Genomic DNA, 56,306 nt, shown 5'->3' on the forward strand with positions numbered 1-56,306 from the left:
GGCGCATCTTCTGCGTAACCCGGTGCAGTCCGAACCGCATGACGTCAATTGTCAAAGCGGCCCTCACCCTGAAGCGGCAACGCTGAAGAAGCTCACTCACCTCCGAGATCTCAAATCACCTCGCAAATTGAGCTGTTGTTGGGAAATCTGCGGTGCTTGGCGACCGGTCCGAAACGGATTGGTGACGCGCCGGGCATCACCCACATGACGTACGAAGCTTGCCTGGCGGCCTGCGCACTCTCTACGCTCCCCAGCGGGATGAGGGATCCCTCGTCGTGCGCCTTGCCGGAATCCTGGCGCAGCGTGCCGAAAACGGCAGTGCCGCCCCTCGCGATGTTCTTCACGTACGCGTCATCCACATGGCTGTCCGCATACCTCTCTTTCCACGCGCTGAATCCGGCACAGTGCTGAAGGAGTTGCTATGCATCTGGACGACGCCGTCGCACTCTGCCGCCGCTTCACCGGGGAAACCCAGGCCGGTGCGCGGGCCCGCATCCGCGTTTTGCCCTCCGGTAGCCCCCTCATTCCCTCAGCTCACGGCGATCAGGCGTTCCTGGAGAGTGAGTTGCTCCGCGCCCTGCTGGAGCACCCGACGACCTACACCACACGCCCGCTGCGCATCGAGCGAGTCGTTCCCTATCCCGTACGGCCGGTCATCCGCTTCGCCGCAGACGCGGACGCGGACGGCCTGACCGATCTCATCTCCTGGGGCCTGTTCCCCACCGGGGGCGAGCACGACCTGAAAGGTGTCAAAGGGCTCCGGATCAAGGCCGGGCACGGCCGAATCGACGTCGGACTGCTGGGCACGAACGCCTCGGTACGCCTGGAGGGCGTACCGGAACGCTCTTGGCGCGAGGCAGAGTCGGTGCGTGCCCGAATGGCCGCGGACTGGAAAGAGCCCGTGCCCTTCCGTCATCCGGTGCTCACTCCCTCCGAGATGGCTTTCACCCGAGCGCACGGATGGTTCGAAGGCGGGTGGGGTGAGGTGGCATCGCTCGGCAGCGCGCTCCTTCGACGCATTCACATCTTCCGCTCGGGCGCGGCCTGGCTGGACCTGGCGGCTTTCACCAAGCACACGACGACGTTCGGGTTCCGGCTCACCTTCGCCGCATCCCTTGGCCTCTCGCACGACACGTTCATCGAGCAGCTGACGCACCCGCTCTGCGGCATCGGCCTGAAGGAGGACATGCGCACCTGCGGCTGCCCCTACGGAGGCGATGGATGCCGGCTCTGGTTCGACGCCTCCGGGCCCACCTCTGGGCGGCTGGACCTTCAGTTCCTGACAGCCAGGGGCTGCGATATCGCCGACTACAACGCCGCCCTGACGCACTCCGGCAGCCCGGCATCCGAGATCCGCCGATACACCGGTCGGCCACCGGGAACAGGCACGGAATGTGCTGCCTCCGGCTGCCCTTATCACGGGCGGCTTGAACACCTGCACCGCGTGGCCGAGTTGAGACGGCAACAGCGCGAGGGGACACAACGAACGAAGGAGTGACTGCAGCGCCAAGCGCCGGGGCTCCGCGATGTGCCGAGTTCAACGCTGGCCGGGGACACCATGAGCCCTTTCCAACCTGACGGCGCCGGTTGCGTGTTGGACGGACGGAACGACGAAGCTCCTGGTAGACGGGTTCACGACCAAGATCCACCGTCCGCCAGGAGCTTCGTGTGCTCGTCCACCCGTCGTCGATCGACCTGTCCAGTCGCACTCTGCGGTACCCGGTGGCAGCGTCTGACCACCGGCCGTCAGGCTCTCAAACACAAGCGCCACGGCATGAACGTCCAAGTCCTCACTGACCCGTTCGGCCGCCTGCTGTGGGCCTCGCCCGCGCTGCCCGGCTCCACCCACGACCTGAGTGCTGCCCGCGCCCACGGCATCATCGACGCTGGTCCGTCGCGATGCCAGCCCGGCATAGCGAGAAGCTCCTGGCTCCGGCCGGGGGAGGAGTCACCTGCACGGCCGGCGAGTCGGCCGGAGGCGGCGATGCCGAATCCGATCAGTTCGTGGACGACCGCAGCAGCATCATGGTCGTTGTTGTCAGGACACTTCGTGCAGCGGGGCAGGCCCTTGCGGTCGTGGAGGCTGACGCGTCGGACGTTTCCCCAGGCGGTGTACTCGGCGCTCTCCGCCCGCAGACCGAGCAGTACCAGTCCTGGCCCCTGCACTGGAGGGGCTGCGGCTGCTTGCCGCACTACGCGCCGACCGGTGCCGCGATTGCCGAGGCGCCGGCCCTGCGGGGCTCGATGAGCGTATCGCCGATCGCCCGGGGCGCCAGGGACCGGTCGTCGGTCAGGACGGCGGCCCTCACCGCCAGAGCCTTGGCCAGCTGGTGCGACTTCGCCCGGCCGCCCGCGACTGCGGTGACCGCGGCCCGGATCCTCTCGGTACCGAGTTCCTTCTCGGCGCGTTGCGACCGGGAGGAGCTTCACGTGGAGCGGCGGGTCATCCGTCCCGTCGGGGCGGATGACCCGCCCCCGCCCGTCGAGGTGACGGCCTGACCGGTGAAGGGCCCCGGTAGAGGCCCTCTGCGCGGAACCGGAGTGTGGTCTCGCCGTACTCCTCCAGGGCATGGGCCATCCAGCCCGCCATCCGTGCTACGGCGAAGATCGACTCCCCGGCGTCCGGCACCAATTCGTGGTGGATCGCGAAGGCGGCCAAGGCGAGTGAGGCGTTCGGGAAGCCGTCCGGCCGGTCCTTCAGCTGCTCGGCCAGCCAGTCGACGGCGGCCATCACCGGAGAGCCCTGCAGCAGCGCGAAGATGAGGTCGGCGCGTGGGTCCCTCGCGGTGTAGACGCGGTGGCCGAAGCCGGGGATCGCGGCTCCGGTCCGCAGCCGTTCGGCGAGGGCGGATACCGGGTCGTCGAGCGCGTCGAGCAGGAGGCGGCGCGCCAGCGTGCTCGTCGAGCCGTGTTGTTCACCGTCCATCGCGCCGAGGCCCGCCGAGATGACCGCGTAGGGATGTGCGCGGGTGCTTGCCGCCACCCGCGCGACCAGGGTCGACGCGGCGAGGTCGTGGTCGGCCATGACGGTTAGCAGCGTGGTCAGCGCCGCCGCCTCGTCCGCGTCGGCGTCCCGGCCGGCCAGGCTCGGCCACAGCCGCGCGGCGAGAGGGCGCTCGTCGCCGTGCGGGTGTTCGGCGATCGCGTCGACGGCGACCCCCATGATCACCGCGGCACGGCGCGCGGCCGCGGTCGGCTCGGGATCGTGGCGCAGGTGGTCGGCAGCCCCCGCGGTGACCACCGCGACGCGGATGCGGTCGGTCGTCCGGACGCCCTGCGGCAGGGACGCGACCGCACGGGTGGCCACCTCCAGCAACGCTCGCGGGGCCCGAAACGGCTCGCGGTCGCCGAGGTGTCCGCTCCACAGTAGACGCGCCACTGCCTCGAACGGCTCGGTCTCGATGAGCTGGGACATCGGCAGTCCGCGGTAGTAGACCTCATCCTCGGTCAGGAGGGTGAGGCCGGTGCGGATCCGCTCGACGATGCCGGCGGGCCGCCGCCCGGAGCGCCGCTTCGCGGCGAGGGCCTCGACTTCCGACTCGGCGAAGAGGCTGCCGCGCCGATCGCCGGGGCGGGCGTTGGTGAGCAAGTTGCGACTCACGTAGGCATAGACGGTCTCAGGTTTCACGTCAAGGCGTCGCGCCACCTCGGCGGTGGTCAGGAAGCACTCTTCGGGCATCGACATCCTTCGCGAAGATTCGAATGAATCAATGTTGACGTGATCAATATTGACCAGCATGGCGTGCGTTTGTCAATCTGCCCGGGTTGGCGCTGCGCCCCGCGGTGAGGCGGCCGCCTACTTTCCACATTCCACGACACTTCCAATGACGGGAGGCCCGCATGCTTGCATCGTTCGGCTACGCGGTCGTCGTACTCTTCATCGTCCTGATCATGACCAAGCGACTGTCGGCGATCGTCGCTTTGATCCTCATCCCCCTGGCCGCGGGCTTGCTCGTTGGGAAAGGGGACGTCCTCGGCGACGCCGTGCTAGACGGCATCCGCTCGCTCGCCCCGACGGCGGCCCTGCTTACTTTCGCCATCCTCTTCTTCAGCGTGATGATCGACGTGGGGCTCTTCGATCCGCTCGTCCGGCTCGCGCTGAAGGTGTCGGGGGCCGACCCCGTCAAAATCGCCGTGGCGACGGCGGTGCTGACCCTGCTGGTGTCCCTCGACGGCGACGGATCCTCCACCTACCTGATCGTCTGCGCCGCGTTCCTGCCGCTCTACGACCGGCTCGGCATGTCCCGGCTGGTCCTCGCGACCATCGCCCTGCTCGCCGTCGCCTGCACGAACCTGACACCGTGGGGCGGGCCGGTCAGCCGGGCAAGCAGTGCGCTGAAGGTCGAGCCGGCCGAGATCTTCCTGCCGATGATCCCGGTCATGATCGCCGGTGCGCTCGCGACGGTGATCGTCGCCGGCGTGCTGGGGCTGCGCGAGCGGCGCAGACTCACCTGGGCCGGCGTCTCGTTCGCCGAGGTGATGGCCGGTGACGGTGTGACCCCGTCGAGCGGAAGCGTTGGCGCGTCCGGTTCCGCAGGCGCAGGCGACTCGGCCGAACCCGTCGAGCCCGAGGGCGCCGACGGTGCCGCGGACCCGCTCGCCGCGTGGCACCGGCGGGTCTACTGGGTCAACGCCGCCCTGACGCTTGGGCTCATGGCCTGCCTGGTCCTCGAAGTCTGGCCGCTCGCACTGCTGTTCGCGACGGGCTTCGCCCTCGCCATGCTCGTCAACTTCCCGCAGGTCGCGGAGCAGGGAAGGCGGATCAACTCCTACAGCTCCTCCGTGATCCCGATCATCAGTCTCATCCTCGCGGCTGGTGTGTTCGTCGGTGTCCTTGAGGGCACCGGCATGGTCGACGCGATGGGCGCGGCCCTGGTCGGCGTGATCCCGGATGGCCTCGGCACCTTTTACGGGCCGCTGGTCGCGGTCACCGCGCTGCCGCTGACCTTCGCCCTGTCCAACGAGGCTTACTACTTCGGCGTCCTGCCGCTGCTGGCCGAGGGCGGCGCCGCACACGGTCTCTCGGCCGCCGAGGTGGCGCGGGCCGCGCTCACCGGTGCTCCGGTGCATGCCCTGAGCCCGCTGGTCGCCTCGCTCTACCTGCTGTCCGGGCGTCTCCAGCTCAACCTCGGCGACCTGCAGCGCAAGGCGTTGCCGTGGGCCCTCGCAGTGTCGGTGGTGATGATCGCCGCCACCCTGCTCACCGGTGCCGTGCCGGTCGGCAGGTGACCGTCCTGTCTCATTCCATTCGAAGAGGAGCAACTCATGACTGAGCGAACTCGTGTCCTGGTGCCAAACGGGATGCTGGGAATCGGGTTCCCGGAGGGGACCGTGAAGATCGCGCTCGAGTCGGGCGTCGACGCGATCGCGATCGACGGCGGCTCCACCGACTCCGGGCCGTACTACCTCGGCGCGTCCAAGCCGAAGACCGCGCGGGGCGCGGTGCTCCGCGACCTGCGAAAGATCCTCGGCCCGGCCGCCGAGGCGGGCGTTCCGGTCATCATCGGGAGTTGCGGTACCTCGGGGACGGACGACGGCGTCGACTGGGTCGCGGGCATCGTCGAGGAGATCGTGGCCGAGGATCGCATCCCCGGCCGCCGCCTCGCCCGGATCTACAGCGAGCAGGACAAGGCGTTCCTGAAGCAGCGGCTCGCCGAGGGCGCCGTCCACCCGCTCGAGCCCGCCGGTCCGCTGACCGACGACGAGATCGACAGCTGCGAGCACATAGTCGCGCTGATGGGCCATGAGCCGATGGCCGAGGCGCTCGCCGGCGGGGCGAACATCGTGCTGGCCGGGCGTGCCACCGACTGCGCGGCCATCGCGGTCGTTCCGGTGATGCGCGGCGCGGACCTCGGACCGGCCTGGCACGCCGCGAAGATCGCGGAGTGCGGGGCGCTGTGCACCACCGGCTCGGGCCAGGGCGGCGTGATCGTCTCGATCGACGCGGACGGCTTCGAGGTCGAGCCCGTCATGCCGGACGCCTCCTGCACGCCGTACACCGTGTCGGCACACCTGCTCTACGAGAACACGGACCCTTTCCGGCTCCGCGAGCCCGCGGGGACACTGAACACCACCGACGCCCGCTACATCGCGCTCGACGACCGCCGGGTCCGCGTCGAGGGCTCCCGCTTCGAGCTCGTCGAGCAGCACACCGCCAAGCTCGAAGGCTCGGCCGTCCAGGGCGCCCAGACCATGAGCATCGTCGGTCTCCGGGACGACGAGGTACTCGGCCGCATCGACGAGTGGGTCGACTCGCTGAACGCCTTCCTGCACGAGCACATCCCGGACGCGCTGGGCCTGACCGCGGACGAGTACGACATCCAGCTGCGCCCGTACGGCTGGAACGCTGTACTCGGCGAGCTCGACCCGAGCACGGCGGCCCCGCGCGAGGTCGGCGTGGTCATGATCGCGACGGCGAAGGACCAGGCCGCTGCCACCGCCGTCGCCAAGTTCTCCAACCCCCACCTGCTGCACCATCCGCTGCCGGGAGCCAGCGGTGTCCCGAGCTGGTCGTTCCTGACCTCGCCCGCGGAGACCGAGCGGGGCACGCTCTACGGCTTCGTCCTGCAGCACGTCGTGGACGCCCTGACGCCCACCGAACTGTTCCGACTCGAGACCACGGAGATCAACTGATGTCCACCGTCAACACAGAGCCCCGCACGCTGGGCGGACTCGCCCGGTACATCCGGTCCAAGAACGCGGGGCCGTTCTGGGTCACCGTCGACATCTTCTTCGACGACGACACGGCCTACGACGCCGTCGCGGCTTCAGGGGTAATCAACCCGGACATGATCGCTGCCCTGTACGGGGTGCGGCCCGAGCAGGTGAAGATCTTCTTCATCGCGGACCTGCGGGCGATCAAGGTCTCCTACCCGCGCACGACACCGCAGGGCTCGGTCGGGGACCGCGACATGCACGCCGCGCAGCAGTTCATCCCGCTGCGGACAATCGAGGTCCCCCTCCCGTGAGGATCCGCGGAGCAGTCCTCCAGGAATCCGGCCGCAGCAGGCCCTTCGCCGAGTCCACGCCGATCGTTGTCGACGAGCTGGACCTGGCCGCCCCCGGTCCGACCGAACTGCTGGTGCGGATCGAGGCCGCGGGCATCTGCCACTCCGACCTCAGCGTGGTCGACGGCAACCGGCTGCGCCCGCTGCCGATGTTGCTCGGGCACGAGGCGGCCGGGATCGTCGTCGCCGCCGGCACCGAAGTCGACGACATCGCCCCCGGGCAGCGGGTCGTGATGTCGTTCCTGCCGCGCTGCGAGGAGTGCGCCTCGTGCGCGGCCGACGGCAGGCTCCCCTGCGAGCGGGGCACAGCCGCCAACAACGCGGGCGAACTGCTGCACGGCGAACGCCGGCTGAGCAGGCGAGGTGACACCGTCCAGCACCATCTGGGCGTCTCCGGCTTCGCCAGCCATGCCGTCGTCGACCGGGCGTCCGCCGTCCCGGTGGACGCAGACATCCCCCCGGACGTCGCCGCCGTTCTGGGATGCGCCGTCCTGACCGGCGGCGGGGCCGTCCTGAACACCGCGCGGCCCAAGCCGTCCGACAGCGTAATGATCGTAGGGCTCGGCGGCGTCGGAATGGCCGCGCTGCTGGTCGCAGCCGCGGACGGAGTCGAGCACATCATCGCGGTCGACCAGGTCCCGGGAAAGCTGAAAACGGCGCGGACCCTCGGCGCGCACGAGACCTACACCCCCGCTGAGGTGGTGGAGGCCGGAATAGCCGCCCGATACGTCATCGAGTGCGCCGGGCACGCCGGCGCGTTCGAGACAGCGTTCGCCGCGACCGCCCCGGGAGGGACAACGGTCACGGTCGGACTCCCCAATCCGGAGGCACGGGCGTCGATCTCCCCACTCGTCGTGACCGCGCAGGCCCGCACCATCGTCGGCAGCTACCTGGGCTCGGCCGTACCGGCGCGGGACATCCCGCGGTACGCGGACATGTGGCGCAAGGGCCTGCTGCCCGTCGAGAAGCTGATCTCGTCACACATCACTCTCGACGAGATCAACGAGGCGATGGACACCCTCGCCGACGGCACCGCCCTGCGCCAGATCATCACCTTCGACACAGAGGGAAGCCTGTCGTGAGTGCCGATCTCGAACAGAAGGTCCTCACCGCAGTGCCCACTGGCCTGCTGATCGGTGGTGAGTGGCGGCAGGCATCGTCGGGGGCGACGACGAAGGCGGAGGGCCCCTCGACCGGTGAGGTACTCGTCCAGGTGGCGGGCGCGGCCCCGCAGGACGGGGCGGCGGCGCTGGCCGCCGCCCACGAGGCCCCGGCCGGGCGGGCCGCCGTCGCCCCGCGGGAGCGCAGCGACATCCTGCGCCGTGCTTTCGAGGCGATGCGGGCCCGTCAGGACGACCTGGGCCGGGTGATGACCTTGGGAGAGGGGCAAGCCGCTGGAGGAGGCCCGCGGCGAAGTCGCCTACGCAGCGGAGTTTTTCCGCTGGTTCTCCGAAAAGGTGGTGCGGATCGACGGCGGGTTCGCCACCGCCCCCACCGGGAGTGGCCGGTTCTTGGTGAGGATCCAGCCCGTCGGGCTGTGTCTGTTCATCACGCCGTGGAACTTCTCGCTTGCGGCACCGAGGATGGGCTCCGGGCCGGGCCGCTCATCGGCGCGAAGGGGGTCGACAAGGTCATTGACCTCGTCGGCGACTCGGTGGCCAACGGATCGCGGATCACCATCGGGGCGGGCAGGGTTTCGGACCGGGGTACCCCTACCCGCCCGCAGTGCTCACCGAAGTGCCGCAGAGCTCGCGACTCAACCACGGGGAGATCCTCGGCCGGTCGCCCCGATCGCGGTGTTCAACACTGAGGACGAGCCCCTGGCCGCGGCGAACGCCACCGAACTCGGGCCAGCCAACCATGTGTTCGCCGAGAACCTCAACCGAGCGTTCGCGGGTCGCGGACAACTTGGAGAGCGGCATGATCGGGCTCAGCACCGGCCTGGTCTCCGACCCCGCCGCCCCTTGCGGCGGCACCAGGGAGTCCGGCCTGGGCCGCGAACGCGGCACCGTCGGCAACGAGGAGTTCCTCGAGCTCAAGTACGTGGCCACCGGCGGCCTGTAGGCCGCGGGCCCATCAGTTCCCTCGCCTCAATGGTCACGCGGTCCGTGCCGCTCTGGCGCCGACCGACCGTGACCGGAACAGAGTTCCCATGCTCCAGCTGTTCTCGATCCTGGCCGTCGTGGCGGTGTTCGTCGTCGCCACCCTGACGCCGCTCAACATGGGGTTGCTGGCCTTCATCGCCGCCTTCGTGCTCGGCGCGGCGTCCGGTGTCTCGACCTCCGATGTCATGGACCTGCTGCCTGGTGACATCGTCATCCTCCTTGTTGGGATCACGCTGCTCTTCGGGATCGCCAACGTGAACGGGACCGTCGACCTCATAGTCGACCGGGCGCTAAAGCTCGTCCGCGGGCGGCGCTGGGCCATCGTCTGGATGATCTTCTTCCTGGCCGCAGCCCTGATGTCGCTCGGCATGCTGCTGGCCGTCGCCATGCTCGCGCCGATCGCCATGTCGATCGCGGGCCGCTACAAGATCAACCCGCTGCTCATGGGCATGATGCTCAGCCACGGTGCGCTCGGCGCGGCGCTCTCGCCCATCACGATCTTCGGCGCATTCACCCTGCGGATGGCCCGGGACATGAACCTCGGGCTGACGCCGCTCTCGCTGTTCCTTTTCCCGTTCGTGTTCAACCTCGCCTTCGCGACCGTCCTCTTCGTGGTGCTCGGCCGCGGCCTCTTCGGCCAGGCGGAGCCCGATCCCGACCAGGACGGAGCGGGCGGGGAGCCCACACCGCACGACGACGAGCCCGGATCGACCCGCACCCTGACCGCTCCGGCGAAGGCCGAGGTGCGCTGGTCGCCCGAACGGGTGCTGACTCTCGTCGGGATCCTGCTGCTGCTCGTCGTGCCCGCGGCCTTCGGCGTGGACGTGGGCGCCACGGCCATGGTCATCGCCTGCGCCCTGCTGATCATGCGCTCTCGGCTGGCGGAGAAGGCCATGCGCGAGGTCGCCTGGTCGGCGGTCCTCCTGGTGACCGGGATGATGACACTGATGGCGGTGCTCCAGCAGAACGGGACGCTGGACTCTGTCGGGAGCAGCGCCGCCCGGATGGGCCTGCCGATCGTGGCAGCCCTCGTCCTGCTGGTGGCCGCCGCAGCGCTCTCAGCCTTCGGCTCGAGCATCGGCACGATCGGGATCGCGATACCGATGGCGATCCCGCTCACCCAGACTGGGCACGTCGAGGCGGCGGCCTTCGTCATCGCGATCGCGTTCTGCTCGACGGTCGTCGACATCTCGCCCTTCTCGACGAACGGCTGCATCGTTCTCGCTGAGGCGCGGGTCGCGGACCGTCTGCGGTTCCAGCGGACCATGCTCGCCTACACGATGTCGATCGTCGTCCTTGCCCCGCTCGCGTCCTGGTTCCTCCTTCTGGTCCTGTGAGAGAGGTGACATGACGGCATCTCACGATGCGGACCCGTCCGCGTCGCCGCGTAGCGCTTCGAGTGACCGGGCACCGCGGCACGGACGGGGACACGACTTTGCAGCTCGCCGCCGCGGTCGTCGGATCGGCGGAGGCGATCGCGATGCGGCCGGCCAGGTGCTCGGCCCGCGACATGCGGATCCGGTGGCGACCGTCGACGAGGTCGCCCTTGAGGCGGTCCTGCGCTCGGCCGATCTGTACTTGCTGGTGCGGCGGGCCCAAACGGCTCACCCGGACCGTCTCAGCCAGCCCTGCGGGCGAGGATCCCACCGCCGCGTGCGCCATGGTCGGGACAGTCCGCGCCCCGCTCCCTGTGGAGATCCACACGCACGACGAAGATGCCCGCCGGCGTGCCGGGAGCATCCGCACCACGCTGGAAGAAACCGTCGACCACATGACATCGAGATAGGGAGCCAAAACGATGTACCAGACCTTTCGCGTCCGGGATGTGACCGTGCACCGGATCGTGGAGCTGACCGCGCCCTTCGACCCGGCGCTGGACATGCTCGCCGGGCTCACCCTGGAGACCCTGGACGCGCACCGGCCCCACCTGCAGCCGGGATCACTGGATTCCGAGGATCGCTTCGTCCTGTCCTACCAGTGCTATCTGGTCGAGACGCCCCGCGAGCTCATCCTGATCGACAGCTGCATCGGCAACGGTAAGCACCGGCCCCGGCCCGAGTGGCACATGAAGTCGGACAGCACCTTCCTGGACACGCTCGACCACGCCGGATTCGGGGTGAACGACATCGACTGGGTCGTCCCCACCCACCTCCACCACGACCACGTCGGCTGGAACACCTGCGCCGCGCCGGACGGCGGGTGGGTGCCGACCTTCCCCCAGGCCCGATACGTCTTCGGCGCAACCGAGCTTGCGGCCACCGAGCACATCCACCGCCACGAGAAGGTACTGCCCGCCTACCTCGACAGCGTCGTCCCGATCGTGAAAGCGGACCAGGCCGAGATCGTCGACGGCAACTTCCGGATCGGCGACCACGTCCGGCTACTGCCTACACCCGGCCACACAGATGGCCACGTCGCCGTCCGCGTCGGCGACGGCTCGGACAACTTCGTCATGTCAGGGGACCTGCTGCACACCGAACTGCAGATCCGGAACCCCGCACTTTCCTTCGCCCGGGACCGCGACCCTCGCCGGTCCGCCGAGACCCGCCGCGCGTTTCTGGAGCGCTACAGCGATACCGACACGTTGCTCTGCACGGGCCACCTGCCCTCGCGCAGCGTCGGTCGGGTCGTCCGCGAAGGCAACGGCTTCGCCTTTGTGCCGGTGGACGCAGAACCGGCCCCCAGGGATCGGCTCGACAGGTCACCAGCGCCCGGTACGGTCAGGTAGGCACACGCCTTCGTCTGAAAACCCTTCTCACATCCGGGTAGTTGCGTCGCGATGTGGACTGGCGTTCGGGTCGGTTGGGAGATCGAGAAGACCGCGGAACGGCAACATGACCAAGCCCTACTAGGATTTGTTCTACCGGAATCGCACCAGGACGCGGACACTGTGCCGGGGGTCCTTGCCAAGACGGTCCAGAAGTCCCGCGACTACCGGTGGAGCGTCGGGGCCTGCATGAGCTGTCGCCGCTTCGGCCAGAGTACGGCGCACTCGGACGCTCGGGTCTGCGGCGAGACGTGCCGTGGTGTCGGCAAAGCGCTGGGGCTGCTGCATACACAGCACTGCGCTGAGCTGCCGAGCCGTGACATGGCTGTGGTCGGCCAGAGCGCGGGCGTCAATGTCCCCTGTGACGTCGCGTGGGAGGCTGTTGAGTGTCAGGGCTGCTTCCTGGACGTCATGGGCATCGTCGCTGCGCAGGAGTTCAACTGCCTGGCCTTCGACCCATTCCTGCTCGTCAGCTGTTGTTGCTGAGGCAGCGGCCAGGCGCAGTCCGGGGCCGCGCAGCGACGCGGATCCCAGGTTGATCTTCAGGGTACTGAGGGGGTGGGCCTGGCCCGTGAACTCGTCGAGTCGGCTTCCGTCGAGCGCGCCCAGGGCGAAGGGCTGACTCGCACGGAAGGTGGTGCCCTTGGCCTCCGGCTCCTGGTCGACAACGAGATTGCGGGCGCCGATCAAAGCGTCCTGCCGGTTGGACACCGACTCTCGTCGATCACTCGCCACGGCAAGGAGCTTGTCCAGGCAGGCTCGCTGATCATCGGAGGCGAGGTGACAGACCATGGCCGAGTCGGGAACCATCGTGCTGCCCAGGGACATGGAGTTGGGCTCCGGCTCAGGCCGGCTCAGGATGCGATCCCGAGCCGTCCTGGCGCGCTCCTGCACGTCGGGATGGCCGGGGTTGAGGGCAGCCTGAATCACGTTGGACAGGTAGTGTTCCCGCTTGACCAGCTCGTCGGCCCGCCTGCGCAGAGTGTTCTGTTCGTCATCGCTCAGCGGGCTGCAGGAGGCGGTACCGGCAGCCGAGCTGTCGCCCTGCGGCCTGGCGCCCAGCAGGCGCAGCGTCTGATCCCTTAGAAGAACGTTCAGAGCTTTGTCGGTGTGGACGTCGGCGAGATCGAACAGCCTGGTGAGGGCGCGCATGGCGAGTTCGGGGTGTGCCATGGCGATGGCCACGCATGCGGTCGCGTGCTCGTCGTCGGTGTAACTGTACTGATGGGGTTGGCGGGGGACGTCGGAGCTGAGCAGGTCCAGCAGTGCTGCGGCCTGTTCAGGCGAGCTGCGCGAGGCGAGAGCGCAGGCGCTCTTCGCGGCCTGAACGGCCAGGGACCGTGTAGGTGAATCGACGAGTTCGCCAGCCCTGCCGCGTACGGCCAGGTCCAGCATCTCCTCGAACAGCCCGTGGGCCGCCGCGTCCTCGCCCAGGTCGGCTTGTGCCGCAATGAGGGCTGCACGTGAACGCAGGACCCACCACGGCTGGCTCGCGCCGGGCACCAGGGGAAGCAGTTCATCTCCCATGCCCTTGGTGAGCTGTTCGAGCTTCTCGCTGCTTCCGGCGCGCTGGTAGTAGGCCGCGGCCAGGGCGGGTTCGCTGTCGCGGTAGAGGTCCGCGAGCACCGTCACGGCTTCGCTCTCGTCCGCCCAGCTCCCGGCGACCACGCTGTCGGCCAGCCAGCGCCGGGCCGCCAGGACCGCCTCGGTGGGCTTGCCCCTCACCAGCGCCGACATCGCCTGTGCTCTGGGGTCCCGGATGCGGTCCAACAGGCGACCGGTGCCCGTCGTGCGCAGCGCCTGGGCAAGGCGGTGCTCGTCATCGATCTCGGTCATCCACGGTCCGTACCGTGCGTTGGCCGCGCGGATGGCGTAAAGCCAGTCGGCGGCCTCTTCGGCAAGTCCCGCGTGGATGCCGTCCTGGACGGCATCCCTCCAGTTCTCCACTGCTTCCTCTGCCCGGCCTTCGAGGGCGCAGCGTCGCGCCTCGCGCGCGCTGACGAGTGCTGCGTGCCGGCCCTTCATCCGGTGCCGTCTGGCCTCGCGGAGCAACTCCTGCCGTTGCGAGATGTCGTATTCGGCTCGCAGCAGACGCAGGCGCAAAACAATGTCCTGCGTCTGTTCCGTTACCGGCTGGTCTTTTGCCTGTGCGAGGGCGGCGCTGATCAGGCCGTCGAGTTCCTCGAGCGTATGGGGCTCGGTGGCGAGCAGGTACTCGCCGAGCATGAGAACCAGAAGCGGCCGGTAGTCGGGGGCGTGTTTGTCGCCGGCTGCCAGGGCGGGGGCCAGACGGCTCATGGTCAGAGGGTGGGCGATGTCCTGGGCGGCCGCGTTGATGAGGGCGGCGTGACGTGCTGTGACCGAAGCCTCTGGCGTGCCGGAGCTGGCCGCGTCGCGGGCGAACTGCTCCAGCTGGTGGGCCAGGATCCGTGCCTGATCGCTGTCTCCGTGGTGGAGTGCGGCTGCGGCGAGTTCGGCCGCCAAGCCGGCTGCCTCGTCGAACAGACCGCCCTCTTGGAGCGCCTCGAGCTGCTTTTTCCGCAAGACGGTGGCATGTCCCCGGTACCCGGCGACGTGCAGCCGGTGCGCCAAGTCTCCATAGAGCCTGGCTGATTCCGCCGGTGCTTCGGACCTCCTGCTGTCCGCGGCCCGCAGCATCGGCGCCACATCGTCGGTATTGAGGGGCCCGATGAGGATCCTCTCGGCCTGCTCCTGCCGGTCGGGCGGTGGAGCCGGCACCCCTGGCAGCGGAGCGCCCGTGCAGAAGTCGGCCGCCGTCTCCCGCGTCCAGAACTGGGCGACGATGTCGCCGCAGTAGCGAAGGTGCTGGTTGATCTGCTCGGCTCCCCACAGGTCCAAGTCGAGGTCAGAATATTGGAGCTGAAGCCCGGCCAGCTCGTCGGCCAGCTGCGTGGCCTCGGTGGAGGCAGAAGTCGCCACAATCAGACGGCCGGCATCGAAGGGACGCCGCCCGACGGCGAACTTCTCGACCGCCTTGCGCAAGTCCCCGGCGGTGAACGCCGCGTAGTCCTTGCACTGGACGACCGTGTAGTCACCCGTCGGCTCCCGACCAGCCAGGTCGATGCCGTGCTGCTCTTGCCCCTGGACCCCGTAACGCCGAAAGCGGATGTCCCGCAGGCCCAGAACACGGCGGGCCAGAGCCAGCATCAGCTTCTCGAAACGGTCCCAGCCAAGATGCAGATCCAGATCCTCCCCCGCAGGCGTACGCCCCGGGGAACCGGCCGGAGGAGGAGTGCGCAGGTTCGGATCTCCGGCACATGGCGCCCAGACGTCCGCGGCCGGTCCGCGATCACCGCTGGTGCCTTCAGACTCTCGCAGCGTGCCGGATTCGGAGAGGTTCGGCTTTGTCACGACTGCATCATCACACCCGGCACTGACAACGCCCGGGACACGGACAGGCGCGCGAAAGCGCACGACGATGCGGAAGCGCACGATCAGGCGCTGATAGCTCAGAGATCGGCGGTGGATGCTGGCTTCAGCCGGCGTGCCGCTGCGTGGGATCGAGCCGGCTCAGGACAGCGCGTACGAGGTCGCGGCTGAAGGCAGGCCGTGGTGCGCTGTCCGGGGTAGGGTCCATCCAGGGGTGTGGGGGTGACCTTGAGGCTGGCCTACATCTCCCCACACTGTGGGGATCCTCCACACGGCGCAGGTTAGCCATACCGACGGCGCCAAGATCAACGGCTGGGATCGACATCCTCTCTCGTCCTCAGCACCGGCAACTCAACACCGTCGAGCGCGGTGGCGAACACAGCAACCTCGACCTGTTCGACAGCGGTGGAAACCGTAGGCAAATCCCGATGCACAACTCCACCAACCTGACCAGCACCAACGCGCACGCCACTCAACGCACAGCACGTAACACCCAAACCAGGAACCGCAGGTCCTACCGGCTCACCCTGGCCCATGTGAAGGCCGGCGACGCGCTACCTGCCGGGCCGCGAGAGGTGGTGGTGCAGGGCGATGACATCGGCGTGTGGATCGCCGGGCAGAAGTCGGCAAGGGAGGTGCTCCAACCGGCGCAGAGGTACCTGATGGAGTGATCGGTGTCGATCCTGACGACGCGTCGCGTACACGGCCGGCCCCGCGCTCGCAGGACGACCGGTGGGCCATCAGCCTGGCCGCCGTCCGGCAGTTCACGCCCGCGAAGGCCACCTCCGCCCCGCGCGAAAGCACGTGGAGCTCGTGGACGATGCAGAGGTCCGGCTCCGGTCGTTCCTCGACACCGTCAGGCGAAAGGCTGCCAAGCTGAGCCCGGAGCGACGCGGGGCCCTCGATGAGTTGGGGATGCGGTGGACGTGACCTCATGCCGCTGGCCGGCTGCACGCAGTTGGTGATCGAACCCCTGCGGACTTCTGCGCCACGACGGAGGGCCCGCGGCGCACCGGCAGCGAGACCTCCGACGTGCGTGATCAGGGTGCGCGTGCTCTTGCCGGCGCCGTTCGTCGATGGGTGCGGATCCTTTCGAGGGATAGCTGAGCTGGGAAGATGCTGATTGAGGTGTGGGCGGTGTCGTCGTACTTCTACCGTGGCGAGGTGGAGGTGGGGACGATGGTGTCGTTGCCGGAAGAACTTCAGGCGCGGGAGGCCGCGGCTCGACAGCGGGTGGAAGAACTCCAGGCCGAGGCTGCGGAGTTGGCTGTCCGGCTGGAGAGCGCCCGGGCTGATCTGTCGCGGTTGGAGATCACGCGGGAGACCGTGATGGAGGTGCTGGCGGACTTGTCGGCTGCGGAGGTGGAGGCGCACGATGCGCCGGAACCCAGGGAAACGCCGGCTCCTCACGGTATCGGGGTGATGGCGGTGCCGCCGTGGCGGGAGGGCCTGGTCGCTGGGGTGCTGCCGGACGTGTACCGGAACATCGTGGAGATCGTCGCTGATGCTCCGGGTCCATTGCAGGCCAAGCAGATCGTGCCGCGGATCGGGCTGGAGGCCACCACGGCGAAGATCGAGGGGACGCGGGGGAAGCTGAAGCGTCTGGTGGAGCGGGGCTGGCTGGACGAGGACACGCCGGGACGGTTCACCCTCGCCCGCCATGACGGGGACGCCGGTCACGTCAACTCCCGGTGAACAAGAGGCTCTTCTCCGTAGATTCGAAGGTGCCAACCGAACGAACCGCAAGAAGAGCCGAAGAAGAGCCCAAGATGGAACCCTATGACGCCTTACTCGAGCCTGAAGGGTATGCCGCCTCCCGTGATGCCTTCGAACGCCTCGTCTCGACGCTGGCCGACGCCCCGGCGCGGAATATGGCCCATGACGAGCTGGAGGGCCTGCTCGAACAGCAAGGACGCGAACTGCTGCGGCAGTTGATGCAGGATCACCTCGACCTGCGTGCGAGGACGGAAGAAACGGCGGCCCGCATCAGCGTGGAACGGCCGGTGGTGCGCGGGCCGGAAGGACGGCCTCGGACCTGACGGGAGAGCAACCATCCCCGCTGGCTGACCTGCGTGTTCGGGCCGGTACGGGTGAACAGGATCGCCTACCGCGACCTGGCCCGGCTCGCGGTCCTGGAAGCCGTGAGAGGCTCCTTCGACCAGGCCCAGGCCGCGATCGAGCGACGATGCGGAAGAGTGCTGGGCAAGCGCCGCCTCGAAGAGCTGGTGATCGCCGCGGCCGTCGACATCGCCGCCTACTACGCGATGAAGATCCCCACCCCGTGCACCCGCGAGATGCCGCTGGTCCTCCAGGTCGACGGCAAAGGCGTGGTGATGCGCCCCGAAGCCATGCGCGAGGCCACCCGTCGGGCCGCAGCCAAGACCGCGGCGGCCGGACGGCGCGGACGCCTGGCTCCCGGGGAGAAACCCAACCGCAAGCGCATGGCAACGGTGGCCTGCGTCTTCGACACCACTCGTGATGCCAGAGCTGTCTACTGAAGTGCCGGCTGAAGCCTCGAGTCATCAGCACACCGAAAACTCGGGGGTACGTAAAGCCCACAGCCCAGCCACTTCACCCCAGACCCACTCGGCGGTCTTGGGCCTACACGAAGCAGCTCTTCAAGCGGAGCTGTCCGCGCCCCCTGGATCCTCGTCCAAGCCCAGAGCGCGGACCAAGATCCGGACCATGCACGGACCGAGCAGCCACCATCCAGGTCCAATTCGGGCATTTAAACAGGTCAACCTGCACACCAACCCTGTACCACCAGCAGACGAAGAACCTACTGGGCGCCACCACACATATGACTGAGCAAGACCGCTTGGCACCACGAAATTCCCGCCAACCTGCCACACCCGCGTAGCCAGCAGACCGCCCCACCAGCGACGCAAAGCGCCTGACGAACCATCAGAACGAGCGTCATTTCAGCGTCTAGATATCGCCCGTAACGGCCGCACCGCACATAATAAGAACTCGCAAAACCGCAGGCCAAGCGCCCTTTATGGCGGGTTGCAGGATCGCCACGCACTCCACGTGGCGCGTCATCGCAATCAGATCAACGAAGGCCATCAAAGGCGGGACACCATAGCGCGGGATCGCCGGTTACCCAAACCGGTAACCCTGCGCATCATGGATAGTCCACCGCCACCGTCACCCGGCACCATGAGGTACCAGCCGCATGCACCTCTGGCCGGACTCACCGGGCGCGGACATGAGATGACCTGGAGAATCCGATTGCAAAAACAGACCACCGAACCTCCGGAAGCGCAGTACAGCCCCGCACGAATTCGAGCAACCTGGGGCGGGACAGGAAGCGTAACCGACGCCTCGACAGCCTTGGGGTTCTCACGGGCGAAAGGGTACGCACTTATTCGTCGCGGGGAGTTCCCGTGCCGAGTGCTCAGGGTCGGCCGTTCGGCTCGCGTGGTCACTGCGTCCTTGCTGCGCGTCCTGGACAGCGGCGACCCCGAATACAACGGTGTCCCGTCGCACAAGTGCACACGGCCGTAACCCGCCACCGGCAGAACCCTGCCGAGGCGTCGCGAGCGGGCCGCGCCCTCTCGGAAAACCCCGTCGCGGGGCCCGCCGGGGTGGACACATCGCGCCACGAGGGGGCTGAAGCATCGCAGGAGCCGTGTCCCCGCTCAGGGCAGCCTCGGCCGCACACAGGGTGCACGCCTGGATCCGGCAAATGGAGATCAGTGCAGGCCCACTCACGGAGCCCTGAGGCCGTGGCACGTCAAAGGTTTCCGCCTCACCGCAAGAGCACAGTCCCGCAGAGAGCCCGGAGTGCCGCAGGGCCCACCCGACACCGCTCACCGTTGCATCCCAAGCCACGGCGAAGCCCCGCCGGCCCCCCGGCGAGGCTTTGTCGTCGCACGTGCGCTCTCACACAGCTCTCACGAACTACGCGCACTCCCCCGGACAGGGCTACCCTGACCTGCTGTTATGCACCCGCTACCGGACTAGCTGGACACTCCTGGACGGTTTTTACCACCTGTGCCAGGTGGTGCCCAGTGAGGGGCCCACGACCAGCAGAGGGGCCTCGGCCGGCCCGTCAAGGCGGTATTGCAGGGTCTTCGGTGGTGTCTCGCTCACCCGCCAGACCCTCTCATGCCGCAGGGGCTCCCACGTGGCCGGGGCGAACTCATCAGCCTTTGTTCACCTCGCTACGAAAGGTCCTGCACGGCCGGAGTCCTCAGCAGCCTCCTGGATCAGCGCCTGGCATCGTCAGCGGACCGTCGGGTTCGCCGCACCCGGACAAGCCGCCGGCCGGCTTCGGCGAGCACCTTCATCGGCTCGCGGCGTGCGCCCGGCACGTCTCGGGGGTCGCGTACCCGGCCTGTCCGGCGGCCAGGTGGCGCAGCGAGTGCACGACGCAGGCCCGTTGCCGCCACTGCGCGAAGTTCGGCCCGGTGGCGCCGCGGAACCGCCGGCCCAGGGTGCGTTCGCCGATGCCCAGGGCGGCGGCCCAGCGGGCGGGTGGATCGTGGATGTCGGGGTGGCGCAGGAACGCGACGGCTGCCAGGAGGAGTTCACGCAGCAGCGCGGAGACCTCGACGACCCGGCAGCGGGCGGGGAATCACGGCACGGCGGCGGGCTCGATGTAGCCGCGGGTGCTGACCCCGGGCATGGAGACCTGGTGCCGGGTCCCGGCCGGGATCAGCACCGCGCGATCGGGCGGGCACGGTCCACCTGCCCTCCGCCGTCGCCAGCTCCATGACGCCGGTCGCGGCGTACAGCAGCTGGGCCCGGCGGTGCTCGTGGTAGGGCAGCAGGTGGCCCGCTGGGTAGTCGGTGCCGATGGCCAGGACGGCACGGTCAAAGGCGTCGACCTCGTCAATGAAGACGTTGCACAGGCCGCCAGATCAGACGAGCCCACCGGACGGACGAACGGCTCGCGCCTACGGCCTCACGCGGGCGGGGCGAGCATCGCGTTGAGGATGCGCTGCAGCTCCGCGCGGTCCTGGGGAGTGATCCTCGCCAGCCTGCGGTCGTACTCCGCCGCGAGGGCCGCGAGGGCTCGGTCTCGTGCCTCTGTGCCCTCGGCGGTCAGCACGAGCCGGTGACGCCGCAGGTCCGCCTCGTCGATCTCGCGGCGGATGAACCTCTTGGTGACGAGGTTGCGGACGTAGACCGTCACGCTCGCCTTGGGCAGCAGCAGTGCGGTCGCGATCTCCGCCGGGTACGGCGATGCTTCCACCTCGGCCAGGACGAAGAACTCCTTCGTCTCCAGCCCGAGCTCGGTCAGCTCCTGCGTGCAGGCATCCATCACGACACTCAGCAGCCGCTGGTTCAGCGTCCACAGCTGCGCCCCGTAGACCGACATACGAGCCCCCCTATCAAAAGTGGTACCGTTCCGTACTAGTTTCAAACTGCACTAGTAGCCGTTTTGTACTGGACATCTATGGAACAACAACCTCACGAGAGGCGCCACCCATGCTCCAGCACCTCATGATCCGGCGCGGACCGATCGAACTCGCCGCCGACCTCCACCTGCCCGACGACTTCGACAGTGCCGCGCGGCTGCGTGCCGTGGTGCTCTCCACCCCCGGCAGCAGCGTGAAGGAGCAGATCGGCGCGAACTACGCCTCCCGCCTCGCCGCCCGCGGCATCGCGGCGCTCGTCTTCGACCCCGCTCACCAAGGGCGGAGCGGAGGTGAGCCCCGGGACCTCGAAGACCCCTACCGCCGGGGCGAGGACATCTCCTACGCCGTCGACGCGCTCACCACGACCCCCGGCATCGACCCGCGGCGCATCGGCGTCCTCGGCATCTGCGCCGGTGGCGGCTACGCCGTGCACACCGCCCGCACGGACCACCGCATCAAGGCGGTCGGCACGGTCGTCCCCGCCAACATGGGCACCTCGTTCCGCGGCTTCCAGCCCGACGGCCCGGCCGCCGCGCTCGACGCCCTCGCCGACGCGCGTATCGAAGAGGCCCGCTCCGGCGAGATGACCCGGGTGAACTGGCTGCCCGACACCCTGAAGGACGCCACGGCGGCCGGCCTGACCGACATCGACACCACCCAGGCCATCACCTACTACCGCACCGGGCGAGGCGGTAACGAGCACTCCACGAATCGGCGCCTCTCGCGCGGCGACTCCCTCCTGCTGGGCTACGACGCGTTCCACCTGGTCGACCAGCTCCTGACCCAGCCACTGCAGGTCATTCTCGCCGGACGCATCGGCAACACCGGCTCCTACGACGCCGGCATGCAGCTGTGGAAGCTGGCCCCCAACCCGGTCGACCTCATGGTGATCGACGGCGCCGGCCACTACGAGATGTACGACGAGCCCGCATACGTCGACGCCGCCGTCGAGCGACTCACCGACTTCTATGTCGACAACCTGTAAGGCACCCGACCGGAACGAGGACAGCCGAGGAGAACCTCGACGGAGTCGCCGTCACCAGGGCCCCGCTCCGCGCCCTGGCCCGCCGCGCCGCGGCCCGCGTCCCGGACCGGGTGCACTCCGTCGCCTGCCTCGCCCTGCTGGTGATCGTCCTGCTCGCGCTCACGGCGTGTCCCGCTCGATGATGATCATTGCCGCGTCGTCCGCCAGGTGCCCCCTTGTGTGGTCGACCAGGAAGAGGCGGAGACGGTCCAGCAGCTCCTGCGGAGGACGGCCGCGCAGCCGCGCCAGGTGCGTGGGCAGATCGAAGAAGTTCCCGCCGGTGTCGCGGGCCTCCAGTACTCCGTCGGTGTACAGCAGCAGCTGGTCGCCCTGTTCGAACACGTACTTCTCGACCGGCACGGGAGGCGTGCCGAGGAATTCCTCCAGACCGAGCGGCGGCAGCGGGCACGCGATCTCCAGAGCGCTGACCTCACCCCTGCGGAGCAGCAGCGGTGACGGATGGCCGCGGCTGACCAGTTCGACGACGGGGGCGTCCGGGATCTGGGCGAGGACCGCGGTGACGAACTGCTCCGCCGGGTCCCCCTCCGGCGCGTCGGGGTCCTCCGCCCCGCCCGTCCGCGCGGGGCTCGCGCGGGACAGCTCCCGTCGCAGTGCGGCCTCGCAGCGCCGCATCACGTCGGGCAGCCCGGGCTCGTAGTAGGCCGCCTCGCGGAACGCGCCCAGTACCGCGGCGGCCGCGCGGACCGCGGGCAGTCCTTTGCCCCGTACGTCTCCCACGATGATCCGGATCCCGAAGGGGGTGGCCAGCACCTCGTAGAGGTCGCCGCCGATACGGGCGCCCGCCTCGGCTGCCAGGTACACGCCCGCGGCTCGCACTCCGTCCAGGCGGGCGGGGACCGGGCGCAGCACCACGTCCTGGGAGACCTGGGCGATCCGGCGGACCGTCGCCAGTTCCCGTTCCCTGCGTACGCGCGCGGTGCTGGTCGCGAGGCTGGCCACGGAGACCACGAGCAGCGCCAGCAGGTTGGCGTAGACCAACTGGGTGCCCCAGGCATGGTTGTAGGTCGCGGTGATGGCGCTCACCACCCCCGCCATGAGGATCACCGATCCGGTTCCCGCGGGGCCCATCGTGATGGCGGCCAGCGCCGGGGCCGGCGACAGCAGCGGGCCCGTGTAGAGGAAGTGCGCGGGGGAGAGTTCGATGCCGAGCACCGACACGAGCACCACGAAGGGCAGGGCCCGCGCGAGAGCGAAGAGGGTCCTGCTGGAACTGATCAGGCTCATTCCGGATGCCGAGCCATGGAACACCCGCATAGCCCGACCCTCTCACCACACCTGGGCCGACGCTCTGCCAGCTTGCGGACGCCGGGCTGGGGGACACCCCTCCGCGGCTCGGCCCCCGGGAGCACCTCCCGATCGCAGTACACTTCAATGAACAATCAAGTGCAGCACAGGTGAGTCCATTACCGTGTACTTTTCCCTTGCGGCAGTGAACTATCCGGTGGGTGGAACGTGGCGGACCTCGAACTGCTGACCCAGTCCCTGGCGCGCAACGTCAGGCGCTGGCGCACCGAACGCGGCCTGACCCTGGACGCGCTCGCCGCCCGGGCCGGCGTCAGCCGTGGCATGCTCATCCAGATCGAGCAGGCCCGCACCAACCCCAGCATCGGCACCGTCGTCAAGGTCGGTGACGCCCTCGGGGTCAGTGTCACCACCCTGCTCGACCACCAGCAGGCCGGGCCCGCCGTCCGCGTCGTCCCCGCCGAGCAGGCCGTACGGCTGTGGCACACCCCCGCGGGCAGCTACAACCGCCTTCTCGCGGGCACCGAGGCGCCGGGTCCGCTGGAGATGTGGGACTGGCGCCTGGAGCCCGGCGAGAGCAGCGCCTCCGACCCGCACCCCAAGGGCACGACCGAACTCGTCCACGTCACGGCCGGGGAGCTGACACTCACGGTCGACGGCACCGAGTACCGCGTCCCGGCCGGCTCCAGCGCCTGCTTCGAGGCCGGCACCCCGCACACGTACGGAAATACCGGCGACACCGTGACGACGCTGGTGATGGCCGTCTCGGTCCCGCCTCCGAGCTGAGCACACCGGACGGGGACGAGCGGGCTCAGCGGCCCAGGGGACGTCACGCGGTACTCGCTCGGGTGGGCGCCGCGGAAGCGTTCGAAGGCCGTGCTGAACGCGAAGGCGTCGCCGTAGCGGACCGCCCACGGCGGATCGTGCCGCACTTGCAGCACCGTCGAACCATCGGCCCGTGCCGTGCGCAACACGTCTGCCGGCCCGTCCGTACGGCATGCCTAGACGAACCGCTCCGGCTGGATTCCCGGAGATGGGGGCGCCGTTGTCCCTCGCACTTCGAGGGAGGGGACCGCCAGGTCGACCCGGGCGGGGCGGCCCGGCTCGGCGATGCGGTCGAGCAGCCGCGCGGCGGCGCGGCGGCCCACGTCACGGCTCGCGTGGTCCACGGTGGTGAGCCAGAGGTGGCGCAGTTGGGAGAGGTACGTGTTGTCGTACCCCACCAGGGACAGGTCCCGGGGGACGCGCAGCCCGCTCTCCTCCGCGGCCGAAAGGGCTCCCACGCAGGTCATGTCGTTGGCCGCGAAGACCGCGGTCGGCCTCCGGGGACGGTTCAGGAGCCGTACGGCGGCCCGGTAGCCGCCCTCCTCGGTGAGGTCGCCCTGTTCCACCACGGCCGAGCCGGCCAGGCCGTGTTCCCGCATGGTGGCCTCGAAGCCGCTGCGGCGCAGCTCGCCCACCGCGCCCCGCCCGGCGATGTGCGCGATGTCCCGGTGTCCGAGGGCGATGAGGTGTTCCGTGGCCAGCCGGGCACCGTGTCCGTCGTCGTTGGCGACGATGTCCACGGCGGGCAGCACCGGCTCCCGCGCGCCCGCGACGACCGTGGGCACCCGACCCGCCGCGGTGAGCAGCACCCCGGGGTCGGGCAGGGTGCCGACGGCGATCAGGCCGTCCACGCGCAGCTCGGTGAAGGTACGGGTGAGGTCCTCCCCCAGCCACCGGTTGAGGTGGCCGTCGGCCAGCAGCATGCGCAGACCGCTGTCGTACAGCCGTGCGTTCACCCCGTCGAGCAGTTCCACGAACCAGGGGTTGCGCAGGTCGTTCAGGAGCACGCCCACCGTGCGGGTGCGGCGCTCGCTCAGGCTCCGGGCCGCCGCGTTGGGCCGGTAGCCGAGCGCTTCGGCCGCGTCGAGGACCGCCCGCCGCTTGTCCGGCCGTACGCCGTCCGCCCCGCGCAGCACCAGGGAGACCAGGGACTTCGACACGCCCGCCCGCGCGGCTACGTCACGGATGGTCGGCGTCCTCATCGTCTGGACCGTTCCACGCCCGTACCTCCTTCGTGAAGACCTTGACACCAGTATGAAGGGCCTCCATCGTGGGCTGCCAGGGTTCTGGAACGGTCCAAAGAGGGGCAGTCCAATGGTGCGTACGCTCGGGGTCGCCGTCGTCGGGTTCGGCTGGATGGGACGGGTGCACACCCAGGCGTACACACGGGTCCTCCACCACTTTCCGGGGCTGCCGCTCCGTCCCGAGCTGGTGACCGTCGCCGAGGAGGTGCCGGGCCGGGCCGAGGAGGCCGCCGCGCGGTTCGGGTTCGCCTCGACGGCCCGGGACTGGCGCGAGGTGGCCGCCGACCCGCGCGTTCAGGCCGTCAGCATCACCGCCCCGAACTTCCTGCACCGCGAGATCGGCGTCGCGATGGCCGGGGCGGGCAAGCACATCTGGATCGAGAAGCCGGTGGGTCTGACCGCCGACGACGCCCGCGCGGTGGCCGACGCCGTGGCCGGCTCCGGGGTGCAGGGCACCGTCGGGTTCAACTACCGCAACGCCCCGGCCGTCGCGTACGCCCGTGAGCTGATCGCCTCGGGCGGGATCGGCACGGTCACCCATGCGCGCGTCCGGCTCTTCAGCGACTACGCCGCCCATCCGGACTCCGCCCTGACCTGGCGGTACGAGCGCGAGCGGGGCGGCAGCGGGGTGCTGGGCGACCTGGCCTCGCACGGTGTGGACCTCGCGCGCCATCTGCTGGGCGACATCGACTCCCTGGCCGCCGACACCGCGGTCTTCATCCCGGAACGGGCCCGGCCCACCGGCGCCACGGCCGGTCATGTCCGGTCGGCCGGGGGCGAGTTGGGTCCGGTGGAGAACGAGGACTACGTCAACTGCCTGCTGCGCTTCGCCTCCGGCGCCCGCGGCGTCCTGGAGGCATGCCGGGTCTCGGTCGGCGAGCAGAACAACTACGGCTTCGAGGTGCACGGGACCAGGGGCGCGGTCGGCTGGGACTTCCGCCGGATGGGCGAACTCGGCGTCAGCCGGGGCGACTCGTACCAGGACCAGCCCGTCAGCACCGTGTACGTGGGCCCCGGACACGGTGCGTACGAGGCCTTCCAGCCCGGTGCGGCATCGAGCATGAGCTACGACGACCTCAAGGTCGTCGAGGCCCACGCCTTCCTCCGTTCCATCGCCGACGGCACCCCGCACGGGGCGACGCTGGACGACGCGGTGGCGAGCGCCGTCGCGCTGGACGCGATGAGCCGGTCGGCCGAGCGGGGGGCCTGGGTGAACCTGGCCTGAGGCCAGGGTCGAGCCGGGCGTGCGGCCCGGGTCGAGCCTGGCCCGGGGACCGTACGGCCCGGGGACCGTACGGCCCGTGGACCGTACGGCCCGGGAGCCGTCGGCGGCGGCCCCCTCCGTCCCGCGTGCCCGTCGCCCGGCAAGAGGCCGCGCAGACTCCAGCCCCCTCACGGGGTGGTGGTGGACACCACGTACACCCGGGGGAATCCGGGGTCGGTGAGGTCCACCACCACGTCCTGGCTGGGGCGCGGGCTCTGCTGCTGGTGGTGGGTGCCCGCCAGGTGGTGGCCGGGGAGGTCGAAGTTCCAGCCGACGGTGCGCCGGTCCCGGGGGGTGATCGTGACAGCGCCGTCCCGGAGCGCCGAGCGGCTCGTCCCCATCTCGGTGAGGAAGGCGTCGAGCCGTCCGGAGGTCACGTCGAACTGGACGTAGAACCTGCTCGTCTTCCAGTTGCTCGTCTCGAAGTAGCGCACCCGGGAGGCGCCCGACGGGATCGGCACCTCGAAGACGCGCCGCTTCATCTTGGAGGGGCGCAGGTCCTGGAGGCCGGTGGCGGCGGACTCGATCTCCTTGTTCCGGCCGCTGTCCCGGCTCTGCCCGGCGGAGATCGCGAGGTATCCGGCCGGGATGCCGATGAGCAGCACGATGACGATCGCCGTCAGCCAGCGCCTGCGGTTGCGGTGGCGGCGGTCCTCGGGCGGCTTCGGTCCCGGCGCCGCCGCCCGCTCCTGGGGCGCCGGTGCGGGGGCCGTTGCGGGGGCCGTCGCGGCGGCCGTGCCCGGCAGGTCCGCGCTCATGACGGCGGCTCCTGACCGGGCCGGGCGGTGCGGATCACCTGCGCGTACCGTTCGTACCGCTCATGGCGCTCCACGCGGCGGCGGTTGGCGCGGCGGAAGCGCCGGGCGACCAGCCGGGAGAGGTCGGCGGCGCCGACCATGCCCGCCTCGGGTCCCAGCTCCGCCTTGGCGATCCGGGCCTCGGGGCGGTAGCCGCGGCCGGTGAGGTGACGGCGGAAGGCGTCCCGCGCCGGGTTGATGAGCAGGTCGTCGGCGGCGCTGACCCCGCCGCCGATGACGAAGCAGGACGGGTCGAGGGCAGCGGCGAGGTTGGCGATGCCGACGCCGAGCCACTGCCCTATGTCCTGGAACAGTTCGACGCACATGGCGTCGCCCTCGCGGGCCAGCTCGGTGATGAGCGGTCCGGTGATCTCCTGGACGTTGCCCTTGACGCGTTCGATGATGTCGTACGCGACCGGTGAGTCGGCGGCGGCCAGCTCCCTGGCCTCCCGTACGAGGGCGTTGCCGGAGCTGTACTGCTCCCAGCAGCCGCGGTTGCCGCACGCGCAGCGGTGGCCGCCGGGCACGACCTGCATGTGGCCGAACTCGCCCGCGACCCCGAACTTGCCGCGCTTGACCCGGCCGTCCTCCAGGATGGCGCCGCCGATGCCGGTGCCCAGGGTGATCATGACGAGATGGTCCTCGCCGCGGCCCGCGCCGAAGCGCCACTCGGCCCAGGCGGCGGTGTTGGCGTCGTTGTCGACCATGACCGGGACGGCGAGCCGGGAGGAGAGCGCGTCCCTGAGGGGCTCGTCACGCCAGGCGAGGTGAGGGGCGAAGAGCACCTTGGAGCGGTCGGCGTCGACCCAGCCGGCCGCGCCGATGCCGACGGCGTGCACGTCGTGGCGGTCGGAGAGGTCGAGTACCAGCTCGACGATGGTGTCCTCGACGACGCGGGGGCTCTTGGACTTGTCCGGCGTCTCGGTCCTGATCTTCTCCAGGATGTTGCCGTCCGGGTCGACGACCCCGGCCATCACCTTCGTACCGCCGATGTCGATGCCGACGGTCGGGACGCGGGGCGCGGTCAGCAGGGAGCGGCGCTCCCGGGTGCCGACGGTCCGCAGGACGGTGGCGCGGGCGGTGCCGCGGTGCGTGAAGTCACGGTACGTACTCATCGGCCCGCTCCTCGTGTGTCGTCCGTCGGATCGGTCGTGCCGTACCGAGTGGGGCGGCGGCTGGGTGCTCGCACGAGTCGTGTCGTCCCTGCGGGGTCGGGGACCGCCAGGCCCGGGCGGGCAGCGGCGGCGGACGGGTGTCCGCCCTGCCAGATTGTGCCATCCGGGGCGCGTGGGGTCGCCGTGCGGCCCGGACGGCGCCGCCGCGCGCCCCGGCGCGTACGCGGGTCGGTGCCCGGCGCGGGCGCGGCGCGGTCACCGGCGCGTACCCCGGTCAGTCCGTGTCCGCCGCCGGGGGGCCCGGGCGCTTCGGAGCGGGGGCGCGCTCCAGCTCATGGCTCAGTTCGGCCAGCTCGGAGCCGCCCGCCATCTGCCGGGTCAGCTCGTCCAGCGTGATCGAGTCCCGGGTGTGGCTGCCCGCCATGGCGCCGCGCTTGAGCAGCACGAAACGGTCACCGACCAGATACGCGTGGTGCGGGTTGTGCGTGATGAGGACCACTCCGAGCCCCGCGTCCCGCGCGGCGGCCACGTACTTGAGGACCACGCCGGACTGCTTGACCCCGAGGGCCGCCGTCGGCTCGTCCAGGACGAGGACCTTGGCGCCGAAGTGGACGGCGCGGGCGATGGCCACGCACTGGCGCTCGCCGCCGGAGAGGGTGCCGATCGGCTGGTCGACGTCGCGCAGGTCGATGCCCATCCGCAGCAGCTCGGCGCGGGTGGTCTCGCGCATCCGCGCCACGTCGAGCCGCTTGAAGGGCCCGTACCCCTTCCGCGGCTCCGAGCCGAGGAAGAAGTTCCGCCAGACCGGCATCAGGGGGACGACGGCGAGGTCCTGGTAGACGGTGGCGATGCCCCGGTCCAGCGCGTCGCGCGGGGAGGAGAGGTCCGCCGGCGCGCCGTCGATCAGGAACTCGCCCGCGTCATGGCCGTGGAGACCGGCGATGATCTTGATGAGGGTGGACTTGCCGGCCCCGTTGTCGCCCAGCACACAGGTGATCTCCCCCGCGTGGACCTCCAGCGAGACGCCCTCCAGGGCCCGGATGTTCCCGTAGTACTTGCTGACGTCGTCCAGTTCGACGAGTGCGGTCATCGTGACGCCTCCGCGCGCTTGCGCACCCACGCGTTGAGCAGGGTGGCCAGAAGGAGCATCGCTCCGAGGAAGAACTTGAACCAGTCCGGGTTCCACTCGGCGTACACGATGCCCTTGCTCGTCATGCCGAAGATGAACGCGCCGACGGCCGAGCCGATCGCCGAGCCGTAGCCGCCGGTGATCAGGCAGCCGCCGATGACGGCCGCGATGATGTAGATCAGCTCGTTGCCGACACCCTCGCCGGACTGGACGACGTCGAACGAGAAGAGCAGGTGCTGCCCCGAGATCCAGGCGCAGAACGCCACGCCCATGTAGAGCAGGATCCTGGTCCGCTGCACCGGTACGCCGACGGCGCGGGCGGCGTCCGCGTTGCCGCCCACCGCGAAGATCCAGTTCCCGAAGCGGGTACGCAGCAGGATCCAGGTGGCGAGCGCGACGAGCCCGGCCCACCACAGGATGGTGACCTTCAGGTCGACGCCGCCGACGGTGAGCTGGGAGGCGAAGAGCGCGCGGGCGGAGGGGAAGCCCTCCATGTCGCTGATCGTCTTGGTCGAGACGGTGCCGCTGACCAGCTTCGTCACACCGAGGTTGAGACCGGTGAGCATCAGGAACGTACCGAGCGTGATGATGAAGCTGGGGAGTTTCGTACGGGTCAGCATGACCCCGTTGAAGACCCCGAAGGCCAGCGTGACCAGCAGCGACACCAGGACGCCGACCCAGACGTTCGCCGTCATCTGGTAGCTGAACATCGAGGAGACCAGCGCGGAGCTGGTCACCATGACCCCGGCGGAGAGGTCGAACTCGCCGCCGATCATCAGCAGCGCCACCGGGACGGCCATGATGCCGATCGTGGACGCCGCGTACAGGACCGTGCCGAAGCTGGAGAGCTGGAGGAACGAGTCCGCGACGAACGCGAAGAAGAGGAAGACGGCCGCCGCGCCGACGACCGAGCCCAGCTCGGGCCGGCCGAGGAGCTTGCGGAGCACGGAGGTGTGCAGCAGGCGTTCGTCCGCGCCGCCGCCGACGCCGCCGGGACCGCCAGGTCCCCTGTCGGCACCGTTTCCGCTGTTGCCACCGGGACGGCTGTCGGCGGGAGGTGCGGAGGCGCTCACCGGGTCCCCCGCTTCGTGTACTCCTCCAGCGCGCCCGCGTCCTTCTGCGTGATGATCTGAGGTCCGGTGAGCACCGGGCGTCCGCCGCCGAGGACATCGGCGTTGTAGCGGTGGAGCCAGAGCAGGTCGACTGCCTCATACCCCTGGAGGTACGGCTGCTGGTCGACGGCGAAGCCGAGGGTGCCGGAGCTCAGCGAGGTGGCGACCTTGGCGTTGAGGTCGAAGGTGTCGATCTCGGCCTTGCTGCCCGCGGTCTCCTTGGCCTTGACGGCGGCGTCCGCGAAGGGCGCCCCCAGGGTGACGACGGCGTCGATGGACCGGTCGGTCTGGAGCTTGGCCTCGACGGACGCCTGTACGTCGGGCATGTTCGTGCCGTCCACGTACAGGTTCTGCATCTCCCCGTCGAAGGTCTTCTTCGCCCCGGCGCAGCGCTGCTCGTGGCCGACGTTGCCCTGTTCGTGGATGACGCAGAGGGCCTTCTTCCGGCCGCGCCGGTCCAGTTCCTCGCCGACGGCCTCGCCGGCGATGGTCTCGTCCTGGCCGATGTGGGTGAGCGCGCCGAACTTCTTGGACTCGGCGGCGCCGGAGTTCACCGTGATCACCGGGATGCCGGCCTTGACGGCCTGCGCGACGACGGCCTTCATCGCGTCGGGCTTGGCGAGCGTGACGATCAGCCCGTCGACCTTCTTGTCGATGTAGGACTGCACGAGCTGCGCCTGCTGCTGGCCCTCGTCGCTGTTGGCGTAGAGGAACTTGATGTTGTCCTTGGCGGCGGCCTGCTTGGCGCCGTTCTGCACGATGTCCCAGAAGGTGTCACCGCTGCCCGAGTGGGTGACCATGGCCACGGTCCACCGGGGCGTGTCCACCGCGGCCCGGCCCTGGGCGGCGGCCTGCCGGGCCCGTTCCTCGGCGCGCTTGCCGCCCGTACTGCTGCATCCGGCGAGGGCCGAGGCCCCGAGCACCGCCGCCAGTACGGCGCTCAGCGCGCGTACCCCTGTCCGAACCCTTGCCACGACCCCGTGCCCTTCTCGCTGTGCTCCTCGGTGCGGCCGGGGCTCGTCCGTACGGAACCCGGCCGCCCAAGTATCGGTCATGGCCGGTCGGGGGGTGGTCGGCGGGTGCCCTGCGGCCCGTACGGGGGCGCGGGGCGGTCGGCGTCACGTGACGGCGCGGCCCGCCGCCAGCGTCACGTACGGACGAGGAGCTGGAACTCGAAGGCGTACCGCGAGGCCCGGTAGATGTGCGAGCCGAACTCCACCGCCCGCCCCGTGTCGTCGAAGGCGGTCCGCTCCATGGTGAGCAGCGGCGCCCCGGCCGGCTCGGTCAGCAGCTCCGCCTCCTCGGCGGTGGCGGCCCGCGCCCCGACCGTCTGGCGCGCGCTGTGCAGGGTGATCCCCGCGGTGCGCAGCATCCGGTAGAGGCCGGTGGCTTCGAGGCGGGGCGTGTCGCAGTCGAGGAGGGCGGCGGGCAGATGGTTGCGCAGATACGCCATCGGCTCGTCGTGCGCGTACCGCAGCCGCTCCACGAGCCGTACCTCCGCGCCCTCCGGGACCCCGAGGGCGGCGGCGACCTCGGCCGTTGCGGGGTGCAGGGTGTTGCGCAGGACGCGGGTGGCGGGGCGCTGGCCGGCCGCCTCCAGGTCGTCGTAGAGGCTGCTCAGCTCCAGCGGGCGCTTGACCTGGCTGTGCACGACCTGGGTGCCGACGCCCCGGCGGCGCACCAGCAGCCCCTTGTCGACGAGGGACTGGATGGCCTGGCGGACGGTCGGGCGGGAGAGTCCGAGCCGGCCCGCGAGGTCGATCTCGTTGCCGAGCAGGCTGCCGGGGGCCAGGCCGCCGCGCTCGATGGCCCCTTCCAGTTGCTGTGCGAGCTGGAAGTAGAGGGGGACGGGGCTGGTGCGGTCCACGGCGAGCCGGAGCGGCGGGGCCTGGTCCGGCCCGGGGTCGGCGCGGGCGGTCGGCTCCTGTCCGGCTCGGGCTGATCTCGGCTGACGGGGCACGGGGCGAGCGTAGTCGCATGCTCTGTTGACGGGAAGTAGAGAAGTCCGGTTGTCAGGACAAAGCCGCGGGACACGGTGACCGGGCCGCCGTGCTCACCCGTCGGGATCCGCGTCGTGCACCAGGAGGGCGATCTGGACCCGGTTGTTGAGGTCGAGCTTGGCCAGGATGCGCGAGACATGGGCCTTGACCGTGGGGACGCTCATGTAGAGACCGGCGGCGATCTCCGCGTTGGACCGGCCCTGGCCGATGGCGAGCGCGACCTCCCGCTCCCGTTCCCCGAGGGCGGCCAGCCGCCGCGCCGCGCTCGCCCGGCGGCCCGTGGCGGAGTGCTCCGCCCCCGGCCCCGCACCCCCGCCGGGGCCCGCCACATGGGTCATCAACTGGCGGGTGACGGCGGGCGAGAGCACCGGGTCACCGGCCGCCACCCGCCGTACGGCGGTGACGATCTCGGTGGGCGGGGTGTCCTTGAGGACGAAACCGGCGGCCCCGGCGCGCAGCGCGCGCACCACCTGTTCGTCGGCGTGGAAGGTGGTCAGGACGAGGACCTCGGGGGCGCCCGGGATCCGCCGCAGGGTCTCCGTGGCGGTCAGCCCGTCCATGACGGGCATCCGGATGTCCATGAGGACGACGTCGGGCGCGGTCCGTTCGACCAGCGCGGCGACCTCGGTGCCGTCGGCCCCCTCCCCCACGATCTCGATGTCCTCGGCCCCGCCGAGCATGAAGGTCAGTCCGGCGCGTACCAGGGGGTCGTCGTCGACGATGATCAGCCTGATGGTCATGCGGCCCACGGTAGCCAAGCGCGGACGGCGAATCCGCCGTCCCCCGTGGGTCCGTGCTCGAACCGGCCGCCCGCCAGCGCGGCCCGCTCCGTCAGCCCGATCAGCCCCTGCCCCGAGCCCGGGACCTTCGCCACCTCGCCCGTGGGCGCGGCGTTGCGCACTTCGAGGGTGAGTCCGTCGCCCGGGGCACCGCTGACCTCGACGGTGGAGTCGGTGCCGGGTGCGTGTTTACGGGCGTTGGTCAGCGCCTCCTGCGCGATGCGGTACGCGGTACGGCCCACGGCGGCGGGCACGGTGGCGGGATCGGCGACCCGGTTGTCGAGGTCGACCTCCATGCCGGCCCTGCGGGACTCGGCGACCAGCTCGTCGAGGGTGACCAGGGTGGGCTGGGGGCGCTCGCCCTCCTCCCCGTCCGGGGCCCGCAGCACGCCGATGATCATGCGCAGGTCCTGGAGGGCCTCGTGGGAGCTGTCCCGGATCACCCCGGCCGCGCGGGCGATCTCGGGCGGCGGCGCGTCCGGCCGGAACTCCAGGGCGCCCGCGTGGACGCTGAGCAGCGTCAGCCGGTGCGCGAGCACGTCGTGCATCTCGCGGGCGATGGCCTCGCGGGCCAGCCGCTGCGCCTGCTCGGCGCGGAGTTCCGCCTCGGCCTCGGCGCGCACCGCCCGCTCGCGCAGCGCGACGACGAGCTGGCGCCGGGCCCGTACGAGCATGCCCCAGCCCACCGCCAGCAGGAGCAGGACCACGGTGGCGACGAGCGCGGTGGTGAAGGAGGTGGTCGGGTCCGGGCGGAGGCACGCCGCGGCGATTCCGGTCACCAGGGCCACCAGGCTGACGATCAGCACGGGGCGGTAGGTCCGGTGCACGGCGACGCAGAACAGGGCGACGAGCGAGGCGCCCCCGGCGAGCGGGGCCACCATGCCCAGGACCGAGAGCGCGACGGCGACTTCCACCGGCCACCGCCGCCGCAGCCAGAGGGCGCAGCAGGCCAGGGTGCCCGCGGTCAGGTCGAAGGCGTCGACCAGCTCGGAGTTGCCGGCCTTCTGGACCGTCTCGACGGCGAGCAGCCCGACGCCCGAGGCGATGACGAACATCAGCGTGTCGATGACCCAGTCGCGCACGGTACGGCGCGGCCGGGCCCGGCCGCGGTCGCCGGGCAGCTCGGGGCCTCGGGGGTCGATCATCTCCGAAGGGAGCAGCCAGGGGTAGTCCGTACGCGTCATACCGAACAAGTTACGCAGGGGAACGGCGGTGCCGCCGCCGCTGTGCGGCGGCGGCTACCAAAGTCGCGCGACTCCCGGCTTTGGTCGCGCCGCCGACTGTCGCCGGTCCGACTTTCGCCGGTCCGGGCTCCGTCGCCGGTCCGACTTTCGCCGGTCCCTCCCCGCGGTCAGCCGCCGAGTTCGCGGTGGCGGGCGGCGAGCCGGGCCGCGCCGCGTTCGGTGAGGGAGCCGAACAGCCGGAGCCGGGAGATCCCGCCGTCGGGGTAGATGTCGATCCGTACGTCGGTCGCGACGGCGGGGACCGGGAGCACGAAGCGGTGGTTGGTGTCGGGCTGGAGGCGGGTCCTGGGAAGGATCTCCGTCCAGCCTCCGGTGCCCGCGGCGCCGTCCCCTCCGCTGCCGGAACCCGTGGCATCGTCCGGGTCCGTACCGGCGTCGCGTACGGAGAGGGCGGCCCATCCCGCCGCGTTGCCCTTGAGGTACGCCGTGTCGATCTCGACGGCGCGGATCTCGCCCTGCCCGGCGAGCCGGTAGCGGATCCAGTCGTTGCCCAGGTCGCGGCGGCGCCGGGTCTCCCAGCCGTCGTCCATCTTCCGGGAGCGGCCCGGGGCGACGGTGTTGGCCGGGGACGAGTAGAAGCGGTCGGAGGCGTCCTCGACGGTGCCGCCGTTCTCCAGGGCGAGCAGGTCGAACGTGCCGAGCGCGGCGAGCCACGCCGGATCGGGCGCGACCTCTCCGTACACCCGCAGCCGGGCGATCCCGCCGTCGGGGTGCTGGTTGACGCGGAGGTGGGTGAAGCGGCGCTCCGCGTCGACCGTGAAGCCGTTGGCGGCGTGGCCGCCGACGGCTGTACGGGGCACGAGCACCGTCCACTTCACCCCGGGGTCGAGCAGTTCCTCGGGGGACGGGGAGCCGGGCAGCGAGACGGCCTCGACGGAGACGGACTGCGGGTAGTTGCCCCGGAAGTGCGCCGTGTCGACGACGATCCCCCGGATCACGCCGGGCGCGCCGAGCCGGACCAGCGCCCAGTCGTGGTCCTCGGGGGCGGGGTGCGGCCGGCCGGCGTCGGTGCCGCGCCGGCGCCGGGTCTCCCAGCCGTCCATGATCTTGCCCTTGTGGCCGAAGTGCTCCGGGTCGAACTCGGCGGGCCCCGGCTTCAGCATGTTCTCGCGCTCGGCGAAGAACTCGTCGTTGGCGGCGAGCACCCCGGCGCCGAGCCGCCGGTCGGCGAGGTCGGTGAGGTGGGTGAAGGGGAGGTCCGCGGTGCGGTGGTCGGTGTACGGGTCGCCCCCGCCGTACGGGCGGGCGTCACCGGTGAAGCGGGCTTGCGGCAGCGTGGGGAGCGGAGCGTCGGACACGGTCAGTTGTTCCTTTCGAGCAGTCGGCCTGAGGGTTCGGCGAGGACGCCGTCCCGGAGGATCCGGGTGCCGCGCAGCCAGGTCGAGGTGACGACGCCGTACAGGGTCCTGCCCGCGTACGCCGTCACCTGGTTGCGGTGGTGCAGCCCGGCCGGGTCGACGGTGAAGGTCCGGTCCGGCGCGAGGACGGTGAGGTCGGCGTCGCGGCCCGCCTCGATGGCGCCCTTGCCGGCCAGTCCGGCGAGCGCGGCGGGGGCCGCCGACATCCAGCGCGCGACGTCCTCCAGGGTGTGGCCGCGCCTGCGGGCCTCGGTCCAGATCGCCGGGAGGCCGAGCTGGAGCGAGGAGATGCCGCCCCACGCGGAGGCGAAGTCGGGGGTCTTGAGGTCGGTGGTGCAGGGTGAGTGGTCGGAGACGACGCAGTCGATCGTGCCGTCGGCGAGCCCCTGCCAGAGCGCGTCCTGGTTGGCGGCCTCGCGGATCGGCGGGCAGCACTTGAACTCGGTGGCGCCGTCGGGGACCTCCTCCGCGGTGAGGGTGAGGAAGTGCGGGCAGGACTCGACGGTGATCCGGACGCCCTCGCTCTTGGCGGCGGCGATCAGCGGCAGGGCGTCGGAGGACGAGAGGTGCAGTACGTGCACCCGGGCGTCCAGCCGCTTCGCCTCGGCGATCAGGCCGGTGATGGCGGCGTTCTCGGCGGCGCGCGGGCGGGAGGCGAGGAAGTCGGCGTAGGCGGGGCCGCCGCGCGCGGGAGCCGCGGCCAGCTCGTGGGGGTCCTCGGCGTGCACGATCAGCAGCCCGCCGAAGCCCGCGATCTCGGTGAGGGCGTGCCCCAGGCGCTCCCGGTCCAGCTCGGGGAACTCCTCGACGCCGGAGGGCGACAGGAAGCACTTGAAGCCGAAGACCCCGGCGTCGTGGAGCGGGCGCAGGTCCTTGACGTTGTCCGGTACGGCGCCGCCCCAGAAGCCCACGTCGACATGGGCCTTGGGGCGGGCCACGTCGCGCTTGACGCGCAGGTGCGCGGCGGTCGTGGTGGGCGGCAGGGAGTTGAGCGGCATGTCGAGCAGCGTGGTGACGCCGCCCGCCGCGGCGGCGCGGGTCGCGGTCCAGAACCCTTCCCACGCGGTGCGGCCCGGGTCGTTCACATGGACGTGGGTGTCGACGAGGCCGGGGAGCACCACATCGTCCCCGACGTCCTCGACCACCGCCGTACCGTCCCGGTCGCCCCGCGGGTCCCCGTACGCGGTCGTGTGCGGGGGGACCGCGTCGTACGGCAGCACCGCCGAGATCCGGCCGTCGGCGACGGCGACGGTGGCGGGCCGTGTCCCCTCGGGCGTGATGACGCGTGTCGAGCGCAGCAGCAGATTCACCTCGGGCACCCGTACTCCTCACCGGCCTCATCAGGCGTGATTCAACGAACTGTTGAAGAAGTCTTCACTTCGGATCGCTCCTCCGTCAAGGTCCCTCAGAGGCAAATATTTCCATGATGTGAAATTCAAATTTCGCCAGCCAGAACACCATACCCACTCAAGGCACTCGTGCACACCCCGGACAAACACCCCCTGACCGGCAGAGACAGCCCATCCCCGACCACCCGCCGGACGGCCGGGACCGGTATAGGCTGCTTGCTTGTCCGCCCGTCCCGAAAGGACCGTTGTGCCGTCGTCCAGCGCCCGCAGCACCGACGCCGCCAGATCAGCCCCCGGCAGCGGTGGCGTCCAGTCCCTTGAGCGCGCCTTCGACCTGCTCGAACGGATGGCGGACGCGGGCGGCGAGGTCGGGCTCAGCGAGCTCTCCGCGGCCAGCGGCCTGCCGCTGCCCACCATCCACCGGCTGATGCGCACCCTGGTGGCGTGCGGCTACGTACGCCAGCAGACGAACCGGCGGTACGCGCTGGGGCCGCGGCTGATCCGGCTCGGCGAGTCGGCGTCGCGGCTGCTCGGCACCTGGGCCAGGCCCTATCTGGCGCGGCTGGTCGAGGAGACCGGCGAGACCGCGAACATGGCGCTGCTCGACGGCGACGAGATCGTGTACGTCGCGCAGGTGCCGTCGAAGCACTCGATGCGGATGTTCACCGAGGTGGGCCGCCGGGTGCTGCCGCACTCCACCGGCGTGGGCAAGGCGCTGCTCGCGGACATCCCGCCCGCGGAGGTCCGCGCCCTGCTGGCCCGTACGGGCATGCCGGCCACCACCGAGAAGACGATCACCACGCCGGACGCCTTCCTCGCGGCCCTGGAGACGGTGCGCGGCGCGGGGTACGCGATCGACGACAACGAGCAGGAGATCGGGGTGCGCTGTCTGGCGGTCCCGGTGCCCGACTCCCCCACCGCCGCGGCGATCTCCATCTCCGGCCCGGCGGGCCGGGTGACGGAGGAGGCCACCGAGCGGATCGTGCCCGTCCTCCAGGAGGTCGCGCGCGATCTCTCGGCGGCGCTGGCGAACACGGCGGCGCAGCAGGCCCAGGGCTGATCCCGGGGCCTCAGAGAGGCCGGCGCGGGACGTCGCCGAAGAGGTCGACGGCGCTCCGTACACCCATCAGCGCCGGCCGCAGCGCGCTGACCGAGCCGATCGAGCCGACGATCAGCAGCAGGGAGCGGCGCATCCGCGGGGTCTCGGGGCTGCCGCTCGCCACCATCGCGGCGAGCGCCGCCAATTCGTCCTCGGCAATCGCGCGGTCCCGGAACTCCGAGCGGTAGACGGCCAGTTCGCGCCGGAGCCGGGCCACGGCGGTACCCAGCTCCGCGACCCTCGGGTCCTCGCCCTGCTCCGCCACCGGCGACTTCCCCACGCTCCGCAACAAAGCTCCCCCTCGCTCTTCCGCCCCGCGTCCCACGGTGCTCCCGCGTGCCGGGCGCGACTCCGTACCGACAGGACGATTCCCCCCTGGCGGTGGTCAATCGCCTGGGTTCGTCGGCAAGTTAACGCCATCGCGCAGGGTAGGCGCCACTCCACGGACCGAATACGGCGGGAAGAGGTCCGGAATACGGAAGGAATTCCCGGTGATCGCCGGCGCACGCGAAATATTCACCGCGCGGAGGGGTGCGAGGGGGCGCCCGGGCGCGCGGTGCGGTAAGCAGACCGCATGTGGGAAACACACGACGACACGGTCCCGGACACCGCCCAGGACGAGCCTCCTCGCAGGGACCCGGACCCGGACCCGCCGGTCGCCGGTCTGCTGCTCGCCGCGGGCGGTGGGCGGCGGCTCGGCGGGCGGCCGAAGGCGCTGCTGACGCACCACGGCCGCCCGCTGGTGGAGCACGCGGCGCGGGGCCTGCGCGACGGGGGGTGCGCGCCGGTGCACGTGGTGCTGGGGGCGGCCGCGCCGGAGGTACGGGAGCGGGCCGTGCTCCCGGACGCCGTCCTGGTCGACAACCCCGGGTGGGCCGACGGCATGGGGTCCTCGCTGCGCGCGGGGCTGGCCTCGCTGGCGGGCACGGGGGCGCGGGCGGCCCTGGTGCTGCTGGTGGACCAGCCGGGGATCGGCGCCGCGGCGGTGGCCCGGATCGTCGCGGCGTACCGGGGTCCCGGGTCGCTGGTGTCCGCGGCGTACGACGGGCGGCGCGGCCACCCCGTGCTCCTCGGCGCGGACCGCTGGGCGGAGATCGCGGCGGACGCGACGGGCGACCGCGGGGCGCGCGCCTATCTGAAGGCGCACGAACCCGAGATCGTCCTGGTGGAGTGCGGGGATGTCGCGCGCCCCCACGACATCGACACGGAGGAGGATCTGTCGCACCTCGCGTAGGCGCCGCCCTGAGGGAGCCGACACCGACGGAGCATTGAACTTCCACCATGAGGAAACTAGTATCCACAGGTCAGAAGCGCCCGGAACTTCGAACGGTGCGCTCGTACGCCGGCCGCCACGGCGCCCCTGCTCCGCCGGCGCCGCTCGTGAAGGAGTGACAGCTCATGTCCGCACCAGCGTCTTCCCCGCTGGCCATCGTCGACGCCGAACCCCTGCCCCGTCAGGACAAGGTGCTCACCGATGCGGCCCTCGCGTTCGTGGCGGAGCTGCACCGGCGGTTCACGCCCCGCCGTGACGAGCTGCTCGCCCGCCGCGCCGAGCGCCGCGCCGAGATCGCCCGTACCTCCAGCCTGGACTTCCTGCCCGGGACGGCGTCCGTGCGCGAGGACGAGAGCTGGCGGGTCGCGCCGGCGCCGGAGGCACTGAACGACCGCCGGGTGGAGATCACCGGCCCGACCGACCGCAAGATGACGATCAACGCGCTGAACTCGGGTGCGAAGGTCTGGCTCGCGGACTTCGAGGACGCCTCCGCGCCCACCTGGGAGAACGTCGTCCTCGGCCAGCTCAATCTGATCGACGCCTACCGGCGGAGCATCGACTTCACCGACCCGCGCACGGGCAAGTCGTACGCGCTCAAGGACGCGGCGGAGCTCGCCACGGTCGTGATGCGCCCGCGCGGCTGGCATCTCGCGGAGCGCCATCTCGTGCTGGACGGCGAGCCGGTGCCGGGCGCGCTGGTCGACTTCGGGCTGTACTTCTTCCACAACGCCGCCCGCCTGATCGAGCTGGGCAAGGGCCCGTACTTCTACCTCCCGAAGACGGAGTCGCACCTGGAGGCGCGCCTCTGGAACGACGTCTTCGTCTTCGCCCAGGAGTACGTGGGCGTTCCGCAGGGCACCGTCCGGGCGACGGTGCTGATCGAGACGATCACCGCGGCGTACGAGATGGAGGAGATCCTCTACGAGCTGCGCGACCACGCCTCCGGGCTCAACGCGGGCCGCTGGGACTATCTCTTCTCGATCGTCAAGAACTTCCGGGACGGCGGCGCGAAGTTCGTCCTGCCGGACCGCAACGCGGTCACGATGACGGCGCCGTTCATGCGCGCCTACACCGAACTCCTCGTCCGCACCTGCCACAAGCGGGGCGCGCACGCCATCGGCGGCATGGCGGCCTTCATCCCGTCCCGGCACGACGCCGGGGTCAACAAGGTCGCCTTCGAGAAGGTCAGGGCCGACAAGGACCGCGAGGCGGCCGACGGCTTCGACGGTTCGTGGGTCGCCCACCCGGACCTGGTGCCGATCGCCATGGCCTCCTTCGACGCGGTCCTGGGCGACCGCCCGAACCAGAAGGACCGCCTGCGCGAGGACGTCTCCGTCGCCGCCGGGGATCTGATCGCCGTCGACTCGCTGGACGCCCGCCCCACGTACGAGGGCCTGCGCAACGCGGTTCAGGTCGGCATCCGCTACATCGAGGCGTGGCTGCGCGGCATGGGCGCGGTCGCGATCTTCAACCTGATGGAGGACGCGGCCACGGCGGAGATCTCCCGCTCGCAGATCTGGCAATGGATCAACGCGGGCGTGGAATTCGACCACGAGGGCGAGACGCTCCGCGCCACCGCGGAACTGGCCCGCGCGCTCGCCGCGGACGAACTGGCGGCGATCCGCGGCGAGATCGGCGAGGAGGCCTTCGCGGCCGGCCGCTGGCAGCAGGCCCACGACCTGCTGCTGACGGTCGCGCTGGACGACGACTACGCGGACTTCCTCACCCTCCCGGCCTACGAGCAGCTCCGGGGCTGACCCGGGAAACACCGTGCGTACGCACGCGGGCCGCGTACGCACGGCGTTTCCCGCGATGAGTTCGGGCGGCTCGCGCGGTCTCATACGGTATGGACAGAGACAGAGAGCAGGAGCCGCTCGACCTCGGCCCCGTCTGCCGGGAGACCGCCCGGGTCGTGGGCGGTGTCACGGAGCAGCAGTTGCCGGGGCCCACGCCGTGCCCCGCGTACGCGGTACGGGAGGTGCTCGCGCATCTCATGGGGCTGACGGTGGCCTTCCGGGACGCCGCGCGGAAGGAGCTGGGGCCGACGACCGACACCGCTCCCGGTGGCGCCCGGCCCGTACTGGCGGAGGGCTGGCGGGAGGAGCTGCCCCGGCGGCTCGACGCGCTGGCCGCCGCGTGGCGCTCGCCCGGGGCGTGGGAGGGGAACACCCGGGTCGGCGGGGTCGATCTGCCGGGTGCGGTGACCGGGCTGGTGGCGCTCAACGAGGTGCTGATCCACGGCTGGGACCTCGCGCGCTCCACCGGACAGCCGTACGCCCCGGCCGAGGCGGGGCTCCGGGCGTCGTACGGGATGCTGTCGGCGGCCGGGCCCGGGGCGTCCGACGTGTTCGGCCCGCCGGTGGCGACGGCGGAGGACGCCCCGCTGCTGGACCGGGTGATCGGCCTCAGCGGGCGGCGCCCCGACTGGCTGCCGGGAAGCTGACCTCCCCGTACAGCGTCCCGTACAGCACGGTGCGTACGCCGTCCACCACCCATACCGGAACATCCGGGACCCTCACGTAATCTCGGAGGCAGGCCGGTGCGCACAGGGCACACCAGGGGGGAAAGGTCCGTTACGTGATCCACGCGTTCCGCCGCATGCTGCTCGTCCTGCTGCCGCCGGTTCTCGCCGTCTGTGTCGCGTGCACCCCCGCCGAAGGGGCGCCGGCGGGGCTGGACGATCCCGCGAAGAAGGAGATCGCCATGCGGCTGGTCTCCAGCGCGGAGAACTCCTCGCTGAAGTGGAAGGACCAGTACCGCTACATCGAGGACATCGACGACGGCCGGGGCTACACCGCCGGCCTCGTCGGGTTCTGCACCGGCTGCGGCGATCTGCTGCGGGTCGTCGAGCGCTACACCCGGGCGCGGCCGGACAATCCGCTGGCACGGTTCCTGCCCGCGCTCCGCGAGGTGAAGGGCGGCGACTCCCACGACGGGCTCGGCACCGCGTTCACCGCCGCGTGGCGGGAGGCGGCCGGCGATCCCCGGATGCGGACGGCCCAGGACGAGGAGCGGGACCGGATCTACTTCGACCCGGCCGTGCGGCGGGCCAAGGCCGACGGGCTCGGCGCACTGGGGCAGTTCATCTACTACGACGCCTATGTGATGCACGGTTACGCCGACGCGAAGGGCACGGTCGGGTTCCGTACGATCCGCGCGAACGCGCTCGCCCAGGCCGACAGCCCGGCCCGCGGCGGCGACGAGCGCGCGTATCTCGACGCCTTCCTGGACGCGCGGGTCGCGGCGATGCGCCGCGAGCGGGGCCACGGCAACACCAGCCGGATCGACACGGCCCAGCGCGTCTTCCTGGACGACGGGAACCTCGGTCTGCGCACCCCGCTCGCCTGGAAGGTGTACGGCGACGCGTACCGCATCGACGGGTAGCCGCCGCGCACCGGCCGGAGCCGTCGTCCCGGCGGGAGCTTCCGGCGGGACGACCCGCCCGGAGGTTCCGGCGGGACGTTCGTCCGGAACCTCCGGGCGGGATCAGCCGTCCGCGGCGATCCTGGCGAGGCGGCGGGCCTCGTCCCGTGTGGAGCGGGCGAGTTCGTCCTCGTCCACGGTGATCAGGCGGTTGTCCTCGACCACGGCCCGGCCGTTGACCAGGGAGAGCGTGACGGGGGCCGCGGCCCCGAGGACCAGTGCGGTCACCGGGTCGGCGATGGAGGCGTGGGCGAGGGTGTCCATCCGCCAGAGCACGAGGTCGGCGAGCTTGCCGGGCTCGATCGAGCCGATCTCCTCGGCGCGGCCCAGCACCTGGGCTCCGCCGTACGTGCCGAGGCGCAGCGCCTGACGGGCCGTCATGGCCCGTTCGCCGTGTGCGCCGAGGCGGTTGACGAGCAGGGTGTTGCGCAACTCGGTGTGCAGCTCGCCCGCCTCGTTGGAGGCGGTGCCGTCGACCCCGAGGCCGACCGGGACCCCGGCGGCGAGCAGATCGGGGACGCGCGCGATCCCGGCCCCCAGACGGGCGTTGGAGGACGGGCAGTGGGCTACGCCGGTGCCGGTCCGGGCGAAGGCGGCGACGTCGGAGTCGTTCATGTGGACGCAGTGGGCCATCCACACGTCGGGGCCGAGCCAGCCGGTCGACTCGAAGTAGTCGGTCGGCCCCATCCCGAACAGTTCCTTGCAGAACTTCTCCTCCTCGACCGTCTCACTGCCGTGGGTGTGCAGCCGCACCCCCTTCCGGCGGGCCAACTCGGCTCCCTGTCGAAGCAGTTCGGTGGAGACGGAGAACGGCGAGCAGGGCGCGACCGCGATCTGGGTCATCGCGCCGAAGGACGCGTCGTGGTGGGCGTCGATGGTCTCCTCGGTCGCGGCGAGCGCCTCGTCCAGCGACTCGACCGCGAAGTCCGGGGGCAGCCCGCCGTCCGACGCCCCGCGGTCCATGGAGCCCCGGGCGAGGGTGAACCGTACGCCCGTGCGCGCCGCCGCGCCGATGATCGCGCCGGACAGATCGCCGGAGCCGCGCGGGAAGACGTAGTGGTGGTCCATCGCGGTGGTGACGCCGCCGCGCGCCATCATCGCGAGGGAGCCGCCCGCCGCCGCGCGGACCATCGGCTCGTCGATGCGCGCCCAGGTCGGGTAGAGGGCGACCAGCCAGTCGAAGAGGTTGTGGTCGGTGGCGAGGCCCCGGGTGATCCACTGGTAGAAGTGGTGGTGGGTGTTGACCAGACCGGGGGTGAGGAGATGGCCGGCGCCGTCGACCCGGCGGACCACCCCCTCCAGCTCCGCGGGCGCGGGCCCGGCGCCGACGGACTCGATGCGGTGGTCCGCGACGACGACATGGCCCGAGGCGTACTCGGTGTCGTGCGCGTCCACGGTCGCGATGGCGCAGTTCTCGATGACGATGCGTGACGTCGCCACGGCGATTCCTCTCACGGGCTCACGGGCTCAAGGGCTCGCGGGCTCAAGGGCCCGCAGGCTCAAGGGCCCGCAGGCTCACGGGCTCACAGGTTGGTCAGGTCTGTCGGTATGCGCTGCTCCGCCCCGTCCCGCAGGACGGTGGCCTCGATCAGGCCGTACGGGCGGTCGGCCGCGAAGTAGACCGCCCCGTCGGCGGTTTCGTTCGTCAGCCCGAAGGGTGTCAGATCGGCCGGGAAGTGGTGCTTGTTCGGCAGGGAGAAGCGGATCTCGTCGATCTCGGCACGGTGGTCGATGACCCGCGAGCCCATCTGGTACAGGGTCTGCTGGAGCGAGAGGGAGTACGTCTCGGCGAAGGCCCGCAGGATGTGTTCCTTCGTCCGCGCGTACGAGGTGTCCCACTCCGGCATGGAATTCTCGTCGCCCGTCCAGCCGTAGCGCCACCGCGCGGAGACATCGGTGGCGAGGATGCGGTCGTACGCCTCCTTGAGCGTCGTGTACCGGTCCTTGGCGTAACCCCAGAACTCGGAGTTGGTCGAGTTCAGGACGGTCAGGTCCTTGAGGCCGGAGACGACCTGCCAGCTCTCGCCGTCGAAGGTGATCTGGGCGACGCGCGTCTCCTGGCCCCTGCGGACGAACGAGTGCCGGAGTTCGGGGGACGCGGTCCCGATGCGCTCCCAGGCATACTCCTCGACGCGGACGCGCGCCCGGTGGATCGGCTCCTGGCTGGTCACGAAGTGCCGGGCGAGGTGGATGCCGAACTGCTCGGCCGAGTCGATGCCGTATTCCTTGGCGAACGCGTACACCGTGTTCTTGGTGGTGTCGGTCGGCAGGACATGGGCGTTGTCGCCCGAGTGGTGGACCTCGTCCATGTCGCCTTCGAGCGCGACGGAGACGTTCAGGTCCTTGATGTGGTGGGTGGCGCCGTCCCGGGTGATCCGGACGACGCGGTTCTCCGCCTTGCCGTACTGGTTCTGGCCGAGCATCGCCGGTCGCGCCCGGCTCTCCGGAGGGGCCTGGCGCTCCGGACGGGAAAGGTCGGTCATGGCAGCCCTAGCTCCCTCGGTAGACGGAGTAGCCGAACGGGTTGAGCAGGAGGGGAACGTGATAGTGCTCGCCCGGGGTGACGGCGAAGGCGACGGTCACCTCCGGGAAGAACGGTTCGGCACGGTCGAGGTACGGCCCGGTCTCGAAGGTGAGCCGTACGTGGGTGGTGCCCGGCGGCGGTGCCGGAAGGTCCTCGCAGCGGCCGTCGGGGCCGGTCACCGCGGTGCCGAGCGCCGCCCACGCGCCGTCGGGACCGGCCCCGTACTCCGTACGCGCCGCGAGGCCGACGGCGACACCCGCGGCGGGGCGCCCGGCGCTGGTGTCCAGGATGTGCGTGGAGACGGAGGCGGCGGCCGGGGCCGGGGCGGGGGCAGAGGCCGGGGCCGGGGCCGGGCCGGAGGCAGGGGCGGGGCCGGCCACCGGGGCCGCGGCGAACCCCTCGGTGACCAGCCGGGAGAGCCGGACGCGGTTGATCCTGCCGAGTTCGAGGCGCGCGATCTCCCGCTCCCGTTCCGGCGTGTGGCCGAGCCTGGTCCGCAGCGCGTCCCGCATCTCCTCGGCGGTGGCGCCGGTGGCGCAGATCAGGAAGACATGGCCGAACCGCTCCTGGTAGGCGAGGTTCAGCTCGGCCATCTCGTCCCGAAGCGCTCCGGAGGCGCCGGCCATGCCGCGCTGCTCCCGGGCGGAGGCGGGGTCCCCCGGCTCCGGCCGGCCGATCGGCGGATGCCCGGCCATGGCCTCGGCCAGCTCCGCGTCGGTCAGCTCCGCCGTCGCCGCGTCCCCGGCGGCGAGCAGTTCGTCCTCGGTGGCGTACGGGCGCCCGGCGAGAAGCGCCCTCCCCCACGCCGGGCCGGCGCACACCGCGCGCAGCGCGGCCAGGGCCACGCCGTCCGGCGAGGTGTTGAACCGGGTGAGGCCCGGCGCGGGGGGCGGTGTCGATGTCACGGGAAGCCTCCGTGGCAGGGCGTGGCGGAGCGGGGCGGGGGGTGTGGCTGAGCGGGCTGGGCCCAGCTAACGCCCTCACCCACCGATCGTCAACACTTTGTTGAAATCCTGCGCGTGGCGCGTCATACGGCCCATCGCCCGCCGCCCACCACTCTCACCACCGCCGGAACGATTGACGTGAACACGGCCACGCTCTACCTTCTGATCGATTTTCCGAACCACGTTCGACATATCGACCGGCCAGGCCGCCCGGCCGCGCACTTGTCACACCCCGGCACGCCAGCGCCGCGGCCACCCCTTCGCTCCCGCACGCCACTTGGAGACCAAGATGAGTGCAAGCCCCCAGCCGTCCCGCCGCCTCTTCCTCGGCATGGCCGCCGCCACCCCGCTGGCCATGACGGGCGCGCTGACCCTCGGCACCGGGACCGCCCACGCCGCCGACTCGGCGTACGTGATGTGCTACTTCACCGAGTCGCCGAACGGCAACGGCACCGACTACGGGCTCCACCTCGCCGTCAGCACGGACTCGCTCGACTGGACCCCGCTCAACCAGAACAACCCCCTGGTCACACCGACCTCGGGCGCGCTCGGCCTGCGCGACCCGTTCATCCTCCGCAAGCAGGACGGCACCTTCGTCGTCCTCGCCACCGACCTCAAGGGCACCGACTGGAGCTACGTCAGCCAGTACGTCCACGTGTGGAACTCCACCGATCTGCGCACCTTCACCGGCTACCACCGCCTCAGGCTGCACGACATGAACACCCACTCCTGGGCACCGGAGGCGTTCTGGGACGCCGGGCGCGGTCAGTACGCGCTCATCTACTCCGCCGTCAACAGCAGCGGCCACAACGTGATCATGGTGAACTACACCACCGACTTCCTGACGGCCTCCGCCCCGCAGGTCTTCTTCGACCCGGGGTACGACGTGATCGACGGAGACATGGCCGTCGGCGTGGGCGGCGTCAACTACCTCTACTTCAAGAAGAACCAGACGCTGGTCGGGGCCCGCTCCACGTCCCTCGCCCCGGGCAGCTTCACCGAGTTCAGCACCGGCGTCGCCCAGGGCGGCACGGAGGCGCCGACCCTCGTCAAGTCCCTGACGTCGAACACCTGGTACCTCTGGGGGGACACGTACACCCCCAACGGCGTCTTCTACGCCTGGCAGTCCAGCAGTCCGGCGGCCGGCACCTGGACCCCGCTCGACCAGAGGAGCTACACGCAGCCGCTCAACTCCAAGCACTGCGGCATCGCGACGATCACGGCGACCGAGTACGCCAACCTGCTCTCGCGGTGGGGCGCCCCGGCCTGGAACCGGCTCAAGTCCTACAACTTTCCGGCCCGTTACGTCCGTCACGCCAACAACGTGGGCCGGATCGACCCCTACCCCTTCGACCCGTACGCCGACTCCCAGTGGAAGCTGGTCCCGGGCCTCGCCGACGGCTCCGGGGTCTCCTTCCAGTCGGTCAACTACCCCACCCGCTATCTGCGGCACTACAACTACCAGCTCCAACTGGACGCCGACGACGGCACGTCGACCTTCGCCGGGGACGCGACCTTTTACCGTACGGCGGGCCTCGCGGACGCCGGCTGGTCGTCCTTCCGCTCGTACAACAACCCCACCCGCTACATCCGTCACGCGGACTACGTCCTGCGCGTCGACCCGGTCTCGACCACCACCGAGCGGCAGGACGCGACCTTCCGCGTCGGCCACTGAAAAGCCTTGCCGGGCCGGCGTCGCGTCAGCCGTCCTGCTCCCGCGCCCTGGCGCGCTGCTCGTCGGCGTAGTTGAGGTAGTTGTAGACGGTGAAGCGGCTGACACCGAGCGCGGTCGCCACCTTCTCCACCCCGTGCCGTACGACAAAGGCGCCGCGGGCCTCCAGGGTCCGTACGACGGACTGCTTGGCCTTGCGGTCCAGCTCCGCGAGCGGCCTGCCGTGGCCGCGCTCCAGCGAGGCCAGGATGTGGTCGAGGGAGTCCGAGAGCTGGGGCAGCCGCACGGCCAGCACGTCCGTGCCCTCCCAGGCCAGGACGACATCGTCGGGCCGGGCCTCCTCGGGCGTCAGCAGCTGTCCGCCCATGGCGTCGACCAGCGGCCTGACCGCCGCGACGAAGGGATGGTCGAGCGGCTCACTCACCGGTCGTCCTCCCCGGCGGGGCCGGTCTCCGGGCCGGGTCCCGCGCTGCCGGTACCGGCGGTCCCGGGTCCGCTCCCGATCACATTGACCTGGAGCGAGACCCGGGTCGCACCGGCGGCCAGGGACTCGCGCAGGACGGTCTCCAGCGCCGCCAGCACGGCGTCGGCGCCGCCCTCCACGGTGTTGCCGAAGGGCCCGACGTCGACCGCGTCGAGCTGTGCCCCCTGGACGACCTCGCGGGCCACCACCGCGTGGGCGGGCGCCTCGTCGAGGTCGAAGGGTTCGGTCGTGAACTCCGCTCTCAAGCGCACTGTGCCTCCACCGCCGAAAGCCTGGAGGGTCACTGCGGCCGTTCGGGTGCCCCAGGCACGTGGGACACGACCTTAGTCGTTACGCGCCCTGCACAGCACCGGAGGCGGAGATGGTGATCTTCGCGGAGGTCGAGCCGGAGCGGGAGCCCAGGGACTCGATCTTCCTGACCAGGTCCTGGCCCTCGACGACCTCGCCGAAGACGACGTGCTTGCCGTCCAGCCACGACGTCACCACGGTGGTGACGAAGAACTGCGAGCCGTTGGAGTTCGGGCCCGCGTTCGCCATGGAGAGCAGGAACGGCCGGTCGTGCTTGAGCTTGAAGTTCTCGTCGTCGAACTTGTTGCCGTAGATGCTCTTGCCGCCGGTGCCGTTGCCGGCGGTGAAGTCGCCGCCCTGGAGCATGAAGTCCGGGATGACCCGGTGGAAGCTCGACCCGGCGTAGCCGAAGCCCTGCTCGCCGGTGGCCAGCTCGCGGAAGTTCTGGGCGGTCTTGGGGACGACCTCGTCGAAGAGGCGGAAGGTGATCCGGCCGGCCGGCTCGCCGTTGATCGTGATGTCGAAGAATACGTTCTCGGTAGTCATGGGGGACATTCTGTCAGGACGGTTCCCGCGCGGCCCGACGGGCTCCGCCGCGCGGCGCCCGACCGGCCTCCTTTCCGTATCCGACCGGCCTCCTTTCCGTATCCGACCGATCCCTGTGCGGTACGTGATCGATCCCTTCCGGTACGCGACCGGCCCGCCCTCAGTGCGCGACCGGTTCCGCCGGATTGCGCAGGCTCTCCGCGGCCTCGGAGACGCGCTGGAGCAGATCGAAGAAGACCGCCTGCTCGGCAGGGGTGAGCGGGCCGAGGAAGACCTGGTTCATCCGGGCCGCGCGGAGCGCCAGCTTGCGGTGGGCCCGCGCCCCGTCGTCGGTGGGGCGCAGCATGAAGCGGCGGCCGTCCTGCGGGTCGCGCACCTTGTCGACCAGGCCCCGGCGGCTCAGCCGGGTGACCACCTCGGCGGTGGTGGAGCGGTCCAGGCCCACCCGCTCACCGGCGGTGCGCTGGTCGAGCCCCGGTTCGGCGACGAGGGCGTTGAGCACGGCGAACTGGGGCGAGGTGATCTCCTCGGAGACCATCGTGTTCCACAGCAGGTAGTGCGCCTGCTGGAGACGGCGGGCGAGATGCCCGGGGTGTGTGGTCAGGTCCACCGCGGCCATGTGCGCTCCTCGGACTCCGCGACGCCGGGGACTGGGTACTCCCCGGCCGTCATTTCGTTGGTGTACTGAACGATACGCGCCCCCTCAGGTCTCACTCACCACCCTTGACGTATATGGAGTCGGATGGCAGCTTGTGTGAACCCTCCGGGAAACAACCGGATAGATAGTCAGTACCCTGAGCATTTGAGCGGGATATGTGAGCCTGAGTGCGCGCCTGAGTACGCGGGGCGCGGGGCGCCGGAAGAGATGGGGACTTCACGTATGGACAAGGTGGTCGCCACCGCCGCGGAGGCCGTGGCCGACACCCGGGACGGGGTGTCGCTCGCCGTGGGCGGCTTCGGCCTGAGCGGTGTCCCGAACGAGCTGATCAAGGCGGTGTACGCGCTCGGCGTCCGCGATCTCGCCGTGGTCTCCAACAACTGCGGCGCACTCGACTCGGGACTGGCCGTGCTGCTGGCCGCGGGCCGTATCTCCCGGGTGACCGGTTCGTACATCGGGGCGAACCAGGAGTTCGCCCGGCAGTATCTCGCCGGTGAGATCGAGGTCGAGATGATCCCGCAGGGCACCCTCGCCGAACGGCTGCGGGCCGGCGGCTGCGGCATCCCCGCCTTCTACACCCCGGCCGGTGTCGGCACCCAGGTCGCCGAGGGCGGGCTGCCCTGGCGGTACGACGGCGAGGGCGGGGTGGCACTGGCGTCACCGGCCAAGGAGGTGCGTGACTTCGACGGTACGGAGTACGTGCTGGAGCGCGGCATCCGGACCGATTTCGCGCTGGTCCGCGCCGCGCGGGGCGACCGGCACGGGAACCTGGTCTTCGGCAGGTCGAGCCGCAACTTCAACCCGCTCGCCGCCATGGCGGGCCGGGTGACCATCGCCGAGGTGGAGGAACTGGTCGAGCCCGGCGAGATCCCGCCGGACGCGGTGCACCTGCCGGGGATCTTCGTCCAGCGGGTCGTGGCGCTCACCCCGGAGCAGGCCGCCGACAAGGGAATCGAGAAGAGGACGGTGCGTCGCTGATGTCCTGGACGAGGGAAGAGATGGCCGCGCGGGCGGCGCGCGAGCTTCCGGACGGCGCGTACGTCAACCTCGGCATCGGGCTGCCGACGCTGATCCCCAACCATCTTCCGGACGGCGTGGAAGTGGTTCTGGAGTCGGAGAACGGCATCCTCGGCGTCGGCCCGTACCCGACGGAGGACGCCGTCGACCCGGATCTGATCAACGCGGGCAAGGAGACCGTCACGGTCCTGCCCGGCGCCTCGTACTTCGACTCCGCGCTCTCCTTCGGCATGATCCGCGGCGGCCACATCGATGTCGCCGTGCTGGGCGCGATGCAGGTCTCCGCCCGGGGCGACCTCGCCAACTGGGCCGTCCCCGGCAAGCTGATCACCGGCATCGGCGGGGCGATGGACCTGGTCCACGGCGCGCGCACGGTCATCGTCGTGATGACCCACACCGCCAAGGACGGCGGCCCGAAGATCCTGGAGGAGTGCACCCTGCCGCTGACCGGCCGGGGATGTGTGAACCGGATCGTCACCGATCTCGGCGTGCTCGACGTCACGGAGGACGGGCTGGCGCTGGTGGAGTGCGCGCCGGGCGTGACCGCCGCCGAGATCGCCGGGAAGACCGCCGCGAAGCTCCGTACCGCCGTGCCGGGCGCCGACGTACCACCTGCCGCAGCCGCGCCCCGTACCGAGGGAGCCGCCCTGTGACCACGCCTCCGCTGCCCGACGGGCTGAGCCAGCACGAGATCGACGCGGAGGTCGCCGCGGCGCGCGCGGCATCCGCCGCCGGGAACCATCCGCCGCGCGACTACCCGCCGTACCGCAGCAGCCATTTCCGGCACCCGAAGCAGCCGCTGATCCCGCTGCGGGACCCCGAGGCCGTGGAGCTGACGGGACCGGCGTTCGGTGTCACCGATGTCACCGCGCTCGACCGCGATCTCACCCGGCAGCACCAGGGCGAGCCGCTCGGCGAGCGGATCACCGTCTCCGGACGGCTGCTCGACAGGGCGGGGCGGCCCGTGCGCGGTCAGCTCGTGGAGCTGTGGCAGGCCAACGCCTCCGGCCGGTACGCGCACCAGCTCGACCAGCACCCGGCGCCGCTCGACCCCAACTTCACCGGTTTCGGGCGGTGTCTGACGGGTGATCAGGGACATTACGCGTTCACGACGATCAAGCCCGGCGCCTATCCGTGGCGCAATCACGTCAACGCCTGGCGCCCCGCGCACCTCCACTTCTCGCTCTTCGGCACGGCGTTCAGCCAGCGCCTCGTCACGCAGATGTATTTCCCGGGCGATCCGGTCTTCCCGTACGACCCGGTCCTCCAGTCGGTGACCGACGCATCGGCGCGGGCGCGTCTGGTGGCGGCCTACGACCATGGTCTGTCCGTCCCCGAGTGGTCCCTCGGCTACCGCTGGGACATCGTCCTCGACGGACCGTCCGCCACACTCTTCGAGGAAGGCGGCGACCAGTGATGACGTCCGCGTACACACCCGCGCCGGAGGACGGGACCGGGGGCGGGGCCTTCGGGCCTACGCCCTCGCAGACCGTCGGCCCGTTCTACGGGTACGCCCTGCCCTTCGAGGGCGGCGGCGATGTCGCCCCCGCCGGCCATCCCGACACGCTCACCCTGCACGGATACGTGTACGACGGCGCCGGTCACCCCGTCCCCGACGCGATCGTCGAGACCTGGCAGCCCGCGCCCGACGGCTCGCGCGCCGGCAGGCCGGGATCGCTGCGCCGCGACCCGGTCACCGGCCGGGTCATCGGCCGCAACGGGGTCGACTTCACCGGCTTCGGACGCGTCCCGACGGACGCCGACGGGCACTGGGCGGTCCGTACGCTGCCACCGGGCGGCGTGCCGTACATCAGCGTCGCGGTCTTCGCCCGGGGACTGCTCCACCACCTGTACACCCGCGCCTATCTGGCCGACACCGGCGACGCCCTGCTCAGCTCCCTCGGCGCCGGACGGCGCGCCACGCTGATCGCCGCTCCCGAGCCGGGCGGACCGCGCGCGTACCGTTTCGACATCCGCCTTCAGGGCGAAGGGGAAACGGTCTTTCTGGAGTTCCGGTGAGCGAGCACGACACATCCCCTGCCGGTCCGCGCGGCGTCGACCCGCCCGGATCCGGCCCGCTCGACGCCGGGCTGCTCGACGTCGGGCTGCTCGCGCCGGGGCGGGCCGGCTGCCGCGCCGAGTCCGCCACCGGTGACACCGCGTTCCTCCAGGCGATGCTGGACGCGGAGGCCGCGCTCACCCGGGCCCAGGCATCGCTGGGCCTGGCCCCGGCCGAGGCGGCCCGGGCGGTCGGCGCGGTGTGCGACGCGGCCCGCTTCGACGCCCGGGAGCTCGCGCTGCGCGCCCGGGACGGCGGCAATCCGGTGATCCCGCTGGTGGCGCGGCTCACCGCCGCGCTGCCGGCCGCGCTCGGGCCGTACGTCCACCGGGGCGCGACCAGCCAGGACATCCTGGACACGGCGGCGATGCTGGTGGCCGCGCGGACGCTGGAACCGGTCCTGGCGGATCTGGACCGTACGGAACGGGCGCTGGCCCGGCTGGCGGCCACACACCGCGACACCGTGATGCCGGGCCGCACGCTGACCCAGCACGCCGTCCCGACGACCTTCGGGCTGAAGGCGGCGGGCTGGCGGAGCCTGGTGCTGGACGCCCGCGACCGGCTGCGCTCGGTGCGCGCCACGCTCCCCGCCCAACTCGGCGGCGCGGCGGGCACGCTGGCCGCCTTCGAGGCGTACGGCCCGGCCACGGGCGAGGCCGCGGGGGCCGGAGCTGAGGCCGGGATCGGGGCCGCAGGGGCCGAGGGCTCAGGGGCTGCCGGGGCCGCGCTGCGGCTGCCTGCCGTCTTCGCCGGTGAACTCGGCCTGGCGGAACCGGCGTTGCCCTGGCACTCCCTCCGTACCCCCGTCGCGGATCTCGCCGCCGCCCTCGCCTTCACAGCCGGCGCGCTCGGCAAACTCGCGGCCGATGTGCTCACGCTCTCCCGTACCGAGATCGGTGAGCTGTCCGAGGGGGCGGGCGGCGGTTCCTCCGCCATGCCGCACAAGGCGAACCCGGTACGCGCCACGCTGATCGCCGCCGCCGCCCGGCGCGCCCCCGCCCTCGCCGCGACGCTCCTCGGCTCGATGACCGCCGAGGACGAACGGCCCGCGGGCGCCTGGCACGCCGAGTGGGAGCCGCTGCGCGATCTGCTCCGGCTGGCCGGCGGCGCGGCCCGGGACGCGGCGGAACTCGCGGAAGGGCTGCGGGTCCACGCCGGGACGATGCGTGAACACCTGCATCTCACCCACGGGTTGATCGTATCGGAGCGGCTGTCGGCCGAACTCGCCCCGCTCGTGGGCCGGTCCCGCGCGAAGGCGCTGCTCACCGAGGCCGCGCGGCGGACCCGTACCGAGGGCACCACCCTCGCCGAGGTCCTCGCCACCGTTCTCGCCGACGAGCCGGCCCTCGGGGGACTCGATCCGGCCGTACTCACCGAACTCACCGATCCCACCCGTTACACCGGCGGCGCCGGTGCCCTCACCGACCGTGCCCTGGAGCGACGTTGACAACCTCGGAGACCACCGGAACCGGCGCGGCGGCTGCCGGGAGGCTGCACCATCGCGCCGAGGGGCCCGCCTCGGCTCCCCCACTGCTGCTCGGCCCCTCCCTCGGCACCTCGCTGGCGCTCTGGGACGCGGTCGTGCCCGAACTCGCCGTCGCGCACCGGGTCGTACGGTGGGACCTGCCGGGGCACGGCGGTTCCGCGGCCGGTCTGATCGGCCCGGGGGCGACGGTCGCCGATCTCGCGGAGCTGGTGCTGGCGCTCGCCGACTCGCTCTCCCTCGACCGGTTCGCGTACGCCGGGGTCTCCCTCGGCGGCGCCGTCGGGCTGCACCTCGCGACGCACGCCCCGGAGCGGGTGGTGAGCCTCGCCGTGGTCTGTTCCTCCGCGCACTTCGGCGGCCCGGGGCCGTGGCGGGAGCGCGCGGCCCTGGTGCGCCGGGAGGGGCTGGCCGGGATCGCGGAGAGCGCGCCCGGGCGCTGGTTCACCCCGGGGTTCACCGTTCCGGCGCTGGTCGACGACGTACGGAACGCCGACCCCGCCGGGTACGCGGCCTGCTGCGACGCGCTGGCCGCGTACGACATCCGCGGCCTCCTGCCCACCGTCACCGCCCCGACCCTGGTCGTCGCGGGCCGCGAGGACCCGGCGACCCCGCCCGCGCACTCCCGGGAGATCGCGGACGCGGTGCCCGGCGCCACCCTCCTCGAACTGCCGGGCGCCTCGCATCTGGCGCCCGCCGAACGTCCGGGCGCCGTGGCCTGCGCGCTCCGCGCCCACGCGGGCGGCGCCGGCGCGGTATGAGGCGTCCTCAGCGGCTGTTCGTCTCGTCGGGCGGTGTGGCGGGGCTGCCGGCCTCCGGGCTGTTGGGGAGCAGATGCGTGAGGGCTATGAAGCTGTTGGTGCGGCTGACGAACGGCTCGGCCCTGATCCTCTCCAGCACCTCCTCGAAGTGGTCGATGTCGGCGGCTCTGATGTGCAGCAGGGCGTCCGCGCCGCCGGTCACCGTCACCGCGGCCACCACCTCGGGGTAGGTGCGCGCGACCTCGGCGAGGCGCCGGGGCGGGCCCGCGGCGTCGCAGAACACCTCGACGTACGCCTCCGTGCGCCAGCCGAGGGCGGCCGGCCGCACGATCGTGGTGAAGCCGGTGATCACCTCGGTCTCGCGCAGCCGGTCGACCCGCCGCTTCACCGCCGGGGCCGAGAGCCCGACCGACTGGCCGATCTCCGTGAAGCTGGTGCGCGCGTTGGCGACGAGCGCGGCGAGGATCTGCCGGTCGAGGTCGTCCAGGACCGGCTGCTGATAGGTCACCCAGATCTCCGTCCTTGCTGTGCCGGTTCCCTCGCTGTGCGGGTTTCCTTGACAGCGTGGAAGCTCAGCGGGCAGCATTCCGTCAAGCAGAAAAATATTTTCACCATACGGAAGGAGAGTCGGACTCCCCATGGCCTATGTCTCCCCGTCCTGGCGCGGCACAGAGCAGCGCTTCGATGTGAATCTGTCCATCCTCTTCACCGAACTGCCCCTGCTGGAGCGCCCCGCGGCCGCCGCGGCCGCGGGTTTCACCGCGGTGGAGCTGTGGTGGCCGTGGACCGACACCCCGACCCCGCCACGCGCCGCCCTCGACGACCTGCGCACGGCCCTGGGCGACGCGGGCACCCGGCTGGTCGGGCTGAACTTCTACGCGGGCCTGCTGCCGGGCCCCGACCGGGGTGCGCTCTCCGTACCCGGCGAGGAGTCCGA

At 71.0% G+C, this 56,306-nt stretch carries 50 protein-coding genes and 7 pseudogenes (1 of these 57 running past the window's edge); 31 read left to right on the forward strand and 26 right to left on the reverse strand.

From position 1 onward, the window contains the following. Positions 1-86 (forward strand): annotated as a pseudogene (locus ACFXKG_RS22810) (IS5/IS1182 family transposase); the annotation flags it as partial. Between the two features lie 24 nt (positions 87-110). On the opposite strand, the gene ACFXKG_RS22815 reads toward ACFXKG_RS22810, so the two are convergent. Continuing rightward, entirely contained in the window at positions 111-344 is a 234-nt protein-coding gene (locus tag ACFXKG_RS22815) for a hypothetical protein (protein ID WP_384841978.1), read from the reverse strand. Between the two features lie 77 nt (positions 345-421). Between ACFXKG_RS22815 and ACFXKG_RS22820 the strand changes: the two genes are divergently transcribed. Both ACFXKG_RS22820 and ACFXKG_RS22825 read left to right on the forward strand, forming a co-directional pair. Then, complete coding sequence (locus tag ACFXKG_RS22820) at positions 422-1,498, forward strand: hypothetical protein (RefSeq protein WP_384841982.1); 1,077 nt, start codon at positions 422-424, stop codon at positions 1,496-1,498. 258 nt (positions 1,499-1,756) lie between these two features. Then, positions 1,757-1,888 (forward strand): annotated as a pseudogene (locus tag ACFXKG_RS22825) (transposase family protein); the annotation flags it as partial. Between the two features lie 555 nt (positions 1,889-2,443). Here ACFXKG_RS22825 and ACFXKG_RS22830 read toward each other — a convergent pair. Beyond that, positions 2,444-3,679 carry a citrate synthase gene (locus tag ACFXKG_RS22830; RefSeq protein WP_384841985.1) on the reverse strand — a complete coding sequence of 412 codons (1,236 nt, stop codon included), beginning with the start codon at positions 3,677-3,679 and terminating at the stop codon, positions 2,444-2,446. 161 nt (positions 3,680-3,840) lie between these two features. On the opposite strand from ACFXKG_RS22830, the gene ACFXKG_RS22835 reads away from it, so the two are divergent. From ACFXKG_RS22835 to ACFXKG_RS22875, 9 genes and pseudogenes are all read left to right on the forward strand, one after another. After that, on the forward strand, positions 3,841-5,229 hold the full coding sequence (locus ACFXKG_RS22835; RefSeq protein ID WP_384841988.1) for a CitMHS family transporter: 1,389 nt from the start codon (positions 3,841-3,843) through the stop codon (positions 5,227-5,229). 36 nt (positions 5,230-5,265) lie between these two features. Beyond that, on the forward strand, positions 5,266-6,633 hold the full coding sequence (locus tag ACFXKG_RS22840; RefSeq protein WP_384841991.1) for an acyclic terpene utilization AtuA family protein: 1,368 nt from the start codon (positions 5,266-5,268) through the stop codon (positions 6,631-6,633). Further along, the gene (locus ACFXKG_RS22845; RefSeq protein WP_384841994.1) at positions 6,633-6,968 is read left to right on the forward strand and encodes a DUF4387 domain-containing protein; all 336 of its coding nucleotides are present in this window, start codon (positions 6,633-6,635) and stop codon (positions 6,966-6,968) included. The genes ACFXKG_RS22840 and ACFXKG_RS22845 overlap by 1 nt, the downstream gene beginning before the upstream one ends. After that, positions 6,965-8,089 (forward strand): alcohol dehydrogenase catalytic domain-containing protein, encoded by a 1,125-nt coding sequence (locus ACFXKG_RS22850; RefSeq protein ID WP_384841997.1) that lies wholly within the window; start codon positions 6,965-6,967, stop codon positions 8,087-8,089. Before ACFXKG_RS22845 ends, ACFXKG_RS22850 begins: the two co-directional genes overlap by 4 nt. A 32-nt stretch (positions 8,090-8,121) precedes the next feature. Beyond that, positions 8,122-8,325, forward strand: a pseudogene (locus ACFXKG_RS22855) (NAD-dependent succinate-semialdehyde dehydrogenase); the annotation flags it as partial. A 76-nt stretch (positions 8,326-8,401) separates the two neighbouring features. Next, positions 8,402-8,527 (forward strand): annotated as a pseudogene (locus ACFXKG_RS22860) (hypothetical protein); the annotation flags it as partial. 400 nt (positions 8,528-8,927) lie between these two features. Beyond that, positions 8,928-9,071, forward strand: coding sequence for a hypothetical protein (locus ACFXKG_RS22865; RefSeq protein ID WP_384842000.1), 144 nt, complete (start codon positions 8,928-8,930; stop codon positions 9,069-9,071). 88 nt (positions 9,072-9,159) lie between these two features. Beyond that, positions 9,160-10,449, forward strand: a complete 1,290-nt coding sequence (locus ACFXKG_RS22870) for an SLC13 family permease (protein ID WP_384842003.1) — start codon at positions 9,160-9,162, stop codon at positions 10,447-10,449. 461 nt (positions 10,450-10,910) lie between these two features. After that, on the forward strand, positions 10,911-11,840 hold the full coding sequence (locus ACFXKG_RS22875; protein ID WP_384842006.1) for an MBL fold metallo-hydrolase: 930 nt from the start codon (positions 10,911-10,913) through the stop codon (positions 11,838-11,840). A gap of 132 nt (positions 11,841-11,972) precedes the next feature. Here the strand turns inward: ACFXKG_RS22875 and ACFXKG_RS22880 are convergent, their stop codons facing one another. Continuing rightward, positions 11,973-15,251 (reverse strand): hypothetical protein, encoded by a 3,279-nt coding sequence (locus ACFXKG_RS22880; RefSeq protein WP_384842401.1) that lies wholly within the window; start codon positions 15,249-15,251, stop codon positions 11,973-11,975. A 446-nt stretch (positions 15,252-15,697) separates the two neighbouring features. Between ACFXKG_RS22880 and ACFXKG_RS22885 the strand changes: the two genes are divergently transcribed. The 3 genes and pseudogenes from ACFXKG_RS22885 to ACFXKG_RS22895 all read left to right on the forward strand — a co-directional run. Continuing rightward, positions 15,698-15,940, forward strand: coding sequence for a hypothetical protein (locus ACFXKG_RS22885; RefSeq protein ID WP_384842009.1), 243 nt, complete (start codon positions 15,698-15,700; stop codon positions 15,938-15,940). A 445-nt stretch (positions 15,941-16,385) separates the two neighbouring features. After that, entirely contained in the window at positions 16,386-16,964 is a 579-nt protein-coding gene (locus ACFXKG_RS22890) for a hypothetical protein (RefSeq protein ID WP_384842012.1), read from the forward strand. Positions 16,965-17,038: 74 nt separating this feature from the next. Further along, positions 17,039-17,740: pseudogene (locus ACFXKG_RS22895) on the forward strand (ISKra4 family transposase); the annotation flags it as partial. 1,850 nt (positions 17,741-19,590) lie between these two features. Here ACFXKG_RS22895 and ACFXKG_RS22900 read toward each other — a convergent pair. After that, positions 19,591-20,125 (reverse strand): annotated as a pseudogene (locus ACFXKG_RS22900) (AraC family ligand binding domain-containing protein); the annotation flags it as partial. 53 nt (positions 20,126-20,178) lie between these two features. Further along, positions 20,179-20,595 (reverse strand): MarR family winged helix-turn-helix transcriptional regulator, encoded by a 417-nt coding sequence (locus ACFXKG_RS22905; RefSeq protein ID WP_384842015.1) that lies wholly within the window; start codon positions 20,593-20,595, stop codon positions 20,179-20,181. A 110-nt stretch (positions 20,596-20,705) separates the two neighbouring features. Here ACFXKG_RS22905 and ACFXKG_RS22910 point away from each other — a divergent pair, with 110 nt between their 5' ends. Then, a complete protein-coding gene (locus ACFXKG_RS22910) occupies positions 20,706-21,620 on the forward strand; it encodes an alpha/beta hydrolase (protein ID WP_384842018.1) in 915 nt (304 codons plus the stop codon). Positions 21,621-21,779: 159 nt separating this feature from the next. Here the strand turns inward: ACFXKG_RS22910 and ACFXKG_RS22915 are convergent, their stop codons facing one another. Next, on the reverse strand, positions 21,780-22,934 hold the full coding sequence (locus tag ACFXKG_RS22915; RefSeq protein ID WP_384842021.1) for a PP2C family protein-serine/threonine phosphatase: 1,155 nt from the start codon (positions 22,932-22,934) through the stop codon (positions 21,780-21,782). A 198-nt stretch (positions 22,935-23,132) separates the two neighbouring features. Between ACFXKG_RS22915 and ACFXKG_RS22920 the strand changes: the two genes are divergently transcribed. Then, positions 23,133-23,708, forward strand: coding sequence for a helix-turn-helix domain-containing protein (locus ACFXKG_RS22920; RefSeq protein WP_384842024.1), 576 nt, complete (start codon positions 23,133-23,135; stop codon positions 23,706-23,708). Positions 23,709-23,923: 215 nt separating this feature from the next. On the opposite strand, the gene ACFXKG_RS22925 is transcribed toward ACFXKG_RS22920, so the two are convergent. Then, a complete protein-coding gene (locus ACFXKG_RS22925; RefSeq protein ID WP_384842027.1) occupies positions 23,924-24,949 on the reverse strand; it encodes a LacI family DNA-binding transcriptional regulator in 1,026 nt (341 codons plus the stop codon). 112 nt (positions 24,950-25,061) lie between these two features. Between ACFXKG_RS22925 and ACFXKG_RS22930 the strand changes: the two genes are divergently transcribed. Next, the gene (locus tag ACFXKG_RS22930; RefSeq protein ID WP_384842030.1) at positions 25,062-26,216 is read left to right on the forward strand and encodes a Gfo/Idh/MocA family protein; all 1,155 of its coding nucleotides are present in this window, start codon (positions 25,062-25,064) and stop codon (positions 26,214-26,216) included. A gap of 167 nt (positions 26,217-26,383) precedes the next feature. Here ACFXKG_RS22930 and ACFXKG_RS22935 read toward each other — a convergent pair whose 3' ends face one another. From ACFXKG_RS22935 to allB, 10 genes are all read right to left on the reverse strand, one after another. Next, on the reverse strand, positions 26,384-27,013 hold the full coding sequence (locus ACFXKG_RS22935) for a hypothetical protein (protein WP_384842033.1): 630 nt from the start codon (positions 27,011-27,013) through the stop codon (positions 26,384-26,386). Continuing rightward, the gene (locus tag ACFXKG_RS22940; protein WP_382885580.1) at positions 27,010-28,167 is read right to left on the reverse strand and encodes an ROK family glucokinase; all 1,158 of its coding nucleotides are present in this window, start codon (positions 28,165-28,167) and stop codon (positions 27,010-27,012) included. Before ACFXKG_RS22940 ends, ACFXKG_RS22935 begins: the two co-directional genes overlap by 4 nt. 274 nt (positions 28,168-28,441) lie before the next feature. Beyond that, the gene (locus tag ACFXKG_RS22945; protein ID WP_384842038.1) at positions 28,442-29,257 is read right to left on the reverse strand and encodes an ATP-binding cassette domain-containing protein; all 816 of its coding nucleotides are present in this window, start codon (positions 29,255-29,257) and stop codon (positions 28,442-28,444) included. Beyond that, positions 29,254-30,258 (reverse strand): ABC transporter permease, encoded by a 1,005-nt coding sequence (locus ACFXKG_RS22950; RefSeq protein WP_384842372.1) that lies wholly within the window; start codon positions 30,256-30,258, stop codon positions 29,254-29,256. Before ACFXKG_RS22950 ends, ACFXKG_RS22945 begins: the two co-directional genes overlap by 4 nt. A gap of 107 nt (positions 30,259-30,365) precedes the next feature. Further along, complete coding sequence (locus ACFXKG_RS22955) at positions 30,366-31,382, reverse strand: sugar ABC transporter substrate-binding protein (RefSeq protein WP_384842041.1); 1,017 nt, start codon at positions 31,380-31,382, stop codon at positions 30,366-30,368. Positions 31,383-31,555: 173 nt separating this feature from the next. Next, a complete protein-coding gene (locus ACFXKG_RS22960) occupies positions 31,556-32,275 on the reverse strand; it encodes a GntR family transcriptional regulator (protein WP_384842375.1) in 720 nt (239 codons plus the stop codon). 186 nt (positions 32,276-32,461) lie between these two features. Then, positions 32,462-33,148 (reverse strand): response regulator, encoded by a 687-nt coding sequence (locus ACFXKG_RS22965; RefSeq protein ID WP_384842044.1) that lies wholly within the window; start codon positions 33,146-33,148, stop codon positions 32,462-32,464. Beyond that, on the reverse strand, positions 33,145-34,371 hold the full coding sequence (locus ACFXKG_RS22970) for a sensor histidine kinase (RefSeq protein ID WP_384842047.1): 1,227 nt from the start codon (positions 34,369-34,371) through the stop codon (positions 33,145-33,147). Before ACFXKG_RS22970 ends, ACFXKG_RS22965 begins: the two co-directional genes overlap by 4 nt. 167 nt (positions 34,372-34,538) lie before the next feature. Further along, positions 34,539-35,735, reverse strand: coding sequence for an allantoicase (gene alc / locus ACFXKG_RS22975; protein WP_384842378.1), 1,197 nt, complete (start codon positions 35,733-35,735; stop codon positions 34,539-34,541). Further along, a complete protein-coding gene (gene allB / locus ACFXKG_RS22980; protein ID WP_384842050.1) occupies positions 35,732-37,108 on the reverse strand; it encodes an allantoinase AllB in 1,377 nt (458 codons plus the stop codon). The genes alc and allB overlap by 4 nt, the downstream gene beginning before the upstream one ends. Before the next feature lie 277 nt (positions 37,109-37,385). On the opposite strand from allB, the gene ACFXKG_RS22985 reads away from it, so the two are divergent. Beyond that, complete coding sequence (locus ACFXKG_RS22985) at positions 37,386-38,198, forward strand: IclR family transcriptional regulator (protein WP_384842053.1); 813 nt, start codon at positions 37,386-37,388, stop codon at positions 38,196-38,198. A 10-nt stretch (positions 38,199-38,208) separates the two neighbouring features. On the opposite strand, the gene ACFXKG_RS22990 is transcribed toward ACFXKG_RS22985, so the two are convergent. After that, on the reverse strand, positions 38,209-38,529 hold the full coding sequence (locus tag ACFXKG_RS22990) for a DUF5955 family protein (RefSeq protein WP_384842056.1): 321 nt from the start codon (positions 38,527-38,529) through the stop codon (positions 38,209-38,211). A gap of 282 nt (positions 38,530-38,811) precedes the next feature. Here ACFXKG_RS22990 and ACFXKG_RS22995 point away from each other — a divergent pair, with 282 nt between their 5' ends. From ACFXKG_RS22995 to ACFXKG_RS23010, 4 genes are all read left to right on the forward strand, one after another. Next, positions 38,812-39,471, forward strand: a complete 660-nt coding sequence (locus tag ACFXKG_RS22995; RefSeq protein WP_384842059.1) for an NTP transferase domain-containing protein — start codon at positions 38,812-38,814, stop codon at positions 39,469-39,471. A gap of 164 nt (positions 39,472-39,635) precedes the next feature. Continuing rightward, complete coding sequence (gene aceB, locus ACFXKG_RS23000; RefSeq protein ID WP_384842062.1) at positions 39,636-41,267, forward strand: malate synthase A; 1,632 nt, start codon at positions 39,636-39,638, stop codon at positions 41,265-41,267. A gap of 89 nt (positions 41,268-41,356) precedes the next feature. Beyond that, positions 41,357-41,953 carry a TIGR03086 family metal-binding protein gene (locus tag ACFXKG_RS23005; protein ID WP_384842065.1) on the forward strand — a complete coding sequence of 199 codons (597 nt, stop codon included), beginning with the start codon at positions 41,357-41,359 and terminating at the stop codon, positions 41,951-41,953. A gap of 134 nt (positions 41,954-42,087) precedes the next feature. Continuing rightward, on the forward strand, positions 42,088-42,894 hold the full coding sequence (locus ACFXKG_RS23010; RefSeq protein WP_384842068.1) for a chitosanase: 807 nt from the start codon (positions 42,088-42,090) through the stop codon (positions 42,892-42,894). Between the two features lie 102 nt (positions 42,895-42,996). On the opposite strand, the gene ACFXKG_RS23015 is transcribed toward ACFXKG_RS23010, so the two are convergent. The 3 genes from ACFXKG_RS23015 to uraD form a co-directional block, all read right to left on the reverse strand. Further along, the gene (locus ACFXKG_RS23015; protein ID WP_384842071.1) at positions 42,997-44,373 is read right to left on the reverse strand and encodes an 8-oxoguanine deaminase; all 1,377 of its coding nucleotides are present in this window, start codon (positions 44,371-44,373) and stop codon (positions 42,997-42,999) included. A gap of 83 nt (positions 44,374-44,456) precedes the next feature. Continuing rightward, a complete protein-coding gene (gene pucL / locus ACFXKG_RS23020; protein WP_384842074.1) occupies positions 44,457-45,416 on the reverse strand; it encodes a factor-independent urate hydroxylase in 960 nt (319 codons plus the stop codon). A 7-nt stretch (positions 45,417-45,423) separates the two neighbouring features. After that, on the reverse strand, positions 45,424-46,362 hold the full coding sequence (gene uraD / locus ACFXKG_RS23025; protein WP_384842077.1) for a 2-oxo-4-hydroxy-4-carboxy-5-ureidoimidazoline decarboxylase: 939 nt from the start codon (positions 46,360-46,362) through the stop codon (positions 45,424-45,426). A 328-nt stretch (positions 46,363-46,690) separates the two neighbouring features. On the opposite strand from uraD, the gene ACFXKG_RS23030 reads away from it, so the two are divergent. Then, complete coding sequence (locus ACFXKG_RS23030) at positions 46,691-48,076, forward strand: glycoside hydrolase family 43 protein (protein WP_384842080.1); 1,386 nt, start codon at positions 46,691-46,693, stop codon at positions 48,074-48,076. 25 nt (positions 48,077-48,101) lie between these two features. Here ACFXKG_RS23030 and ACFXKG_RS23035 read toward each other — a convergent pair whose 3' ends face one another. The 4 genes from ACFXKG_RS23035 to ACFXKG_RS23050 form a co-directional block, all read right to left on the reverse strand. Beyond that, positions 48,102-48,440, reverse strand: coding sequence for a helix-turn-helix domain-containing protein (locus ACFXKG_RS23035; RefSeq protein ID WP_382885994.1), 339 nt, complete (start codon positions 48,438-48,440; stop codon positions 48,102-48,104). 53 nt (positions 48,441-48,493) lie between these two features. Then, positions 48,494-48,808, reverse strand: coding sequence for a hypothetical protein (locus ACFXKG_RS23040; RefSeq protein WP_384842084.1), 315 nt, complete (start codon positions 48,806-48,808; stop codon positions 48,494-48,496). A 79-nt stretch (positions 48,809-48,887) separates the two neighbouring features. After that, on the reverse strand, positions 48,888-49,391 hold the full coding sequence (locus ACFXKG_RS23045; RefSeq protein ID WP_384842087.1) for a peptidylprolyl isomerase: 504 nt from the start codon (positions 49,389-49,391) through the stop codon (positions 48,888-48,890). Between the two features lie 160 nt (positions 49,392-49,551). Next, positions 49,552-50,010: a MarR family winged helix-turn-helix transcriptional regulator gene (locus ACFXKG_RS23050; RefSeq protein WP_384842090.1), complete on the reverse strand. Its 459-nt coding sequence runs from the start codon at positions 50,008-50,010 to the stop codon at positions 49,552-49,554. A 261-nt stretch (positions 50,011-50,271) separates the two neighbouring features. On the opposite strand from ACFXKG_RS23050, the gene ACFXKG_RS23055 reads away from it, so the two are divergent. The 6 genes and pseudogenes from ACFXKG_RS23055 to pcaD all read left to right on the forward strand — a co-directional run. Continuing rightward, the gene (locus ACFXKG_RS23055) at positions 50,272-51,027 is read left to right on the forward strand and encodes a CoA transferase subunit A (RefSeq protein WP_384842093.1); all 756 of its coding nucleotides are present in this window, start codon (positions 50,272-50,274) and stop codon (positions 51,025-51,027) included. Continuing rightward, entirely contained in the window at positions 51,027-51,719 is a 693-nt protein-coding gene (locus ACFXKG_RS23060) for a CoA transferase subunit B (protein WP_384842096.1), read from the forward strand. Before ACFXKG_RS23055 ends, ACFXKG_RS23060 begins: the two co-directional genes overlap by 1 nt. Then, positions 51,716-52,483 carry a protocatechuate 3,4-dioxygenase subunit beta gene (gene pcaH, locus ACFXKG_RS23065; protein WP_384842099.1) on the forward strand — a complete coding sequence of 256 codons (768 nt, stop codon included), beginning with the start codon at positions 51,716-51,718 and terminating at the stop codon, positions 52,481-52,483. Before ACFXKG_RS23060 ends, pcaH begins: the two co-directional genes overlap by 4 nt. After that, positions 52,483-53,085 carry a protocatechuate 3,4-dioxygenase subunit alpha gene (gene pcaG / locus ACFXKG_RS23070; protein ID WP_384842102.1) on the forward strand — a complete coding sequence of 201 codons (603 nt, stop codon included), beginning with the start codon at positions 52,483-52,485 and terminating at the stop codon, positions 53,083-53,085. The genes pcaH and pcaG overlap by 1 nt, the downstream gene beginning before the upstream one ends. A gap of 71 nt (positions 53,086-53,156) precedes the next feature. After that, positions 53,157-54,572, forward strand: coding sequence for a 3-carboxy-cis,cis-muconate cycloisomerase (gene pcaB, locus ACFXKG_RS23075; RefSeq protein ID WP_384842381.1), 1,416 nt, complete (start codon positions 53,157-53,159; stop codon positions 54,570-54,572). A 44-nt stretch (positions 54,573-54,616) separates the two neighbouring features. Continuing rightward, positions 54,617-55,354 (forward strand): annotated as a pseudogene (pcaD, locus tag ACFXKG_RS23080) (3-oxoadipate enol-lactonase); the annotation flags it as partial. A gap of 22 nt (positions 55,355-55,376) precedes the next feature. Here the strand turns inward: pcaD and ACFXKG_RS23085 are convergent. Further along, the gene (locus ACFXKG_RS23085; protein WP_384842105.1) at positions 55,377-55,877 is read right to left on the reverse strand and encodes an Lrp/AsnC family transcriptional regulator; all 501 of its coding nucleotides are present in this window, start codon (positions 55,875-55,877) and stop codon (positions 55,377-55,379) included. Positions 55,878-56,007: 130 nt separating this feature from the next. On the opposite strand from ACFXKG_RS23085, the gene ACFXKG_RS23090 reads away from it, so the two are divergent. Further along, a protein-coding gene (locus ACFXKG_RS23090; RefSeq protein WP_384842108.1) for a TIM barrel protein crosses the window boundary here: on the forward strand, positions 56,008-56,306 show its beginning. Its footprint extends 544 nt past the window's final position; 299 of the gene's 843 nt are visible here — the first part of the coding sequence; the start codon lies at positions 56,008-56,010; its stop codon lies beyond the right edge, outside the window.

The sequence above is a fragment of the Streptomyces sp. NPDC059255 genome, assembly GCF_042752355.1.
Classification (GTDB): domain Bacteria; phylum Actinomycetota; class Actinomycetes; order Streptomycetales; family Streptomycetaceae; genus Streptomyces.

What these genes read in the sequence shown, in the direction of transcription:
- ACFXKG_RS23030 (WP_384842080.1), top strand. Translation starts at nt 46,691, where the DNA reads ATGAGTGCAAGCCCCCAGCCGTCCCGCCGCCTCTTCCTCGGCATGGCC.
- ACFXKG_RS22935 (WP_384842033.1), bottom strand. Translation starts at nt 27,013, where the DNA reads ATGAGCGCGGACCTGCCGGGCACGGCCGCCGCGACGGCCCCCGCAACG.
- ACFXKG_RS22865 (WP_384842000.1), top strand. Translation starts at nt 8,928, where the DNA reads ATGATCGGGCTCAGCACCGGCCTGGTCTCCGACCCCGCCGCCCCTTGC.
- ACFXKG_RS22910 (WP_384842018.1), top strand. Translation starts at nt 20,706, where the DNA reads ATGCTCCAGCACCTCATGATCCGGCGCGGACCGATCGAACTCGCCGCC.
- ACFXKG_RS22965 (WP_384842044.1), bottom strand. Translation starts at nt 33,148, where the DNA reads ATGACCATCAGGCTGATCATCGTCGACGACGACCCCCTGGTACGCGCC.
- aceB (WP_384842062.1), top strand. Translation starts at nt 39,636, where the DNA reads ATGTCCGCACCAGCGTCTTCCCCGCTGGCCATCGTCGACGCCGAACCC.
- ACFXKG_RS22995 (WP_384842059.1), top strand. Translation starts at nt 38,812, where the DNA reads ATGTGGGAAACACACGACGACACGGTCCCGGACACCGCCCAGGACGAG.
- ACFXKG_RS22885 (WP_384842009.1), top strand. Translation starts at nt 15,698, where the DNA reads ATGCACAACTCCACCAACCTGACCAGCACCAACGCGCACGCCACTCAA.
- ACFXKG_RS22925 (WP_384842027.1), bottom strand. Translation starts at nt 24,949, where the DNA reads ATGAGGACGCCGACCATCCGTGACGTAGCCGCGCGGGCGGGCGTGTCG.
- ACFXKG_RS22835 (WP_384841988.1), top strand. Translation starts at nt 3,841, where the DNA reads ATGCTTGCATCGTTCGGCTACGCGGTCGTCGTACTCTTCATCGTCCTG.
- ACFXKG_RS22875 (WP_384842006.1), top strand. Translation starts at nt 10,911, where the DNA reads ATGTACCAGACCTTTCGCGTCCGGGATGTGACCGTGCACCGGATCGTG.
- ACFXKG_RS22945 (WP_384842038.1), bottom strand. Translation starts at nt 29,257, where the DNA reads ATGACCGCACTCGTCGAACTGGACGACGTCAGCAAGTACTACGGGAAC.
- ACFXKG_RS22870 (WP_384842003.1), top strand. Translation starts at nt 9,160, where the DNA reads ATGCTCCAGCTGTTCTCGATCCTGGCCGTCGTGGCGGTGTTCGTCGTC.
- ACFXKG_RS22890 (WP_384842012.1), top strand. Translation starts at nt 16,386, where the DNA reads ATGCTGATTGAGGTGTGGGCGGTGTCGTCGTACTTCTACCGTGGCGAG.
- ACFXKG_RS23055 (WP_384842093.1), top strand. Translation starts at nt 50,272, where the DNA reads ATGGACAAGGTGGTCGCCACCGCCGCGGAGGCCGTGGCCGACACCCGG.
- ACFXKG_RS23005 (WP_384842065.1), top strand. Translation starts at nt 41,357, where the DNA reads ATGGACAGAGACAGAGAGCAGGAGCCGCTCGACCTCGGCCCCGTCTGC.
- ACFXKG_RS22845 (WP_384841994.1), top strand. Translation starts at nt 6,633, where the DNA reads ATGTCCACCGTCAACACAGAGCCCCGCACGCTGGGCGGACTCGCCCGG.
- ACFXKG_RS23035 (WP_382885994.1), bottom strand. Translation starts at nt 48,440, where the DNA reads ATGGGCGGACAGCTGCTGACGCCCGAGGAGGCCCGGCCCGACGATGTC.
- ACFXKG_RS22915 (WP_384842021.1), bottom strand. Translation starts at nt 22,934, where the DNA reads ATGCGGGTGTTCCATGGCTCGGCATCCGGAATGAGCCTGATCAGTTCC.
- ACFXKG_RS22905 (WP_384842015.1), bottom strand. Translation starts at nt 20,595, where the DNA reads ATGTCGGTCTACGGGGCGCAGCTGTGGACGCTGAACCAGCGGCTGCTG.
- ACFXKG_RS22820 (WP_384841982.1), top strand. Translation starts at nt 422, where the DNA reads ATGCATCTGGACGACGCCGTCGCACTCTGCCGCCGCTTCACCGGGGAA.
- ACFXKG_RS22840 (WP_384841991.1), top strand. Translation starts at nt 5,266, where the DNA reads ATGACTGAGCGAACTCGTGTCCTGGTGCCAAACGGGATGCTGGGAATC.
- ACFXKG_RS23050 (WP_384842090.1), bottom strand. Translation starts at nt 50,010, where the DNA reads ATGGCCGCGGTGGACCTGACCACACACCCCGGGCATCTCGCCCGCCGT.
- ACFXKG_RS23045 (WP_384842087.1), bottom strand. Translation starts at nt 49,391, where the DNA reads ATGACTACCGAGAACGTATTCTTCGACATCACGATCAACGGCGAGCCG.
- ACFXKG_RS22930 (WP_384842030.1), top strand. Translation starts at nt 25,062, where the DNA reads ATGGTGCGTACGCTCGGGGTCGCCGTCGTCGGGTTCGGCTGGATGGGA.
- ACFXKG_RS22970 (WP_384842047.1), bottom strand. Translation starts at nt 34,371, where the DNA reads ATGACGCGTACGGACTACCCCTGGCTGCTCCCTTCGGAGATGATCGAC.
- ACFXKG_RS22940 (WP_382885580.1), bottom strand. Translation starts at nt 28,167, where the DNA reads ATGAGTACGTACCGTGACTTCACGCACCGCGGCACCGCCCGCGCCACC.
- ACFXKG_RS22830 (WP_384841985.1), bottom strand. Translation starts at nt 3,679, where the DNA reads ATGCCCGAAGAGTGCTTCCTGACCACCGCCGAGGTGGCGCGACGCCTT.
- ACFXKG_RS23060 (WP_384842096.1), top strand. Translation starts at nt 51,027, where the DNA reads ATGTCCTGGACGAGGGAAGAGATGGCCGCGCGGGCGGCGCGCGAGCTT.
- pucL (WP_384842074.1), bottom strand. Translation starts at nt 45,416, where the DNA reads ATGACCGACCTTTCCCGTCCGGAGCGCCAGGCCCCTCCGGAGAGCCGG.
- pcaG (WP_384842102.1), top strand. Translation starts at nt 52,483, where the DNA reads ATGACGTCCGCGTACACACCCGCGCCGGAGGACGGGACCGGGGGCGGG.